Source organism: uncultured Intestinibacter sp., assembly GCF_902468165.1.
Classification (GTDB): Bacteria; Bacillota; Clostridia; order Peptostreptococcales; family Peptostreptococcaceae; genus Intestinibacter.
Genome location: NZ_CABQXJ010000007.1, coordinates 1 through 57,671, shown reverse-complemented (window position 1 = coordinate 57,671; position 57,671 = coordinate 1). Strand labels below are relative to the sequence as shown.

The window sequence follows — 57,671 nt, the reverse complement described above, 5'->3', positions numbered from 1 at the left end:
AAACCATATCAAGAAGTTGTCGATAAAATGGTTCTAGCTCTTACTACTCAATATGGAAATCCTTCATCTATACACAAAAAAGGTATAGAAGTTGAAAGAGAAATAAAAGAAATAAGAAGAAACATAGCGAGAAGTTTAGGTGCTAAAGAAAATGAAATATATTTCACATCAGGTGGTACTGAATGTAACAATACCATCATAAGAAGTGTGGCAAGATTAAATAAAAAGACTAAAAACCACATAATATCAACAGTAATAGAGCATCCTTCAGTTTTAGATACTCTTAAAGATTTAGAATCAGAAGGATTTGAAGTAACATATTTACCAGTTGATAAAGATGGAAAAATATCTATAGAAGATTTAAAAAATGCAATTAAAAAAGAAACTATATTAGTATCTATAATGCATGTTAATAATGAAATCGGAACTATACAACCTATAGAAGAAATCGGAAAATACTTAAAATCTTTAGACGAAAAAATATATTTACATGTAGATGCGGTACAATCTTATGCAAAAATTAAGTTTAGACCATCAAGATATAATATAGATTTTATGAGTGTAAGTGGTCATAAATTACATGGTCCTAAGGGAATTGGATTTATGTATGTAAAAGAAAACAACAGAATAAAACCGCTTCTTACTGGTGGAGGACAAGAAATCGGAATAAGATCAGGAACTGAAAATGTACCAGGAATATACGGAATTGGTGAAGCTGTTAAAGTTATAAACAAAGATTTAGAAGGGACTATAGACAAAATAAGAGAACTTAGAGATCTTTTAAAAGAAGAAATATTAGCTAATATAGATGATGTTAAAATAAATACACCTGAAGATGGTGTCTGTCATGTTTTAAATGTTTCATTTAGAGGAGTTAGAGGAGAAGTTCTTCTTCATTATTTAGAACAAAAAGAAATCTATGTATCTACAGGGTCTGCATGTTCTTCTAAGAAAAAGGGAAGTCATGTACTAAATGCTATAGGTTTAACTCCAGAAGAAATTGAAGGAGCTATAAGATTTAGTTTAAGCGATTTAAATACAAAAGAAGAAATACTAGAAACTATTAAAGTTTTAAAAGAATCTGTATCAGATTTAAGAATGATAATAGGAAGAAGAAGATAGTATATAAATAAAATCTAGAAATAGAGTAAAAATAAAGAGGAAGATAATTAAAAGAAAGGAGTATGCCAGGATAATAATTTTGGCAACGTGAGAAAGTGTATAACGCGTTAATTGTAAAATACGGAGAAATAGGAATCAAAGGAAAAAACAGATATATATTCGAAAATAAATTAATAAAAAACATAAAAAATATGTTAAAACCATTAGGTAAATTCGATGTATACAAAGAATACGGAAGAGTTTATGTTGAACTTGGTGACTACGACTATGAAGAAGTAATGGAAGAAGTTAAAAAAGTATTCGGTATAGTTGGAGTATGTCCAGTTATAAAATTAGACAGAAAATCAGACGATATCGAAGAAGCTTATCAATTATTACAAGAGACTGCATTAAAAGTTTTAGAAGAAAAAATAGAACAAGGATGCAAAAACTTCAAAGTTGAAAGTAGAAGAGGAGATAAGTCATTCAGAATGACATCTCAAGAAATGAGTATAGATATAGGTGGATACTTATTAAGCAAAACTGAAGGAAAAATACCAGTTGAATTAAGAAATCCAGAAACAAAAATAAAATGTGAACTTAGAGAGCACAATGTAGTAGCTTACAGTGATACTGTGCCTGGTTATGGTGGTCTTCCAATAGGAACTAATGGTAAAGCTATGTCTTTATTATCTGGTGGTATAGACTCTCCTGTTGCATCATGGATGGTTGCAAAAAGAGGGGTAGAAGTTGAATGTATACACTTCCACACATATCCTTTCACAAGTGAAAAATCAATGGAAAAAGTAAGAGATTTAGCAAGAATATTAGCTAAATACTGTGGAAAAGTTAGACTTCATAAAGTTAACTTACTAGAAATACAAAAAGCTGTTGGTGCAAACTGTAAAGAAGAAGCTATGACTATAATATCTAGACGTTTTATGATGAGAATAGCTGAAGAAGTAGGTAAATTAAGAAGATGTGACGCATTAGTTACTGGTGAAAGTATAGGACAAGTTGCATCACAAACAATACAAGGTCTTACTTGTACAAATGCATCTGTAAGTATGCCAGTTTTCAGACCATTAATCGCAATGGATAAAACTGAAATAATCGATGTAGCTAAAACTATAGGAACATTTGAAACATCAATAATACCAGAAGAAGATTGTTGTTCAGTATTTGCTCCAAAAAGACCAGTTACAAAACCTAAATTAGACAGAATAGAAGCTGACGAAGCATCTTTAGATGTAGAAGGTTTAATAGCTGATGCTATAGAAAAAATGGAAGTTGAAATTATAGAATTCTAGGGAGAGTATTTAGCAATTATGGAGATTTTGTGTGTTGGTTTGGGTGGATTTATAGGTGCTATATCCAGATATCTTATATCAATGCAGGCATCTAAGTTTTTTACTGGACGAATACCTATAGGAACATTATTTGTAAATATTTTAGGCGGATTACTTATAGGATTTATTTTAGAATTAAATTCAAAAACTAATGTGATTTCGCCACAAATGAAATTATTCTTAACTACAGGACTTATGGGAGGGCTTACTACTTTTTCTACATTTAGTTATGAGACAGTAGGTCTTTTCTCTGATGGAAGTTATATAAGTGCAATGGTAAATATAATTTTAAATGTTATACTTAGTTTAATTGGAGTAGTTATAGGTAAAAGTATTCTTATAAATTTAATATAATAAAAGATAGCAATATATAAAGATATACAGATCTTTATATATTGCTTTTTTTAATTTCAAGCGTATTATCTTAAGAAGCGGACGAAGTCATTGGCTCTATGAATGAGGTGAATTTGTCTTTATTAAATAAAGTATTTTAAAAAGCATAATAAAAATATTGACATATATTGGTAAAGTATACTACTATTTAAAACATATTAATCATACTAATATAGTAGGAAATAGGGGAGAATAAAAATAATTAATTAAATATGGGGGGATAAATATTCTCTGATATAAGTTATTTTAAAAGTCCAACTGTAATAGTAGTACCAAAAGGCGATAAAAGTATAAAATCGCTTGAAGATTTACAAGGGAAGGAAATCCAAGCCATATCAGGAACAGCAGTTGCTATGTATTTAGAAGATTATAACGAAAAACACAGCGACAATCCAATAAAATTAGCATATGCAGAAGCAGATACTGCAACATTTATACACAATGTAACAGCAGGGAGATATCCAGCTTATATCTGTAATGAGTCATATGTAGAACAAGTCGAAAAACAATTAGGTATAGATGCGGATGTAGTACCTATAGAAAATTCAGATGAAATCCAAGATTCAAGAGCATATTTTTTATTTAGAAAAGATGATACAAAATTAAAAGAAAGATTTGATACTGTATTAAAAGAAATGAGAGACGATGGAACATTATCAAAACTTTGCTTAAAATATACAAAAAAAGATTATACTCAAGGAATATAAAAATAAAAGAGGGATGAAGTTATGAAGAGTGTATTTGATCCAAAATATATATTAGAATTTATTCCTAAATTAGTTGAGGCCTTGCCAGTTACATTATTGATGACAGCTGTGGCAATGGTTGGAGGTCTTTTATTAGGATTTGTATTAGCTATTATAAAGATAAAAAAAGTTCCTGTATTAAGACAAATCTGTGCATTATATGTTTCATTTATGAGAGGGACACCACTTTTAGTGCAATTATTTTTATCTTATTATGGATTACCGATATTTTTATCAGTTATAAATGAAGAGAAGTATTACTTTTACAAGTGCAGGAAAGACATACAATATAGCAGCAATACCTTTTGCATTTTCAATAATTCCAAATGATGAAATAAGAGAGAAATACAGAAAATTAGCAAATGGATTGTTCGCAACACCAAATGCACTGACAATAAAGGCGATAAAAGCGGCATATACTGAATGTGATGATTGGAGAGAGGAACTACTAGACTATCTAAAAGACAATAGAGATTATTTAGAATATAGAATATCTAATATAGATGGTTTATCTATTAATCATAACCAAGGGACTTATCTTGCGTGGATAGACCCGACTGAGCTTAATTTAGAAAATCCATGGGAATTTTTCAGAGAGAGAGCAGGTGTTAATTTTTCAAATGGAAAAGACTTCGGTAAAGATGGATATTTAAGAGCCAATTTTGCCTGCACAAGAAGAACTTTGACAGAAGCGTTAGATAGAGTGGAGAGGGCAGTAAATGAAATAAATAATAAATAAGAAAGGGGATATAAAATTAAATTTTACTTATTGAATTTTATTTATTATAATCAAGGTTTAATTTTATATTTGTTAATTAATATGGATAAAACTACTGTAGTAAGTATAAAAAATTTACACAAATCGTTTGAAGATGTTGAGGTATTAAAGGGAATAAATATGGAGATAAAAAAAGGTGAAGTTGTTGCAATTTTAGGGCCTAGTGGTTCTGGCAAAACAACATTTTTAAGATGTTTAAACTTTTTAGAGACTGCAGACAAAGGAATTATTGATATCGGTGGTCATATAGTAGATTGCCAAGATATCGGAAAAAATCAAAAAAAGAAGATAATAGATTTAAGAAGAAATACAGCAATGTTATTTCAAAATTATAACTTATTCAGCCATAAAACCCTTATAGAAAATGTGATGGAAGGTCTTGTTATCGTCCATAAAATGAACAAGATAGAAGCATATGAAAAAAGTAAAAAGATGCTAGAGAGAATAGGTTTAGGAGAGCGAATAAATTACTACCCACATATGATTTCTGGAGGACAAAAACAAAGAGCAAGCATGGCTAGAGCATTAGTTCTTAATCCAGATGTAATATTATTTGATGAACCTACATCTGCATTAGATCCAGAGCTTGTTGGAGAAGTATTAGATACCATGAAACAAATCGCTGATGAATGCATTACAATGATAGTAGTAACGCATGAAATGGCATTTGCTAGAGATGTAGCAGATAGAGTTGTATTTATGGATAAGGGAGTTATAGTAGAGCAGGGGACTCCAAAAGAAATATTTACAAGACCAAAAGAATATAGAACAAAACAATTTTTATCACGATTTATGCTTTTAGAGACTTCAGAAAACTACATTATATAATTTAAATAGGGTATTAATAATAAAAAAGTGCATCTGAGATACAGATAGTATCTAAAGATGCACTTTTTAATGTCTTATTTTTTGTAAAATAAAAAGAAGTCTTATTCAGACTTCCAAAGTATAAAAAAATTATAAAGTTTAATAACTTTAAAAATATATAAGGGCATTTTAATTACATATAAAAATTATATTAATTTGATAAATCATAGAATCTTTATATGCTTTTAAAGTATACATTAATAAAATAATGCATTGACTTATCTATAATAATATCCAAGATGGATACTATTTAGCAACTTTATTATTATGAACTTCTACACCGAATGATTCAACAATATCACTAGCACGTTTAACTTCTTCAGCAGTAGGTTCTTGTACGTCTTTAAGTTCGTATTCAAATCCCATGTTCTCCCATTTGTGAATTCCCATACCGTGATATGGTAAAAATTCAACACGGTCAACATTATTTAGAGTAGAGATGAATTGTCCTAATTTTTCTAAATCGGCTTGATCATCTGTTATACCTGGGATAAGAACTTGTCTAATCCAAACAGGGATATTTCTTTCATCTAAATGTTTTGCTAATTTAAGTGCTTTTTCATTACCAACACCTGTTAGTTTTTTGCATTTTTCATTGTCTATATGTTTTATATCTAATAAAACAAGGTCAGTGTAGTCTAATAATTTATCAACTTTTTCGATATCGACAAATCCTGCTGTATCAAGACATGTATGTATGCCTAATTCTTTACATTTTGCGAATAGTTCTGCAACGAAATCAGCTTGTAGAGTAGCTTCTCCACCTGATGCTGTTACACCACCACCAGAGAACTGCATGTATGATTGATATTTTACTATATCTTGTACTAGTTCATCAGAAGTGTATTCCTTTCCGCAATTTGGTTTCCAAGTGTCTCTGTTATGACAGTATTTACATCTTAGTGGACAACCTTGGAAAAATATTATATATCTTATACCTGGACCATCAACTGTTCCAAATGTTTCAATTGAGTGAACCCTTCCTTTTAACATATTCAAGCCTCCATATAGAATTAGATTATTATATCTGTAAATATAATTTTCTAAAGTGATATTTATTATTCTGTGTAAGAAATAATAATTAAGTAGAATTTCTAAAATCTATTGGAATATTGTATACATTAAGTAGTATTATGAGATTATTATAAATCAATAATTTAGAAATGTCTACTAAAAAAATAATTTATATAAGACAAAGCCCCAGAGAACTTTACAGTTCTTTGGGGCTTTGTTGTTATTGTAATTTAATTTTAATTATATTTTAATTAAATATTAAGCCATTTTACCATGGAAAGTTCTGTTTATAACATCTAATTGTTGTTCTTTAGTTAATTTTATGAAGTTAACTGCATATCCTGAAACTCTTATAGTTAATTGAGGATATTTTTCTGGATGTTCCATTGCATCTTCTAAAGTTGATCTATCGAACACGTTTACGTTTAAGTGATGAGCGTTTTGTCCGAAGTATCCGTCCATCATTGATGATAAGTTTGTAATTCTTTCTTCTTTAGTTTTTCCAAGAGCACCTGGTACTATAGAGAAAGTATTTGATATACCATCTTGTGAATGTTCGTATGGTAATTTAGCTACTGATGATAATGAAGCTAATGCACCACTGTTATCTCTTCCGTGCATTGGGTTAGCACCTGGAGCAAATGGTTGTCCAGCTCTTCTTCCGTCTGGAGTGTTACCAGTTTTCTTACCGTAAACAACGTTTGAAGTTATAGTAAGAACTGATTGAGTATGATAAGAATTTCTATAAGTTTTATTTTTTCTTATTTTGTTCATCATAGACTCAACTAAGTAGCAAGCTATTTCATCAGCTCTATCATCGTTGTTTCCGTATTTTGGATAGTCTCCTTCTATTTCGAAGTCAACTGCTACGCCTTCTTCATTTCTTATAGCTTTAACTTTAGCGTATTTTATAGCTGATAAAGAGTCAGCACAAACTGAAAGACCAGCTATACCACAAGCCATAGTTCTAAATACATCTCTATCATGTAAAGCCATTTCTAAAGCTTCATATGAATATTTATCATGCATGTAGTGGATTATGTTTAATGTATTTACATATAAGTTAGCTAACCAATCAGTGAATGGTTCGAATCTAGCCATTACTTCATCGTAATCTAAGTATTCAGAAGTTATTGGTTCGAATCTTGGTCCTACTTGAGCACCTGATTTTTCATCAACCCCACCGTTTATAGCGTATAATAATGTTTTAGCTAAGTTAACTCTAGCTCCGAAGAATTGCATTTGTTTACCTATTTTCATTGCAGATACACAACAAGCTATTCCGTAGTCATCTCCCCAGTATGGTCTCATTAAGTCGTCGTTTTCATATTGAACTGAACTTGTATCTATTGATACTTGAGAACAGAAATCTTTGAATCCTTGTGGGAAGTGGTTAGACCAAAGTACTGTTAAGTTTGGTTCTGGTGATGGTCCAAGAGTGTAAAGAGTATTTAAAACCCTGAATGAGTTTTTAGTTACTAATGTTCTACCATCTATACCTTGTCCACCTATTGATTCTGTTACCCAAGTTGGGTCACCTGAGAATAAATCATTGTAATCTGGAGTTCTTAAGAATTTAACCATTCTTAATTTCATAACGAAGTGGTCCATTAATTCTTGAACTTCTTCTTCAGTTATTAATCCAGCTTTTAAATCTCTTTCGAAGTATATATCTAAGAAAGTAGAAGTTCTACCGATACTCATTGCAGCACCATTTTGATCTTTTATAGCTGCTAAGTAAGCGAAGTATAACCATTGTACAGCTTCTCTTGAGTTAGTAGCTGGTTTTGATATATCAAATCCGTAGCTTTCACCCATTCTTTTTAAAGCTTCTAAAGCTTTTATTTGATCAGATAATTCTTCTCTTAATCTTATTACATCTTCGTCCATGCAAGAAACTTCTAAAGAAAGCTTTTGTTGCATTTTATCTTCTATTAATCTATCAACACCGTATAAAGCAACTCTTCTGTAGTCACCTATTATTCTACCTCTACCGTAAGCATCTGGTAAACCAGTTATTATACCAGATTTTCTAGCAGCTCTCATTTCTGTTGTATAAGCATCGAAAACACCTTGGTTGTGAGTTTTTCTGTATTTAGTGAATATTTCACTTACTTGTGGATCACATTCGAATCCGTAAGCTTTACAAGAAGTTTCAACCATTCTTATACCACCTTCAGGCATTATAGCTCTTTTTAAAGGTGCATCAGTTTGTAAACCTACTATTGTTTCTAAATCTTTATCTATATAACCAGGAGCATAAGCGTCTATAGCAGATACAGTTTTTGTATCAACGTCTAATGTTCCACCATTTTCTCTTTCTTTTTTGAATAATTCTAAAACTTCATCCCAAAGTTTTGTAGTATTTTCAGTTGCTCCAGCTAAGAAAGAACTATCTCCTTCATATGGAGTGTAGTTAGCTTGGATAAATCCTCTAACATCTATTTCTTTTGTCCATCTACCTTGTTTGAATCCTTGCCATGCGTTATTCATGTAAGCTTCCTCCTAAATGTCTTATATAGTTTGGATACTATTTTAATTATTATTTATTTTGTAACTTGTAGGAATTTATATTCCTATAAAAAATATTAAAAAATCTAGCTAGATATATTTCGTTTTTATACGTTTATAATATCATATATCAAGTATATTGTATACAAGATTTTTAAAATAAAATTATTAAAAATCTGTTGTCCTTTGTTATATTTTTATATTTACCCGCCTAAATAGAGTTTAAACAAAAATCTGAAAATAAATTTAGAAAATTTAAAAATATACCCCTTTGGCCTTGCAAATACTAGCTTTTAAATTTTGATAAAAAGTTATAATACATGATTACTTATACATTTTTTTCACAAAAGTGAATATTTATTATATATAGGAGGGATGACAATGGTAATAGTAGTTATTTTATTTTTAATAGGTTTTGTGTTGATATCTAAGGGTGCTGACTTTTTTATAAATGCTACTGTAGAAATTGGTAGGAAGACTAATATATCAGAATTAATTTTGGGAGCTACCATAGTAAGTTTTGCGACTACATTGCCAGAACTTACAGTATCTTTGTTTGCATCTATAGACAACCATACAACAATGAGTTTAGGAAATGCAGTCGGTTCTATAATATGCAATACTGGGCTAATTTTAGGTATGGTTGTGTTTGTAAGTCCATTTAAAGCAGATAGAAAGATGTTTGCATCCAAATCTACTATATTATTATTATCTATTATAACTTTAATTGTTTTAGGATTAGATGGATCTATTACTAAAGGCGATGGTTGTATATTATTAATGCTTTTAGCATTGTATATGTATACAAATTATAAGGGAATATTAAATGATACAAGTAAAAATTATCTTTATTATTGTATGACACAGCAAAGTGATATGTCTGGTGGAAAGATTGCATTATCATTTTTTTCTGGGCTAATTATGATGATAGTTGGTTCCAGATTATTAGTTGATAATGGAGTAGAGATAGCGAGTTTTATCGGAATACCTCAAGGAATAATAAGCTTAACTGTTATTGCCTTAGGGACTTCATTACCAGAATTAGTCTCATCTATTACAGCGGTTAGAAAGAAACATCATGAGATATGTGTTGGGAATATCCTAGGGGCTAATATTTTAAATATTGTGTCCGTAATTGCTATTTCATCTATACCAAATTCAATACCTATACTTTCACAAAATATCAGAGTGGATTATCCTTTTATGATAATTTTAGTTTTAATTTTAATAATTCCTACTATTATAAAGCATAAATTATATAGACTTCAGGGATTATTAATGTTGGCAACGTACATAACTTATTTAGCTGTTCTTTATTATACATATATGATTTAATACTTATTTTAAAATATAACTAGATTTTAACTAGTTATATTTTTATTTTTATAAAAACATAACAATACTTATATAAATAGTAATAAAAAATTTAGAATAAGGGGGATTATTATGGATTTATTTTTTTACATAGCGATAATTGGTGCAAGTATGATTTTATTTAGCAAAATTCAATATAAAATGATTTGGGATAGGAGTATGTATAATGGCAATGAACTTGCTCTAAACAAAACTAAAAAAAATAATTTTTTTATAAAAATAAAAAATAGCTTTTTATATGAGTTATTTTATTCACAAGAATTTGCAAAAATGAATAGTAGATACGGTAGCTTGATGGTCATTATAGGCATAATTGGGATGTTAGTTTTTAAGACGATAGCGATTATTTTAAGGGGTTTACTTTTAATTATTTTGATTTTTTATCTATTCAAATTTGTTAAAAGATTGATAAAGTCTTTGAGAAGTTATTAATCTATACAAGCGTTGATTTCACATCAGTATAAATTGTTTTGCTTTCGGAAAAAATAAGTTTGCATAATAAATGATTTAAATATATAATGGGATAGGTTAGGAATTATGAAAACGGAAAGGAAATAAACAATTAATATGAATATAACAAAATTTGAAGATTTACCAATTAGTGATGAGATAAAAAGATCAATTGCGGAAATAGGATTTGAAGAGCCATCACCAATACAAGCTCAGTCAATACCTGTTATTTTATCAGGAAAAGACGTTATAGGGCAAGCTCAAACAGGTACAGGAAAAACTGCAGCATTCAGTATACCTATACTTGAAAAAGTAGACCCAAATAACAAACATTTACAAGCAATCGTATTATGTCCTACAAGAGAATTAGCGATACAAGTTTCTAAGGAAATAAGAAAGCTTGGTAAGTTTAAGAGCGGAATTAAAACATTACCAGTTTACGGTGGTCAACCAATAGATAGACAAATAAAAGCATTAAAGAGTGGAGTACAAGTTGTAATAGGAACTCCAGGACGTGTAATAGATCATATAAACAGAAAAACTTTAAAATTAGATGATGTAAAAATGGTAGTGCTTGATGAAGCTGATGAAATGTTAGACATGGGATTCAGAGAAGATATAGAGTTAATATTAAACCAAACTCCAATAGAAAGACAAACTACTTTCTTCTCAGCTACTATGCCAAAAGAAATTTTAGAGTTAACTAAATTATATCAACATGAACCGGAAATGATAAAAGTAGTTAGAAAAGAACTTACAGTTCCAAACATAAAACAATTCTACATTGAAACAAGAAGAGCGAACAAATTAGAAGTATTATGTAGATTAATAGATGTATATAATCCAAAATTATCAGTTGTATTCTGTAATACTAAGAGAGGTTCTGACGAATTAGTTAGTGAACTTCAAGCTAGAGGATACTTTGCAGATGCACTACATGGAGACCTTAAACAAACTCAAAGAGATATCGTAATGGACAAGTTTAGACAAGGTACTATAGACATACTAGTTGCTACAGATGTTGCTGCTAGAGGTATAGATGTAGATGACGTAGATATGGTATTTAACTACGATTTACCACAAGACGAAGAATACTATGTTCACAGAATAGGTAGAACTGGTCGTGCTGGTAGAGAAGGTGTATCTTTCAGTTTCGTATATGGAAAAGAAATGAGAAAAATGAGAGATATAGAAAGATATACTAAATGTAAATTAGTTAAACATGGTATACCTACTATAGCAGACGTTGAAGAAAAGAAAGTTGCTGCATTCTTCAAACAAGTTAAAGAAACTGTTAAAGATAGTAGCTTAGCAAAACAAATAAGCTGGGTAGAATCTTTATGTGCAGAAGAAGAATTATCAACTTTAGAAGTAGCTGCTGCATTAGTTAAGTTATCTATGGGAGAAGAATTAAAAGAAGAAATAATCGAAGAACCATCTAGAAAAGAAGCTAGAAAATCTAAAAAATCTAAAAAAGGTTCAACTGGTGCTGAGCACGGAATGGTTAGATTATTCATAAACGTAGGTAGAAAACAAAGAGTTCAAGCTAAAGATATAGTTGGAGCTATAGCTGGAGAAGCTGGAATACCTGGAAAATTAGTTGGAACAATAGATATATATGACAAATATACATTTGTTGAAGTTCCAAAAGCAAATGCTAAAAAAGTTTTAGAAAAATTAAAAAATGTTAAAATCAAAGGTAACAAAATTAATATAGAAAAAGCTAATAAAAAAAATAAATAGATTTTAAATAAAATTAAATATAAGACCACTTAATATAAAGATTGTTATTTTGTAATCAATTAGAAATTAAGTGGTTTTTATATTTTGTATACATCTATTTGATAAAAAAAGGTGATACTGGATTTTCATTTGAAAAATTATGAATTTAAACTTTATAAGTTGAAAATGATGTTTTAACTGTAAAATATTGTTAATTTTCTGCTATACTTAAATTGAGATAAAGATTTAGTTTCAAGTTAAGAAGCTAGTTATTTAACATATTATCATAATTATATTAAAACAATCGATGTGACTAAAATGGCACTTCAGATTTAACATACAAAGTGAATCAAAAAAATCAAATCCTTACAAAGGCACTTATATTTAAAAATGCAATTCTATTACAGCATGAGTTTGGTGATATGTTGCAAAAATATATTTATCTTATTGTAAGGTTGTTTTTTATGCAATTTTACACGACAGAAATAGGTTATTTAGACATAATGGATTAAATAAATATATAAATTAAAAAATATATTATAGAAATATATATAATTTTTATATTTTTTGCTCCTTTAAGATATATAAATCAATTATTTATATATCCTAGCTAAAATAGGAGGAAATTTATGAAAAATAGTAATGTAAAAAAGTTAGTTGAAATTAGTTTATTAATAGCGTTAGAGGTTATTTTAACAAGATTCTGCTCAATATATACAGGAATCTTGAGAATAGGTTTTGGATTTTTACCAGTTGCTATAATAGCGATGATGTATGGTCCTATAAGTGCTGGTATAGCATATGCAATAGGTGATATTTTAGGAATGATGATATTCCCAAGTGGATCTTATTTCCCAGGTTTTACACTTACAGCATTTTTAACAGGTGTAATTTATGGTGTAGTATTATATAAACATCCAAAAACTTGGGGTAGAATAATACTAGCAACTTGTTTAGTTTGTTTAGGAATGAATTTATGTTTAGATACAGTATGGCTTCACATATTAATGGGTAAAGGATTCTTTGCATTGTTGCCAACTCGTATTTTTAAAGCAGCAATAATGATACCAATACAAACTATACTTATCCAATTAGTTTGGAAGAATATAATTGTAAAAATAGCTAAACCTTCTGAAATAATGGCTTAATGCTAAAAATAGAGATTTAGTGTGGGATTTTAATTTTAATATAAATATAGTAGCAGAAGTAGTCACTGCGAATTTAGATAGGGTAAATTGACTATAAAATAATTCATACCAATACCAATAGCTAGATATGGAAGCAAATAATTCATTATAGTGATTAAGTAACTAAGTGACAAGATACAGTGCCTGTAAATTTATACAGGCACTTTTTGTATTTTATGTATATAAATACCAAATAAGGACATACTGATACTGAGTATTTCTTTAGTTTTATAATATAACTATCATAGACATAAATAAACAAAACTAGTGTTATTTCTTTGAAGGAATCGTTTTATACAAAATAGAATTGATTATCAGTAAACTTCAATGGGAGGGATGCGAGATGATTAAATGTTATTTAGAAGATAAAACATTACTAGTTCAGTTTACAACAACAGAACTAGATCATCATGTAGCAACTTATATAAAAGAAAATGTAGATGATATTATAATGAGAAAGAATATAAAAAACATTATATTCGACTTTCAAAATATAAAATTTATGGATTCTTCAGGAATAGGTGTTATCATAGGCAGATATAAAAAAATAGCAAATGCGCATGGAAATGTATCTGTAATAAATATGAATCCAAGAGTGGAAAAAGTTTTTAATTTATCGGGAATGGGCAAAATAATCAATGTATACAAATCATATGAAGATGCGATAAATTCTTAATAAGGGGGAACTATATTATGAACATTATGGAAGTAAAATTTTCCGCAAAATCAGAAAATGAAAGCCTTGCAAGAGTAATAGTTGCATCTTTTGCAGCTAAATTAGATCCAACTATAGATGAACTATCCGACATAAAAACAGCTGTATCGGAAGCAGTAACAAATGCAATTATTCATGGATATGAAGAAGACGAAACCAAATTTGTACATATGAGATGTGAATTAATTGAAAACACTATAAAAATCGTTATCGAGGATTATGGAAAAGGCATAGCAGATATAGAAGAAGCTAGACAACCAATGTTTACATCAAAGCCGGAATTAGAGCGTTCTGGAATGGGATTTTCATTTATGGAAAGTTTTATGGATGATATGCAAGTGGCATCAATTGTAGGAGAAGGGACAAAAGTTATAATGACTAAAACAATAGAAATACCTAAATAAATTCTAACATAGAATAGAGGTTTGATTATGGGGATAACTGCCAAAAAAGAAGAAAAAAAGCATTTGCTTAGTCATGAAGAAACTTTAGAGCTTATACAAAGAGTTCAAGAAGGGGATGAAGAAGCTAAGGAAGTGTTGATATCTAGCAACCTCGGGTTAGTCAGAAGTGTCATCGGTAAATTTTCAAACATTGGTTATGAAAGAGATGACTTGTTTCAATTAGGGTCTATAGGCTTGATTAAGGCTATATATAAATTTGACCCTAGCTATAATGTAAAATTTTCTACATATGCTGTTCCTATGATATTAGGAGAAATAAAAAGATATTTAAGAGATGATGGTATGGTAAAAGTATCAAGATCTCTTAAACAACTCGCCATCAAAGTTAAGATGCAGGGTGAAGCTCTAAGCAAAAAACTTGGACGCGACCCAACAATAGAAGAAATAGCAGAAGAATTAGGGGTAGAAAAAGAAGATGTAGTAATGGCAATAGAATCTAATTTTTCTGTTGAATATCTACAAGGAGTTATACATGAAGAAGAAGGTTCTCCTATATGCCTTATCGATAAAATATCTCGAAAAGGAGATAATGAAGAAGATAAGGTGGTAGATAATATTCTTTTGAAGGAAGTACTAGGAAAATTAGAAAAAAGAGAAAGACAAATTATCATGCTTAGATACTTTGAGGATAAAACTCAAAGTGAAATAGGACAAATACTAGATATCTCCCAAGTACAAGTATCTAGAATAGAAAAAAAGGTTTTACACAAATTAAAATCCTACATTACTATGTAGGATTTTTTTTATTCTAAGGAAATTATAGATTATTTGCTTTGTGGAAAATTTATAATTTCAAACTTATTATCTTTATACATTAATACATCATTTTAGAAAATATAATTTCAGTTATATGCATTTTTTTTATTTTTTTTCAAACAATAATATATAAATTAACTATATATGGTTAGGAAAGGATTGATTGTATGCCAAATCAAAACAATACACAAAATAATGACCAAAACTATAAAGATTATGTAGATGAGATAAGTCCAAAACCAACCTACATCAAAAACTATATCATGGCATTTATAGTAGGAGGAATCATATGTATTATAGGTCAAGCGATAAATGATTCGTATATGCATTTAGCCGGATTAGACAAAAAAACAGCAGCTACATGGACTTCGATAACATTGATTTTTATAGGTTCATTCTTAACAGGAATAGGAGTTTATGATTTGATTGGAAGAAGAGCAGGAGCAGGTTCTATAATACCCATCACAGGATTTGCAAACTCTATAGTATCACCAGCTATGGAATTTAAAAGAGAAGGATATGTGATGGGGGTTGGGGCTAATTTATTCAAAATTGCAGGGCCAGTTTTAGTATATGGTATAGGTTCATCTATTTTATTTGGATTTATTTACTACATAATACAAATAATATTTAAGTAAGGAGTAAATTTAATGAGAAATAAGCGAATAGGTAATAGAACTATGAAAATGGAAAATAGTCCAACTATTATTTCTACAGCATCTATAGTTGGACCAAAAGAAGGCAAAGGACCTCTAAAAGATAAGTTTGATGTTATATTACAAGATGATTTATATGGAGAAAAAACATGGGAACTAGCTGAAAGTAAAATGATTCAAACGGCATTAGAAACAGCAGTACAAAAAGCAGAAAAGCAGTTAAGTGATATTCACTTTTTATTTGGTGGAGATTTAATTAATCAAATATTCCCAGCATCATTTGCAGCTAGAGAATTACAAATCCCATTTTGCGGTATATATGGGGCTTGCTCTACTATGGCACTTGGAATGTGTCTTAGCTCCATTGTAGTTGATGGAGGTTTCGCTGATTATGCACTTTGCGGAACATCTAGCCATTATTGTACAGCAGAGAGACAGTTTAGATTTCCGCTAGAACTTGGAAATCAAAAACCTATGACGGCTCAATGGACAGTTACAGGAGCGGGAAGTGCCCTTATTTCAAACAGTGGAGAAGGACCAAAAGTAAAATATATAACAATAGGAAAAGTAGTAGATAAAGGAATCGATGACGGAAATAATATGGGAGCGGCTATGGCTCCAGCAGCTGTCGACACAATTTACTCATATTTTGAAGATACAAAAGATGATCCAAAATCATTTGATTTAATTGCGACAGGTGACTTAGGAACATTAGGTAAAAAAATAACCTGTGATTTATTAAGACAAAAAGGTGTAGATATATTCGATGTTTATACAGATTGTGGGCTTGAAATTTTTGATTTAGAAGAACAAGACGTTCACTGTGGAGGAAGTGGATGTGGATGTTCGGGAACTGTATTTGCATCATACATATATCCTAAATTAGTAAATAAAGAATTTAAAAAAGTAATGTTAGTTTCGACGGGTGCATTATTATCACCAACAAGTACACTTCAAAAACAAACTATTCCATGTATTGCACATGCAGTAATAATAGAAAGTGAATAGATTTTAGATTTATAAAAATTAGAGGATGTGAAAAATATGATTCTAGAGTATGTAAAAGTATTTTTAGTCGGTGGAACGATATGCCTAATAGCTCAAATTTTAATGGATTATTTTAAAATGCAAACACCTTATGTTATGGTGACATATGTTACTACTGGAGCGGCGCTTACATTTTTAGGTATCTATGATAAAATAGTAGATTTTGCTGCGGAGGGAGCGATGGTTCCTATCATAGGTTTTGGATATTTATTAGCAAATGGAGTTATAGAAGGTATTAAGAAAGATGGATTTTTAGGTATATTGACTGGAGGAACAATAGCTGCAGCAGGAGGAATAGCATCAGCGATATTTTTTGGATATGTAATGGCTGTAATTTTTACACCAAAGGCAAAACCTTGATTTAATTATCAAAATTATTTGCATCATTGAGTATGTAAACAGGATTAATATACTAAGTCTATAATAAAAAATGCCATGGAATGATATTTTCCATGGCATTTTATTTTATTTTTAATTATATACTAATTATATTTATATCTATTGATAAATATAATTAGTATATGTTTTGAAAATCTCTATATTTTAAATATTTTATGATATAGTATTTTACTGTTCTAATCTAAAAGTCTTAGATTATTCTGTGGCATTATCACCATTATCAGGAGTAGTATTACCGCCATTATCAGGAGTTGTACCTCCGTTGTCAGGTGTAGTGTTACCACCATTATCAGGAGTAGTAGTACCACCATTTCCACCGTTGTTGTCAGGAGGATTTCCTCCGTCACCAGCACTTGGTGAATCATTAGTATCTTCGTCTGTTGTTGCATTGTTATTTGGAACAGTAGAACGATGAGTACTTGTTCTAGTTGGTGAAGTTCCGTTTACGAATGCAGCATTTGAACCAGAGTTAGAAATTCCACCATCATTTAAGTTTATTTTATAGAATGTTATTCCTGATGGTTTTTCAAAATCTATTACTTCTAAATTTTCATGTATAGGCTTCATAACACTTGCCCATAATTTTGCTGCTGCTGAACTTGATTCTTCTACTGGACGAAGAGCTATACTGTTTTCATCAGCGTCTTTTCTACCAACATCATCTCCGATATAAGTAGAGCATACGTAATATGGAGTATATCCAACGAACCATACAGCATATTTTTTATTAGTAGTACCAGTTTTACCAGCCACAGGCATTTCACCTATAGAAGCTTCTGTACCAGTACCTTCTTTTACAACAGCTTTAAGCATATCTGTCATAACGTAAGCAACTTCTTCATCGACAACTCTGTGTTCTTCTGGAGAAGATTTTACGATCAATTCTCTGTTATAAGTACTAACTGTAGTAAATACAGTAGGTTCTATATAAACACCGCCATTAGCTAAAGCACCATAAGCTGCTGACATTTCAAGAGGAGAAATACCATAAGCCATACCACCTAATGCTAAAGATGGGAATGTTCTATCTGTTGTACTAGAACTATTAGTTTTACTATCTACAACAGTTGTTATTCCGAAGTTTTTAAGATAATCCATCATTACATCTATAGAATCTTCATAAGTATCACCTAAGTTTTCAGCAGTTTTTACTGCAACTGTATTAGATGATTTTGCAAGACCTAGACGTAAACTCATATTTCCAGCACCTGCAGTAGTTGTAGATGGATTCCATATTTGATTCTTTTTAAATTTATATCCGCCTCTTGCATCGCTAAATACTGTTGATTGAGTCATTTGTAAAGTATCAATTGCCGCAGTATATATAGAAAGAGGTTTTATTGTAGAACCTGGTTGAACTGGGTTAGTAGCCCTGTTTAAAGTTCTCTTACCTTTTATATTTCTACCACCGATTAGTGATTTAATTTGTCCATTATGATAATCAATTATAACCATAGCAGATTGTGGTTGTGTTATACCGTTTGAATCTGTAATTGAGTTTGCTGGGAAATTAGAACTATTATTATATTGTGCTTCTAGTTCTGCTTGCATACTAGAATCTATAGTAGTTTGAATTTGAAGACCACCATTATAATATAATTTATTAGCTTCTTCCTGAGTATAACCTTGATCTTTTAATGCGTTTATAACTTCATAATATACATAATCTTCGACTGTTGAAACTACTGTTTGCATAGTTTTAGGTATGTGAATTTGCACATTAGCGACATCTATACATGCTTGATCATACTCACTTTGAGATATATAACCGAATTCTTTCATTTTACTAAGAACTGTTTTTGCTCTTCCAACAGCATTTGGATTAAGTACAGCTTTTCTAACAATAATAGTACCTTGCTTTAATTGGCTATATGTATCATAGTCAGTAATCAATCCCCAAGAGTATAGTTTGTCAACCATATTAAGCTCTACTTCAGTAGGATCGTCATATCCATCATTTTCAGTATGATTAATGAATATTAATTTGTTTTCTAAATCAGATCTTTGTTCAGTACCGTCTAACTTAGCTTTATTAAATGGTGTATATTTATATGGATTGTTGGTAGCACCAACTAACATTGCAGCTTCAGGTAAAGTAAGTTTTTCTGCTGATTTATTAAAACATCCTTGTGCAGCTGCTTCGATTCCATAAAAACTGTTACCTACATACATGTTGTTTAAATATGTAAGTAAGACATCATCTTTATCTACAACTTTACTCATTTCATAAGCATAGTAGATATCTTTTATTTTACGAGACATAGTTTTATCTTGAGAGGTTAAAAGTAATTTTGAGACCTGCATAGGTATTGTACTACCACCTTGTTTTTGACCAAGAATAGTCTTAACAGCTGATCTAGCTAGACCTTTTAAATCGACACCATTATGTTCATAGAACCTAGAGTCTTCTATAGATACAAGTGCGTTTTTTACGGTTTCATTATTTAACTTCTTAAGAGGAATCTTTTTATTTCCAGTTTCGGCTTCTGCCAAAGTACTTCCATCTGAATATTTCAGTATAGTTTTACTATTAGTTTTTTCATCTAATAATGCTTTAGTTATAACTTCAGTATCTCTTAAAGATGAGAAAACTAACGCTGAGCCAACAGCAACACCAGTGACTAGCATAAATAAAATTACCATTCCGAAAATTTTAAATTTACTTCTTTTTCTTTGTTTTTTAGGTTTTGATGAAACTTTTTTATAATTATTTTTCGATGCACTGTTATTTACATCATTATTAGAAGATGAAGAAACTTTTTTTCTTCTAATCTTATTCTTATCATCATTATTGTTATCTCTGCTCATGATATACCTCCTTACTTAATGCATAATTATAACATATTTTATTTCCTTTTTATAGTTAATTAAAATTTGTAAGAATATGTAAAGTTTATTAAGTTTCAATAATAGATAAAATCCTATGGTATAATTATATCCTTTAAATAGTTGATTTAACAATATAATTCATAATAATGTAAATGATAAAATATTGCAGAGAAAAGTTTTAAAATATTTATTATATTTTTTACTTGTATAAAAATAAATATGTATAAATATAGCTTAATTAAAGCATAATAAAAATAATCTCTAGATATCTAGAGATTATTTTTATTATGCTTTACAACATCCATTTTATATACACGCCGTATCCTATTTTAGGATTGTTTTCTAAGGCATGAGATACTGCACCAATTATTTTATTATTTTGAATTATTGGAGTACCACTCATACCTTGCACAATTCCTCCAGTCTCCTTAAGTAAATCTTCATCAACAATTCTTATTTTAAAAGTTTTAGGTTCTGGAGTACATTGATTTTCAATTTTTAATATTTCAATATCATACTTAACACATTGATTTTGTTTATTTTGTAATATTATTTGCGCTTTACCAAGTTGAACTTCATCTAAATTAGCTACCTTATATTTTCTTTGATTTGAAAAATCTATATTTCTAGTTTTACCTTTTATACCATATTGCGTATTTTCTTTAAAATCACCAATTAAATAATTTTTACTTGCATTTATATATCCAACATTTCCACGAGATGATTTTTCTATCTCTAAATTGCTTGTTGTAGAGATAGTACCTGATTTAATAGGTATTTGTTTTGCATCACCGACATTAATTGCATGTCCCACTGCACCAAATTGATGAGTTTCAGGATTTATATATGTCAGTGTAGCAAAACCTGATATTGCATTATTAAAACTAACTCTTTTTAACGGTTCTTTATAACATATTAAATTTTTAATTACATTTCCTCTTTTAACAGTAACGCTAATTTGATTACCAGTAGAAGAATAAAACACATCTGATAAATGATTAAAATCTTTTATTAGATTACCTTCTACTCTCAAAATTAAATCACCGCTTTTTAGTGGACAGCCATTAACTTCATTGCGAACAATTAGATTTTCTAGCTGGCCATCAACTTGAATTACTTTTCCGATTGGAATTAAATACATATCATTATTTTTTTCCAAAGAATATGCATAATTTGCATTATTCATGAAAAAATATAATAAGAAGAAAAAACAAACAAAAAAGAAACTATTAAATTTTAATGACTTTAAATTGAGTTTTTTATTAAAATTTAGCAATGTTATAAACACCTTCTTTCTTGAGTTTGGTTGGTGCCTAATATTATATTTTGCAGAAGTAATTTTTTAATGCTTGGAAATGAGATTCAACAAAACCGTAGATTGCATAAATAAACAAAGCATAAAAGAAAAACGTTGAAATGAAATAAAACAAAAAATAAAAAAGAAATAAAATTTAAATTATATAGATTTTATTTCTTTTTAACCTTTCTTTTTACTATTTTTTTTGAATGTTTTTTAGAATTAGATGAAGATGATCTTTTTGAACTAGATCTTCCACCAGCAGTTGTCGGAACAGCAGGAATAGGAGGAACAAATATAGCATCCTCGCCGTCCGTAGAGCAAGCATTTACACTAGCTATTAATGCTATTTGGTCAGACAAAACAGCAAGAAATGTAGAAAGTATACTTAAATCTACATCAGATAATTCTTCTCCTAATGCAATAGCTAAGGTAGAAGCTAAAACTATGTAATCAAGCGATGAAAAATAACACAACTTCGATTGTTTTCCAGTTGAAGAGCTTGAACCACTTTCAGAATTACAATTTGAATTTTGATTATCATCATTATTTTGGTTTGTATTATCATCACAATTTTGATTGTTATCATTTTCAGAACAATTACTATTACACGAATTTGTATTATTTTGCGAAGTTGAATTAGAATCTCTAACAGGGCGTTTACTTTTGCTACTATATTTTCTTTTTTTTCTCTTCAAGAGTTATCACCTCTAAAAAATTTTATGTATATAAATATATATGAAAGACTACAGATTTAAATGAAAATAAAAATGTTGAGGAGGATAGTATGAAAAAATATAAATTTTTAACTACTACTATACTAATAATTGGACTTATAATGATTTTTACATCGAGTGAAACAAAAAATTTAACAAAATTAGTTTCAAATTTTTCAGCTTTAAAACTAAATCCTAACACTAAAACTGAACAATACATAATATGTATAGACCCAGGTCATCAGGCAAAAGGAAATTCAGAGACAGAACAAGTAGGACCAAATTCAGGCTCATATAAAGCAAAAGTATCTTCTGGAACAGCTGGTGTAGCGACTAAAAAGCCAGAATATGAATTAAATTTAGAGGCATCTTTAAAGTTAAAACATATATTAGAAAGTAGAGGATATAAAGTCTATATGACAAGGGAAAGTCATGATGTGGATATAAGCAATAAAGAAAGAGCTATATTTGCAAATGAAAAGAAAGTAGATATGGTAGTTAGGATACATGCCGACGGTTCTGACAATGAAGGAATTACAGGAGCATCTATTTTAATTCCATCAAAATACGGTGAATATACATCAGCTATTTATGAAGACAGCTCAAATTGTGCAAAATTTATAAATGAAAATATGCAAAATAATGGTTTCAAAGTAAATGGTATATTCGAACGTAGCGACTTAACAGGATTTAACTGGTCACAAGTCCCAGCAGTACTATTAGAAATGGGATTTATGAGTAACTATACAGAAGATCAAAATATGTCTAGTCCAAAATATCAAGAAAAAATGATGACTTCAGTAGCAGATGGATTAGATAATTATTTTAAAAATAAAAAATAAGGTGATATTATGACAAATATATTGGGGGAAAGAAGGAATAATAGCGTCTTAGAAAAGACATTAAATATTATAAGTCCGATTAAAAATAAATTTTCAAAACCAGACTGTAGAGTTCATATATTTATACAGGAAAATGCAATGAATAGCTTATGGTTAAATGGATACTATGAAGTCTATGAATTTTTTTATAGATACAAAAAAACAATAAATCAAGGAGTTGTATGGGCAGACCAAGATTTAAAATGCTATTGTCATTTTTTTAATACTTTTACAAATAAGGGTCTACCAGGTGTAGACGATAATGCACTAACACTAGCTATAAAATATTATGACTATGCTATAGATTTTTTTTATGAAGATGATATATACCAATCCATGTTTTATTTAGGTGCAGCTTGCCATCTAGTTCAAGATGTAACCGTCCCGCAACACGCCACAGGAGACTTACTAAACAATCACATGCAGTTTGAAAATTACGCAAAAGCCAATTATCTAAAAATAAAGCGATTTAGAATATACTCTGAACCGATTTTATTTAACTCTGTAGAAGAGTATATACGATTTAATTCTTATAATGCGATAAAGAACCAACATATGTATAAACACGTTCAAAATTTAAGCACTAGATTTTACTTAATTGCCGAAAAAGCATTGGAATTCTCACAACAGACAACAGCAGGAATCCTAATTCTGTATTTTAAAAATACGTATATGCAAAATTACAAAAATCAAATATAATAGTATAGATGTAAACAAATAAAATTTATAAGAGGTGGATAAATGCTAGTAGTAGAAAATGTTAGTCATGGTTTTGGAGCGAGAACAATACTAGAAAATGTATCTTTTAGACTTAAAAAGGGAGAACATATAGCTCTTGTAGGTGCTAATGGAGAAGGAAAATCTAGTTTCTTAAATATAATAACAAAAAAATTAATGCCAGATGCAGGTAATATAAAATGGTCATCAAGAGCAACAGTTGGATACTTAGACCAACATGCTGTTTTAGAAAAAGGAATGACTATAAGAGACGTATTAAGAGATGCGTTCAAAAACATGTTCGAGTTAGAACAAGAAATGTTAAAAATGTATGACCTAATGGGTGAAGCAGACGAAGAACAAATGAATAAACTTCTTGAGGAAACTGCTGAAATACAAACTATATTAGAAAACAGTGGATTCTATACAATAGATGCAAAAATCCAAGAGGTTGCTAATGGTTTAGGATTAGGGGAAATAGGTCTTGATAGAGACGTAACTGATTTAAGTGGAGGTCAAAGAACAAAAGTACTTCTTACTAAATTATTATTAGAAAGTCCAACAATATTAATCCTTGACGAGCCTACAAACCACTTAGATGAAGAGCATATAGTATGGCTTACAAGATATTTACAAGAGTATGAAAACAGCTTTATTCTTGTATCACACGACACAGACTTTATAAACAATACATGTAATGTAATTTATCATATAGAAAATGCTGAGCTTACAAGATACAAAGGTAACTACGACGAATTTGTAAGACTTAGAGATATTAAGAAAAGACAAGAAGAAAGTGCTTATGAAAAACAAGTTGAAGAAAGAAAGAAACTTGAAGATTTCGTAGCTAGAAATAAAGCGAGAGTTGCAACTAGAGGTATGGCAAACTCAAGACAAAAAATACTTGATAAGATGGAAATCTTAGAAAGACCAAAAGAAAAATTAAAACCAACATTCAACTTTAGAAATGCTAGAGCAGCAGCGAGAATAATATTCGAAACTAAAGATTTAGTGTTAGGATATAATGAACCATTAACTAAACCATTAAACTTCCAATTAGAAAGAGGACAAAAAATAGCTCTTAAAGGGATGAATGGTATAGGTAAATCAACACTTCTAAGAACTTTACTTGGAATGACAAAACCATTTGATGGTCAAGTTGAATTAGGTGATTACTTAGAAGTTGGATATTTCGAACAAGAAAGTTCAATGGATAACTACAATACTGCATTAGATGATGTATGGCAAGAATACCCTGTATTAACAAACTACGAAGTTAGACAAGCACTTGCTAAATGTGGTCTTACTACTGAACATATAACAAGTCAAGTTAGAGTTTTAAGTGGGGGAGAAGCAGCAAAAGTTAGATTATGTAAGTTAATGTTAAAAGACATAAACTTCTTAGTTCTTGACGAGCCTACAAACCACTTAGACGTAGAAGCTAAAGATGAGCTTAAAAAAGCAATAAAAGAATTTAAAGGAACAGTTCTTTTAGTTTGCCATGAGCCAGAATTCTACAGTGATGTAGTTGATGATGTTTGGAATATAGAAGATTTCACTACAAAAATAGTTTAATACTTAAATTAGAGGGGGCTTTCAATTGAGAAAGTTATTAAATGTAGTTGTATCTATATGTTTAGCTTTATTTGTGATTGGTTCATCAGTTATTATAACTATGAATATAAAAAGCATCTACTATAATGATATAGATAAACTAAACATAGAGTCTATGATTAATCTATCAAGGGAAGATATAATAGAGAATTACGATTATTTAATTGATTATAACTTAAGCTGGAATGCAGAAGAATTTGAGTTGCCATCTCTACCTTCATCACAAAATGGTAAAATCCATTTTGAAGAAGTGAGAGATATATTCCAAAATGTAAAAATACTTACTATAATCTGTGGAGTTATCTCTGTTGTAGGAGGTATTTTACAAATTAGAAAGAAAGACTTCAAATTTTTAAGAAATGCATCCATCTTAATTGTGATAATGCCAGTTTTATTGGCTATTCCAATTGCGATAAATTTCAATGCATGTTTTATTATGTTTCATAAGATAATGTTTAGTAACAATTATTGGATTTTTAACCCTGTGTTAGATCCTGTTATAAATATGTTGCCGGAAGCATTCTTTATGCATATGGGTATTGCAATTTTGGGAATTATGGTATGTGCAAGTGTAATTTTACAATTGATATATCATAAGGTTAAAAGTTAAATCATGGCAATATTAAAATAAAAAATTAAATTACAAAAATTATAATATTGAAAGAATGTCGAATAAATGGTATGATGGATATATTGAAATAAGACTGAAATAAAAACGAGACGAAAAAATACGAGTTAGATGATGTAAATCAATTCTAACTCGTATTTTTTTTGCTATAAATAATGCATCATAATTTAAAAAAATATATAATATCTTATTCAGAGTCTAATTTTGTAATTTCAACAATTTCTTTAAACTTTCCAATTATATAATCATAATTTTTCCTTTGGTGGGGAAGAGTACAATTTGTACAATCCTTTATACCTTTTTCTGTATATCTAAAATTTCCACCACATTTATCTTTTAAAGCATATAAAGGGCAATAACAGAATAAGCAGTTGAAATTTTCTGGGTCATTTGTTTTATGACAGGGAAAGTATTCACATTTAGTATTACTAAAAAATTTATAATTCAATTTATATATACCTCCAAAGATTATAATATGAGATAATTTTATTATACTATTTTAATTTAATTTATTATACTTATAATATAGAATCAATATATAAAAATTTATTGGGAGAAGACTTATGAAGGATTTTAGGGAAGTTTCTACGATGGAGTTGCTTTATAATGTGACTACTAAAATGGAAATTAAAATGAAAAAGTTTGAAGAATTATTTAAAAGCAATATGTTGAAATTCACACTAAAGAGGAAGGATAAAGAAGGAGATGAAATAGAAGAAGATGATAGAATAATAGAAAAAGAAAAAATAAAGAAATTATCATATGAGCAGTTGAGAAATGAAGCTGATGAAGGAGATGAAGATGCCCAGTACAACATGGGAAATTATTATCTAACCTTTGAAAGAGATAAGCTCGAGGGTATATCCAAGGCATTTGGCTGGTACAAAAAAGCATCTCAAAATGGCTCGAAAGAGGCACAGTATAACCTCGCATGTTTGTATATCGATGGGGTAGATATAGATTTAGATGAGGAAGAAGACGAAAAAGAGGAACAAGCCTTTATATGGTTTGAAAAATCAGCAGAACAAGGATTTATAAAATCAAAATTTTGTTTAGCGCTTTGTTATGAACATGGGATAGGAGTAGAAGAAGATAAACAAAAGGCATTTGAAATAGTAAAGTCACTTGAAAATGAAAAAAATAATTATCCAATTCAATATTGCTTGGGAGTATATTATGAAAATGGAATTGGAGTAGATAAAGACAAGAAAAAAGCATTTGAATACTATAAGTTTTGTGCTAATGGAGGGTATGATATAGCTCAGCTTAGGACTGCAATTTGTTTTGAATATGGAATAGGTGTAAAACAGGATTATAAAAAAGCATTTAATCGATATAAAAAAGCTGTGAGCAATGGAAATGAAGATGCAAAATATCTTATGGGACATTGTTATGAATTTGGAATTGGAACTAATGTAGATTATAAAAAGGCATTTTCAATATATGAGGAATTAAAAGAAATAGATTATGAAGATGGCATTTATAGACTAGCATATTGTTATGAACATGGAATAGGGATAGATATAGATAAAGAAAAAGCGTTTAAATTATATAATGACTTGGCACGAATGGGAAATGAAGACGCAATGTTTTATCTAGCACAGTGTTATGAATTAGATAGAAAAAATGTATTAAGTAATGAGGAAATTGTCGCAGATTTAGAAGAAAGCGACTTAGAACAAGATTATGGTGATGTAATGGTTATACAAGATGAAATAGCAGATTTAGATGTAGAACCAAAAGAAGTCACAGATTTAGAACACGATACAAATTTAGAAAAAGATATAAATATAGTTATAGAAGAAAATAGTATAAATCAACTACAACCAAAAGATTTAGACTTAACTCTGCAAAGCAGAATAGATGAGGAAATAACATTTAGCAAAGACTTAGGTATTAATGTATTTCTAGAGCAGACTATATTTAAACAGATAAAAGACAATAACCTAGAAAGTGACTTAAAAAGATTAATTATAAAGATTGATAAATGCATGAAATCATCAAATAAGTCGTTAAATTTAAATAGTCTAGGTTTTAAAAAGTATGAGGGGATAAAAGATAATAGTATTTATGGATTTGATTTCAATAACAAGATAAATGATAGTGATAGAATAATAGCATGTTTTATGAAAGATTATGTTAAAAAGAATGAATTTGACTTTGATAGATATAAAGGCAATAAAAACGACAAAAAGGGGATTATATTATTTTCAATAGCTAAGCACAACGATCAAGAAAAAGAAGCATTAAAAGTATCTAAAAGGATAAATAGCCACTTCTTTGATAATGAAAACTTCAAAAATTTAAATAGAAAAAAAGAAATGACATATAAAGATATGTTGGAAATAAGGGATAACGTAAAAAGAAACCAAGAAACTAATATGACATTTAGAGCTATTGATTTTAACGATAATGAAATAATATATCAAGAAGTACTGACAAAAGAACAAGCCAAATATATAGATACATTTATTCAAAAATCAGAACCATTCATATTATCAGGTATAGCTGGTAGTGGAAAAACACTATCTACAATCAATTTAATACCAGATATGGTTGAAAAAATCAAAAATATGAACTCAAACAAAAAAATTCTCTACATTACATTTTCAAACAACTTAAAAGAATATGTGAAATCAAAAGTAATGGAAAATTACTATGAATATAACGAATATATAGATATAAGAACTTTTGTAGATATATGCACAGAGATAAATTATAAGCATAACAACAAAAAAATAGATAGATCTAAAATTATAACGCAAAATTCTTATAATAAAAGTTTTACAAAGTTTTTAGAATGGTTACAGCAGACATCTAGGGACGGAAATATTATAAAGTTTATTAAGAAATATGAAAATGAAAAAAATATTATTTATAGCGAAATTTTTGGAATACTAAAAGGTTCTATGTACGTCGATTGGGACAGGAAAGAGCCATATATAGTAAACTCTGAATACTATATCAACAATAGTAAACAAATAGTAGAAGATTATAAAATTTTTGTAGAAGAAGATAGGCAAATTCTATATTCTATAACAGAAAAATACAACCAGTGGTTGTGCGAAAATGACTATCACGACATAAATGATATAGCATTTGAATTACAAAGTTTAATAAAAGAAAAATCTATAAACTATGAATATGTCGTAGTTGATGAGGTTCAAGATTTTACAGAGGTTCAAATATATATGTTGTTCTTATTAGCTAAAGAACAAGAAATTTATGCAAAGAATAAAACAAGAAAAATATTATTAGCAGGGGACCCCAACCAAATAATAAATCCAACATTTTTTAAAATAGGAAGGCTTACAAAATTATTTTATTTATACGGATATCATTATGAAATTGAGCGACTTAATGAGAATTTCAGAAACTCTATAAATATAATGAAGATGAATAATATTGTAAATGAAATAATAAATGATAAACTTCCGGCAAGAAAAGAAGAAGACAGACAGTTTGAAATAACAAAAAACAATAAAACAGGTATAATAGAGCAAGTTGAAGCGACAGAAGACAACTTAAAAATTATATTTAGTGAGCTTGATGCATCTGCAAAAGTTGCGCTTATAGTATCTGATGATGAGAAAAAACAACATCTAAAACAAAAGTACAACTGTAAAAATGCATTTACAATATCTGAATTTAAAGGGAAGGAATTCGATAATATAATAGCTTACAATATATTATCCGACTATGCAGATATTTATGAAGAAGTTTATAAAAAGGAAATTTTAAAAGAAGGTCATTACAGTTATTACTTTAATCGATTTTATGTTTCTATAACTAGAGCAAATTATAATTTAGTCTTAATAGAAGAAAAAGAAACAGAAGTATTAAAAGAAATCAAAGCAAAACTAGGCGACGATATAAAATATATAAAAACTTTAACCCAGTTTAAAGATTTAAACTTAGGAGAAGTAGTAGGAGATAGTATAGAGCTGTTTAAATTAGGAATGAAGTTTTTCTATGATGAGAGATATTCAGTAGCGAAGAACTACTTTATTAGAAGTGTGGAGCCAAATTCAAACAGTTTAGCAAGGTTGTGTGATTTGTTTGAAGAGGATGGAAAATACGAAGAAAAAGGAGACAAGCTATTTGAAATAGGTGAGTATAAATTAGCACAGAGCTATTATGAAAAATCATATCAGTTTTCAAAATTTGCGATTATGTACTTGTATATAGAAGATTTATCTTATGAAAAACAGTTGAGAGAATTTTATAATAGCTTAGAAAAAGAGGGAATAAAATTTAGCGATTTATTTGATGAATATGGAAAACAGTTTGATAAACTAAACGATATATTGCGAAATAAAATAATAAAAACGGAAAAATTAAAATCTAATATTCAACTGAAAATGGGGAATATAAACAAACTATTTGAAAATATAAATACAAAGGTGAATGGGAGATAGGTGAATAATATGACGAATAACGAATTAAACACAAGGGGTATAGTAGAATCAATTGATAAGTTTAATGAAAATAGTGAGCAAATATGTATAACGTTAAATGGATTAGAGGGGAGTATAAATGAATTTAATAAATCGATAACCAAGCTTGATTCTTTAAAACAAATCGATATAACCAAAAAGAAGATGGACGAGTTAAATACATATAAAAACAAAGTAGTGCAGATGGTAAGCGGGTTAAAAAATATAGATAAAGATTTGAGTGAATTAGATGAACTGATTAAAACTATTGCAAAGTTTGGAGATGAGATACACTCTGTAATGAAAAATAGCAATATGATAAGTTTTACTACAGTATCAAAAAACGTTAGAGACTTAGATAAAAAAATTACGGCTTTTAATAAGAGAATCGATACATTTATAGAAAGTGAATTATTAAAAAAGATGGACACTCAATATGAAGGTATAATGGAGCATATTGATTCTGTACTAGAAAGACAACAAAAAATGATAGATGAAATAGACAATAAATTAGATCAAATAGCGCCAGAAACTATCAATAATAAATCGACTTCTAGCAATATTGTAATTGATTCAAAATTTGAAGGAAATATCGAAAATATGATGAGAAGTGTTATAGAAGATGTAATTTGTAAAAATGACGGAAAGAAAAACTCAAAATCTTCAATTTACGCTGGATTTAGTACAAAAGTACTACAAGTTTTATCAGAAGAAGGGGAATTAGAGGCTAGTTATATTCTTGGAAATAGATATTATGATGAAGGTGAAATTGATAAAGCTATTTTAGAATATGAAAAGTTGGTTGATAATAATGACAATAGATGTGAAGAGAGATTAATTAAAATATATAAACAAAAATCAAAAGAAGAAAATCCACTATATCAAGAAAAACTAGGATTTGAACTATATAGAGGTAAAATAATTAAAAAAGATATAGATAAAGCTATAAAATTATTAGAAAAAGCAGAGAAAAACGGAAGTAAAAATAGTAAAAAATATCTAGAGCTTATAAATTTAAAATAAAAAATTTAATAAATTTGTGGAGGGGTGAAAGATTTATTCACCCTCTTTTTGATTTTAAATTATAATATTAATAAAATACTTATTATCAAAAAAATCCATAAAAAACTTATAGTTTAATGATATAATTATTAAGAATATTTATCTAAAATGAGTTATTTGCAGTAAAAATAGAAAATGATATATATAAAAGAATGAAATTTATTATAAAAGTCAAAATATATAATAAGGCAAAAATACTGGCAAATAAATGAATTGACAAGAAGTAAAATAAAGAGGTGATTTTGTGGAAGAAAAACTACAAGAAAAGGCCGTTTTAGTGGGCTTAAATATAACAACTAATGTAAAAAAAATCGACGATATTGATATAAATGAATCTATGGAAGAACTTAAAGAATTAGTAAAGGCTGCTGGAGCAGAAGTTTTAGCATCTGTAATTCAAAATAAACCAGCGAGAGATGCTGCTTATTTCATAGGAAAAGGTAAAGTTGAAGAAATAAGAGATTACTGTCAAATGCTTGGTGCTACAATGATAGTATTTAATGATGAATTATCAGGAGCACATATGAGAAATATAGAAGATGTTACAGGACTAAAAGTAATCGACAGAACAGCTTTAATATTAGACATATTCGCACAAAGAGCATTAAGTAAAGAAGGTAAACTACAAGTTGAGCTTGCTCAATTAAAATACAGATTACCAAGACTTTATGGAATGGGTGGACAAATGAGTAGAACTGGTGCTGGTATAGGTACTAGAGGTCCTGGTGAACAAAAGCTTGAAATAGATAAAAGACATATCTTAAATAGAGCTGCTGACATAAGAAAAGAGCTTAGAGAAGTAAAACAAAACAGAGAAACTCAAAGAGTTCAACGTCTAAAATCAAATATACCAATTGTTGCACTTGTTGGTTATACAAATGCAGGAAAATCGACTTTATTGAACGAATTAATAAAGACACACAAAGATTACGAAACTGAAAAAGAAGTTTTCGTAAAAGATATGCTATTTGCAACACTTGATGTAACTTTAAGAAAAGCTACTTTACCAAATAAAAGAGATTTTCTAGTAGTAGATACAGTTGGATTTGTAAGTAAACTACCTCATGATTTAGTAGAAGCATTCAAAGCAACACTAGAAGAAGTTAAATATGCAGACTTAATACTACATGTAATCGACGCTACAAACAGCAGTTTTGAATTACAAAAACAAACTACTGAATCAGTATTAAAAGAATTAGGTGCAGATGATAAGAAAACTATAATAGTTTACAACAAAATAGACAGACTAGAGCTAGATATTTATCCAAGAAATAGAGAAGATAGAATTTATATTTCTGCTAAAAAAGGTATCAATATGGATATCCTTCTAAAAATGATAGAAAATGCTTTAATGGAAGACACTTATCAAGTTAAATTATTACTTCCATACGATAAAGGTAATATATTCAGTAAAATAAAAGAAAAATACAACGTAGATTACTTTGAATATGTTGAAAATGGAACACAACTTGAAGTAAGTTTAGATGAAGAAGATTATAATATATATAAAGAATATATAGTTGAGGAATAAAAATGGACATAAGTTGGAGCAATATCGATAACTTAGATGACTACTTTATTACATATCTTCTTTATAACGAATCAAAAACAGTGTCCCAAATTAGCAAAATCAGAAATATACCAATTGCAGATGTAAATGATCATTTAATCAAAGCAAAATTAGAAATAAAATCTGCAAACAAACAAAAAGTAGAATCTTCAAAAGATATATTGGATAAATTTTTAGAATTAGGCAAAGACTCAAGACTTGAATTTATAGAAGAGCTGAGTCTAGATGAAGAAAAAGAATTAAACTTCAAAAGAGAATTATACAAAAGAATACTTAGAGAACAAAATGCAGATGATTTAATTGTCTTAATTTGGGCAACGGGAGAGTTTAGAGATGAAAGATTTTTAAAAATACTTCATCCTCTTACAAACCATAGACATTCAGACATAAGAAGAATAACTTATTCAGCTATTAGAAAAATATCTTCTCCAAAGAGCAAGTTAGTCTTGGAAAAGGGGCTATATGACCCAAATCCACAGACAAGACAATATTGTGCCAAAGCATTGGCAAAGGTGGGAGATGATAAGACAGTCGAGATTTTGCAACGACTTATAGACAGAAAAAAAATCAACGAAAAAGAATATGTCATCAGGGCATATAATGAAGCAATTTTGGCTTTGAAATATCTAACGGCAGGGGGAGAGGCACTATGAAGACATATAAAACATTACACAGTTTTGGAACAGATGAATACATAGTAGAAAAGTCTACTTTTATAGGATATGCAAAACCTATAAAGTCTGAAGAAGAAGCAGTAGAATTCATAAACGAAATAAAAAAGAAGCATAAAGATGCTACTCATAATGTTTGGGCATATACTGTTGGTGAAACTATGAACATCCAACGTTATAGCGACGATGGAGAGCCACAAGGAACAGCAGGAATCCCAACATTAGAAGTTATAAAAAAGGAAGACTTAAGAGATGTAGTAGTTGTTGTAACTAGATATTTCGGAGGAATAAAATTAGGAGCAGGCGGACTTGTTAGAGCATATACAAAAGGTGCAAAAGTTGGTATTGAAGCAGCTCAAATTATACAAAAGGTAAAATACAAAGAAATAAGTGTAACTATAGACTATAACCAAATAGGAAAAGTTCAAAATGAAATAATGAATATGGGTTACAAAATAAAAGACACTTTATATACTGACAAAGTAGAAATAATAGTTTACTCGAGAGAAGAAGAAGCAGAATCACTAAAATCTAAAATGATAGATATAACTAGTGGAACTGCAGAAATAGGTGAAAGTGAAGGGTTTTATCTATCTGAAAAAGAAGGGGAAATTATTTTTTAGATAGGGTTTATTTAACAATAGATATATCGAGGGGGACGTCATAATGGAAAGTGAAAAAAACAAAATAACAAGACAAATAGGAATCTCTCTAGCTATAATAGGAATTTTATTCTTAGCTATAGCAATTTTGAATTTATCAAAAAATGAAGAGATAATCATATTCTGCTTTATGTATGGATTTATGATTTTCATGGTATTTAATTTATTTAAATTATCTAAATCAGGAAATGTGGATATGAACAATACTATAGAAAATTTAAATAAATTACAAAAGGACTTAGAAAGACAAAATTTCATACAAGATATGTTGAATCACGCCAATATGGAATTTGAAATAAATGAAAAAATGGCTTATATAAATAAAATTATTGAAAAATACTCAGACAGTGCAGATGGTTATTACTATCGTGGCGAGTTTTATATAAAATTCGATAAATTTTATTCAGCTATAAAAGATTTTGAAAAAACATTAGAACTAGACAAAAACTATAAAGAAGCATATAGGGGTAAAGGTGTTTGTTATAGTAGACTAGGGGATAATGAACTAGCAATAAAAAATTATAAAAAATCATTGGAAATAGATCCAAGATATGAAGTAGCTTACTATAACTTAGGAGTATCTTATAGCAACTTAAAAGAATACGATAAGGCTATGGAAAGCTACACAAAAGCACTAGAAATAGACGAAAATGATGTTAGTGCCTATTATAATAGAGGAAGAATTCTAGCTTATTTAGGCAGATATAAAGAAGCATTAAAAGATTTTACAAATGCTATAAATCTTGAAAAATACGACGAGAGAATAGTCTACGAAAGAGCAGGACTATATTATTTAATGAAACAATATAAAAACTCACTACTAGACTACAAGACATTTGTAACTTTGGCTCCACATATGAAAGAAGGTTATTTGGGAATGGCGGATTGTTATTGTCAAATGAACCAAATTAATAACGCAATCGAATACTACAATAAATCCATAGAACTAGACCCAGAGTACGAAGAAAGCTACTTTAATCGTTCAGTAGCTTACTTAAAACAAGATAATTTACGCAAGGCCATAAAAGACTTGGACAGAGTTATAATATTAAATCCTAAAAATGGTGAAGCATATTACAACAGAGCACTTGCTTATGGTCAAATGGAAAATCACACAAAAGTAATACGTGATTTCTCAAAAGCGATAAAAATGGGATATAAAGTAGGAAAATCTTACTGCAATAGAGGAAAAGAGTACTCTATAACAGGAAACTTCAAAAAGGCAAAAGATGACTATACTCGCTCTATAGAACATGGTTACGAAAGTTATATTGTTTATATGGGGAGAGGAGCTGCAAACTTAGACTTAGAAGAATATAACGAAGCAATACTTGATTTTAATAAAGCAATTGAGCTTGATAAGAGCCAATTTAAAAATTATTATTATAGAGGTTTGGCTTATTATAAACTTCAGCAATATAAAGAAGCGATAGACGATTTTTCTGTTGCAATAGAAGGAAATCCATCTGACATAAGAGCTTATGAAAAACGTGGGGATGCATATTGCCAAACAGGTGATTATGATAATGCAATAAAGGACTTCTTTATGATAAGTAGATTAGAAGAAAAAAATTAACATAAAAAGCCTAAAACTATATTGTTTAATAGTTTTAGGCTTTATTTTTTTTGTTTGTCTTTGTGCATATAACCTTTTTGAATTTCAAAGATTCCTATAATCAATAAAAATACTCCAAAACATTTTCTTAAGATATCAGATGATAGATATTCTGCTAATGTAGAGCCAAAAAAAGCACCAACTATACCGAATAATACTATCGGAAGAACTAATTCAAAGTCGACGTTTTTCTTTTTAATATGTATGTATAGTGCTGCTATTGTCATAGGAATTGATGATAGTAAGTTGGTACTTTGGGCAATTTTAGGGTCAATACTTGCAAATAATATAAGAGCAGGGATTAGTATTGTTCCTCCACCCATTCCCATTCCGCCGATTATTCCAGCAAAAAATCCTATTATTGCTATTAACATAAATTCCTCCTATTAATAAAAAATCATTCTAATTGCAGATATTATCATAACTATTCCGAAAGCAATTCTCAAAAACTTACCGGTTACTTTGCTCAATAATTTTGCTCCCACGATACCTCCTATTATACTTCCTATGGCGGCTTTACATGTAAGACCAATGTCATATGTGCCTTTGGAGATATATATTATGGAGCTTGTCGTTGTTAAAAATATTATTACAGCTAAGGCTGTAGCATGTGATTTGTGTTCTTCTACTTTTAAAATATTGTTTAAGATAGGGACTAAAAGAGTACCACCGCCGGAACCGAATAGCCCATTAATAAAACCAGTAAAAGCTCCAATTATAGAATTTTTAATACTAAATGGATTGTTCATATCTTCACCTACCTTGTATTATTATTTGTGATTTTGATAAAACTATGTATAGATGCAAAAATAATAAATTAATTTTGAAATAAATATGGTATTATAAGTATAGATTTTTATAAGAAAGGGGTAAAATAAATGGGAATAAATCAAAAAATAGAAAAAACAGTAGATTGGCTTAGGGAAAAAGTTAAAGAAGCAGGATGCAAAGGATTAGTTGTTGGGGTTTCTGGTGGAATAGACTCAGCTGTAGTTTGTTACCTTATAAAAAAAGCATTTCCAGACAACTCTATAGGGGTAATTATGAGCATCAACAGTAACCCAAAAGACAGAGAAGATGCACTTAAAGTTATAAACGGTTGTGGAATAGATTATATCGATTTAGATTTAACAACTCCACAAGAAATGATATTAAACTCTGTAACTTCAGCTCTTAAAGAAAAGAATTTATATAATGAAGATGGGCTTAGAGCATCAGATTCAAACTTAAGAGCTAGAGTAAGAATGTGTTCTGTTTATACAGTTGCAAACAACCTAGGGTATTTAGTTGTGGGAACAGACAACGCAGCAGAAATACATACTGGATATTTCACAAAATACGGCGATGGAGGAGTAGACTTAGTTCCAATAGCAAACCTTACAAAGGCAGAAGTTTATGAATGGGCTAAGGCACTAGGAGTACACGAAGATGTAATTAATAGAGATCCATCAGCAGGTTTATGGGAAGGTCAAACAGACGAAAACGAAATGGGAACAACATACAACATGATAGACAAGGTTGTATTAGGCAAAAGAGATGAAGTTCCTCAAAAGGACTTAGACATCATAGATAGATTACATAAAATCAGTGAACATAAAAGAAACACAGCACCAAAACCTCCAAGATTCTAATTTACTAAATGGAAGTTTTGTGCTAAAATTTACTTTGCAATAGATTTTGAATAAATCTATAAATGAACGAAATTAAAATTAAGGAGTGAAATTATGGGTCGTATAGGCAATATTATCAATAGAAAAGGTAAACAAGATGCTAAAAGAGCATCAGTATTCACTAAACATGCAAGAGCTATAACTGTTGCAGCTAAAGAAGGTGGAGCTGATCCAGAATACAATGCAGCTTTAAAAACAGCTATAGATAAAGCTAAAGCTGACAATATGCCAAATGATAATATCAAAAGAGCAATAGACAAAGGTGCTGGAGCTGGCGGTGGAGAAGATTACTTCTCAAATACTTACGAAGGATATGGACCAGGTGGAGTTGCTGTTATAGTTGAAACTTTAACTGACAACAAAAACAGAACTGCTGGTAACATAAGATATTACTTCGACAAAAACGGTGGTAACTTAGGAACTACTGGATGCGTTGGTTTCATGTTCGATAGAAAAGGACAAATATTAATAGCTGCTGAAAATGTAAGCGAAGAACAATTAATGGACGACGCTTTAGAAGCTGGAGCAGATGATATAATAACAGAAGAAGATGGATTCGAAGTTGTAACAGCTCCAGAAGATTTCAACGCAGTTAGAGATGCTTTAGTTGAAAAAGGATATGAATTCGTATCTGCTGATATAAAATTAATACCACAAACTACTACAGTTTTAGACAACGAAGGTCAAGTAAAATCTATGGAAAAATTAATAGACTTACTTGAAGAAGATGACGACGTTCAGAACGTTTACCATAACTGGGAAATAACTGAATAGTTATTGGAAAGTTAGGGTTTGTAACGTTTTAGAATTTAAAATGTGAGAGATATAACACCTCTGATTATGAAATATGGAGAAATCTGTGTTGAGTGATTAGGGGTGTTTTTGATTATGGATAATATTTATGAAAAGTATATCTATTAAATTAAAATAAGTAATGATACAGAAAGAAAAATTAAGAGATATAAAAATAAATTAAATAAATTTTTTACTTATTGTAAGAATAAACATGAATTACTAGAGATTGAAGAAATAACACATTTTCATATTAAACAATATTTAAAGCAACCTAAATCTAAAGGTTTAAATCATAGTTATATAAATACAATTCTCAAGAACATTAGAAGTTTTTATAATGATTGTTACAAAGAACCATATTGTTTAAATATTGCAAAAAAAGTTGAATTTCTAAGAGAAAAAAGTTAGAGAGAGAAGAATTTTAGGATATGAAACAGTTGAGGTAACTAAAACGTATTAAAAAAGCATTAAAGATTAACAAATTGCAGGAATAAGTTGATTAATGAATTTAAGCAAATACAAAGGAGATGCTAGTAACACCCTTTTACACAAGAACCCAAATTAAAAATTAGCTAAAAAAATTTATTGAACTTGTATATATGAATATATTGGAAATACTAAGTTTGATAGTTATTAACAATGTAGTATACTATAATTATAATAAATGCATAAGAGGCAAAAATATGAATAGGAATGTGAGAGAAAATAAAGTATTAAATGTAAGTTTAAATTTAATAACAAATAAAAATATTAGTTCATATATAAAAAAGTTTTATAAATATATAATAAAAGGGGTAAAGGGAGTGATTTTATGTCTTGTAGTAAAAGGGATGAAGATAGTAATTTAATGTCTTGTGAAAATTTAAAGGAAGTAATATTAAATATATGTGAAGGCTATAGCCAAATTAAAGAAAATATATTAAATGAAGATATAGTAGAGTGTTTAGGGGATATTAATAAGGGTGTAAAAATTTTTAATATATTTAGATCTAAATACTCTATTTATAAATTTGATAGATTTTTAAAAGGATTTAATTATAATAATTGCAATGATAATGATGTATCAAGATTAATTGAATATTTAAAAAGTGATGAAAAAGTAGAGTTTGTAGCTAGTACATTTGATAAAATTTTATCTTCAAATTCTAAAAAATCATGTTATATAATGGGAATGTTGTTTAGTGAAATAGTTGAAAAAAATAAAAGTGAAAATATTACTAAAAGTGATTTAATGATAATTAATGCATTATCATTAATGAATGATTGTGATATTGAAAGTTTTGTTTATTTATACTCCTCTATTGAAGAATCAAATAAAGAGTATATAATAACAGATGAAATGAAAATTGATTATAAGAATAAATATAATATTTCAGATTTAGATCTTAAATTATCATTAAATACTATGCAAAATGCATCACTGGTTGAAAAAGGTTCTAATTATAATGAACAAAATGAATTACTTACATTTGATGAATTAAAATTTACAAAATTAAGCGAAAAATTGTATAAATGTGCTAGCTGTATAAATATGACAACATAGAAAGATTTTTCATTGATTAAAAATATATAATTTAATATATAGGTATATTAAGTATGAGTAGAAAATTAACAGTCATAAAAGTTTGTCAACATTGTAAAGTTTCCAAAAGCTTATCAGATTTTCATAGAAATAAAACAAAACCTTATGGACATAATTGAATATGTAAAGAGTTTCAGGCTAAAGTTAATAAAAAAATAAGAAATAATTTAAAAAGTCACTTTTCATAATTTTTTTTAATTATGAAAAGTGACATATATATAGTAAAACTATGTATTCGAAATAAAATCCAAAGCAATATAAGACAACTTCAGCTTAATAATATAATTCAAATCCTCAAAATCGATACAATACTCATCTCTAATCTTGCTCAAGCGATATTTCAAAGTATTATAATGCACATGCAGTTCATCGGCAGTTTTTTTGATATTGCCGTTATTATCGACGAACAATTTCATCATTTCAAGATATTCTTCTGATGCAGAATTTATAAATTCTTTAAAGTTCAAATCAATAATATTATCCGTATTTTCATTTATCAAAAACTCATAGACCAAGTCTGTCAGCATAAAATCGGAGTAATAATTTATACGATTTTTATGAGATGAGATAGTAGAGTAATCAAGTGCTTTTAGTGTCTGGTTGTATGCTATTTTAATATCGTGTAAGTTGAAGAATATGTCGCTAATTCCAACTGATAGATTATATTTTTCACATATGTCTAAAAAATATTTAGAGTATATTTTAAATTTGTGAGGATTATCATCTCTTGTGACATATAGTATGCATATCTGATTTTTATATATAAACACAAACTGGTTGAAAAATATAGATTTTATCAAGTCATAAAGTTCTTTTAATTTTTCTATTGTCATTTCTTCTTTCGAGCAATTAATATTTAGCAAAAAGAAGTTTGAATGTAGTTCTAAATTTAATATTTCACATGTATTTTCAAGAAAGTGAGGTTGTGTGTTATCACATGACAATAAATAATAAAATATCGAGTCTATTTGAGTGTTTTCGCAATAAGTAAAACGAGGGTCGTTTATTATTGAAGGGGCTAGTATTTTGCCCAAAATGTTTAACACACGCATGTCTTCTTTATTAAATGGTTTATTAGCCTCCAAAACATAGATATATGCTATGTTAAAATTATTTATTTTTATTGGACATGTAAGAACCCTATGTTCCATTACGTCCAAATAATCTATAATATGTGAATCACTTTCTGTTGATAGAGGTTGTACAAATTTAATATTGTAATAAATTTTCTCTAAATAATTTGGATCGGGATAGCCATATTTTAAATAATCTTCCCAAATTGTATCATTTATATCGAAATTATCATCACTATGACAACAAAGATAATTTGCAGAGTTAGTTATTATTATTGGATTTTGTAGATAGTGATGAATTGTTTTTATAATATCGTCTATATTTTGGTTTTGTGATAATGCATCTATAATACTGTTGGAAGATGCGATTATATCAGCATTTACGTTTATGATATCCTGCAAATCTTCTAACAATTTATATAGACTTATTTTATCTTTTTCTAATATTAGAATATTACAGTTTTTAAGTTGAAATAAATCATATTTTATATTTACATCTACTATTATCAAGAAGTTTATGATTTTATCGCTCTTAAAATTTTTTGGGAAATTGGATAATTTACATATATAAAGACTGTAAGAGTTAAGGTAGTCAAAATCATCTTCTATATAATAGTAATTTGAAATATTTATATTTTTTCTGATAATAACTATTGGATTTTTTGACGATAATTTTGTTGATATTTCATTAAATGTTGCTGACATATGAATCCTCCTTTCAATTTAGTCCAAGATCTAATTTATATCCCTCTGAAATTTCTAATGCAACTATTGCAAGTCTTAGTTTTATTAATGAATCAGAGTTTTTTAAATCTATGAAGTATTTAGTTTTTAATTTTTCGATTTGATATTTTAATGTATTATAGTGAATTCCAAGCTTTTCTGCTATTAAGTTTAGGTTTTCGTTGTAATCTAGATAGTATTTAATTGTGGTTATTAAATTTGTATTATTATCAGCTAGAAGTTTTAAAATCGTTGAATCTAAGATATAATGAAGCTTTTTTTTCACTACAAAATCATACATTAAGTCGTGTAAAACAAAATCATCATAAAAATTTATAAAAGGTTTTTCACCATCTGTAAAATTAAGATGATTTGCGAAATTGATAGCAGATAGTGATTCGAAATAGGCATTTCTTATACTAGAGATACCGTCAAATAACTTGCTGACTCCGACTGATAATGTGTAGTTTTGTATAAATTCGAGAAACTCTTCGTATTCTTTGCATTTCTTAAAATAATCAAATGAATTTTTATTGTTATAAAGAACAATAATGTTTTTATCAAATACAAATACATAGTGTTTTTCAAATATGCCTTGAACCATTTGTTTGACATAGTTTACCTTAGATTTTGAATTTATATTATCCAAATCACACAGACAAAGAAGGTACATATTTGAATCTAAGTCGAATTTAAAGTTAGATAATTTTTTTCTCATAAGTAACATGTTTGGCTTTGGATTATTCATTAAGTCGCTCAAAACAGAATCAAATCTGGATGTTTCTAAGTTTAGAAATTTTTTATCAGAAATCATAAGAGGATACATCATTTTTGCCAGAGTCTTGAGAATATGTATATCACTTTGAGTAATATCTCGATTGACTTCCAACACACATATACGCCCAATTGAAAAATCAATATGTTTTATTGGGATTGCAATTTCCCTATGATTCATAAGACCCTCAAAGAAAGTAATAACATGATTATAGCTAGATTCTGCTATAAGTCGATTTTCTCTACTTTTATTGTATTTTAATGAATATTCAGGATGGGGACGATTGTTTTTTAATTGAAATTCCCAGACTGGCTCATTTAAAATAGTTTTTCCAAGTTCAAAATAACAAGTTTCATATTTAGAATTTAGCACCATTATAGGGTTGTTTAAATACTCAAAAGCTATAGAAATCATATTATTGATAGATAGATCATCTTCAATACTGAAAAATAGTTTTTCCTTGAAAGATGAAAGGGCATCATCAAAATTTAATAGACTTTGAATTATTGTTATTATCTCAAATATAGAAATAGATTTTTCTTCTAAGATAATATAGTTGCAGTTGTTTAAGTAAGGCAAATCTTCTGGCTCGCCGATTATCAAAAAATTTATTTTATCATAATTAAAAATTTCATTTGGAAGTTTATTAGCCCTAAAAATATATAAACAATATGGGCTATAATCTTTAAGATTTTTAGTTGAAAACTTAAAATTTACTATTTCACTATCAAATGATATTTTGTATCTTGAAGTGAATTTAAAAAATTTGTCTAATATTTCATTAATGCTGATATACATTTTGGCCTCCTTTTCTAAAAATCACTAAAAATAAATGTTTCTAATTTATATTATAGAGCATTAAAAATAATAATTGGTAAAAAATGTAGATTTATTCAAAAATAATATGATTTTTTTATAAGAATCTACAAATAAACTTTATATGAAAATTATAAAATTTTATAAAAAATTCATATATTCCTACATTGAAAATAACCCTCTTAAAATCCTATACTTTAAATATAAAGAAAAGAAAAACAAACAGACGCAAAGAAAATGTTAACAAAATGATTAAAAAAATATTTATTATATGTTAGGGGGAAATAATATGTCTAAAATTCAAGAAGTAGCAACAGCAGTAGAAAGAGGTAAATCTAAAAAAGTAGCAGGTTTAGTTCAAGAAGCTCTAGATTCAGGCGCAACTGCACCAGAAATATTAAATGCAATGATAGATTCAATGACAGTAGTAGGTGATAAATTTACTAAAAATGAAATATTCGTTCCAGAAATGTTAGTAGCAGCACGTGCAATGCAAAAAGGTGTTGAAGTTTTAAAACCATTATTAGTTGGAGATAATGCAGTTTCAGCAGGAAAAATGATAATGGGAACAGTTGCAGGTGACTTACACGATATAGGTAAAAACTTAGTTATAATGATGCTTGAAAGTGCAGGATTTGAAGTTATCGACTTAGGTGTTGATGTACCAGCAGAAAAATTTATTCAAGCATTACAAGAAAATCCTGATGTAAAAATAGTAGGAGCATCAGCACTTTTAACAACTACTATGTCAGCTTTAAAAGAAACAGTAAAAGCACTTAATGAATATCCAGGTAGAGATAAAATAAAAGTTATGGTTGGTGGAGCTCCAATAACACAAGAATTTGCAGATGAAATAGGAGCAGATGCTTATACAGAAGATGCAGCAAGTGCAGCTCAAGTAGCTAAAAAATTAGCAAGTTAAGATTAGAAATGATATATGTTTAAACTAAAACTTGTTATATAAAAGTTTTAGTGCAAGGGTGGTTATTAACTAAAAATAAAATATAAATGGGGACTCTTTATGAAAAAAATAAATAATAAAATAAAATCGTTTTGGGGAATAAGCGAAGTAGGATTTTCATTTATGAGTACAGTTGAGACAACATTCTTTGTAATATTCTTAACAGATGTAGCTCAATTACCATTAGCGTTAGTTGCAGCGATAACATCTGTAGCAGGGATAGCAGATGCTATAACTGCTATGTTAGCAGGAGTAATAATAGATAAGGTTAATTTTAAACATGGGAAATACAGACCTTGGCTTATATATTTGCCACCGTTTGTAGTAGCATTTTTCGTATTGATGTTTACTAAGATTGGTTCTGACCCAGTGGCAGCATTGCTTTGTGGTTTGGGATATGTTTTAAGTCATGCAATTTGGAATATATGTTGGACAGCAAACAGAACTTTAGTTGGTGAACTTACTGATGATCCAGAAGAAAGAGCATTCCTTTCTGGTAGAATATCTGCTGGTTCAAGCGCAGGTAAAATACTTGCATCATATTTTGTACCAGTGTTAAATCTATTCTTCTTAGGAATATTTGCAAGCTCAACAGGTGTTATTGGTTATACAATGACAGCTTTGATAGCATCAGTTACTTTCACAGTCTGTTATTTAATACACTTTGCTATTACTAAAGGTTATGATGAACCAAAAGAAGTATTAGACGAAAATGCAAAACATGCAAAATCAATTTCATTTAAAGACATGGGTAAAAGCATTGTATCAAATCCACAATTATTATTAGTTTTAATTTTCGACTTCTTAAAACTAATTGGATATTACACTTTGATGGCGACTGTTGCATATTATGCGAAAGTTGTTTTACAAGATGAATCAGCAATGTCAATTATATTAGTAGTATTTAATGTAGGTGCATTAGTAGGTTCACTTATATCAAAAAATGTGGTTGCAAAACTTGGAAGCAAGATGACAAATATCGTCGGTGTTTTAGGATTTGCAGTATGCCTAGTAGTTATATATGTTATGCCAGCAAATATGATGATAGTAACAGTACTTTTAGGTATAGCACAAATATTCTTTGGTATATCTTATGGAAATACAACAAGTTTATATTCAAATTGCGGAACATATAGCGAATATAAAACAGGTAAAAATACTAAAGCAGTTATAATGTCTTTTAGCTCTTTGGCTATAAAAATATCAATAGCAGTTAGAGGTATTGTTATAACAAGTGTTTTATCAGCAGTTGGATACCATGCAGATGCAGCAATTACAAGTTCTACAGTCAGTGGAATAAAAATATTATGCCTTGTAGTTCCAATAATATTCTTAGTAGTATCAATAATTCCATTACTAGGATATAAGATTAAAGACAGTGATATAGCTATAATGGAAAAAGAATTACAAGAAAGAGAAAGCGCAAATTAAATATAAATAAAGATATATACAATATTTGAAGATAAAGAAGATTGAATAAAATTGAGGTAAATAAAATAAGTTTATAAATTGGGAGGAAAAAAGATGAGCGACTATTCTTTTAAAATCGAGGAAATACAAAATCCAACAATAGATCCAGCTGTTCCAAATCCATATGGAGCAAAATCATTTGAAACAATAAAATATCATACACCTATAACACCAAAGGAAAATGTACTTAGATTGTATAAAGGCGAAAAACCACTTTGGATGCCATCATATTATTTCGATATAAACTTTATACAACCATTAGTAATGCCAGATGCAACTGCTAGATGCAATGGTGGTATAGACTGGTTCGGAATCGAGTGGGAATATGAACCAAAAACAAATGCAGCAATGGTCAAACCAGGAACAAGAAGATTAGATGATATAACAAATTGGGAAAGCTTAGTATTCCCAGATTTATCAACTATAGACTGGCAAAAAGATTATGAAGAAAATTATGCAAAAGTAATCGACCCAGACAAAGCAACTATATTTACAATCGTAAACGGATTATTTGAAAGAACAGCAGATTTAACAAGTTTTGAAGATACTTTCTGCTACTTATTAGAAGAGGAAGAAGCATTAGAAGCATTTTATACTAAATTAACAGATTTCCATATAGAATTAATGAAAATTGCAAAAGAAGTATACCATGCTGATATAATCACATTCCATGATGATATGGGAACTCAAAGAAGTTCTTTCTTCTCACCAACTACTTTTGAAGAAGTTATGTTACCACATTATAAGAGAATGAATGATGCAGCTCATGAAATGGGTCTTTATGTAAACTTCCATTCTTGTGGATGTGTTGGAAATCAAATCGAAAACTTTATAGCAGCTGGATTTGATTCTTGGGAAGGTCAAGATGCTTGCAATGATAAGGTTGGAATATTAGAAAAATACGCAGATAAACTAGCTCAAGTAAGTTCTTTCTCACCAGACCCAGATGGAAAATTAAGTGATGAAGAATATGTACAAGCAGTTAAAGATAGAGTTCATGACTATGGTAAAGAAGGAAGATATATAGCTTGGTATCGTGAAAATAATCCAGAACGTAGAGAAAAAGGATATGAAACAATGTACACAGAATCTCGTAAATTCTATTGTGACTAAGCTAATATAAATTAAGACAGAAAAATTAGTATGGATGGAGGATAAAAAATGATTATTATAGGTGAAAAAATCAACGGTTCTATTCCAGTAGTGGCAGAAGCGATAAAAAATAGAGATGCAGAATTTATAAAAAATAGAGCAAAAATACAAGCTGAAAGTGGTGCAACATATATTGACTGCTGTGCATCAGTTCCAGAAGCTGAGGAAGTTGAAACATTAAAATGGATGATAGAACAAATTCAAGAAGTGACAGATTTACCAATAGCAGTAGACAGTCCAAGTGCTGATGTAATATTACAAGCTTATAAATTCTGTAATAAACCAGGAATTATCAATTCTGTTTCAATGGAAGGGGACAAAATAGATAAAATATTCCCAGAAATAGCAGACACAGATTGGCAAGTGATAGCTTTACTTTCAGACGATAAAGGAATACCACAAACAGCAGAAGACAGATTAAGAGTATTTAAAGATATAATGAAAAAAGCAGAAGAGTACAATATAAAACCTGAAAGAATTCATATAGATCCATTAGTTGAAATGTTATGTACATCAGAAGATGGAATTGCTATGAATGTAGAAGTTATAAGCACAATTAGAAAAGAATATCCTACAATCCATATAACTGCAGCTGTAAGTAATATTTCATTTAATCTGCCAGTTAGAAAATTAATAAACCTAGGTTTTACAGTATTAGCAATGAATGCAGGATTAGATAGTGCAATATTAGACCCAACAAACAGAGATATGTTAGGACTTATATACGCAACAGAAGCTCTATTAGGTGAAGATGAGTTTTGTATTGAATATATAGGTGCATATAGAGAAGGCTTGATTGGGTCTAAAAAATAATTAAGTGAATCCTAAACAAACTTTTAACCATATAAATAAGTAAATAAATAAAAGCATTGATAATATAAGCCCACTTATCAATGCTTATTTTTTTATAAAATAAATACAGTTTTAGGGGATGATTTTATGATATATAGCAAAGAACAGATAGATTTATATTTAAAGAAGATGGAATATACAGATGAAATAAAAATAGATTATGATACATTGTGCAAATTACAAATAGCACATTTAACTCATATACCATATGAAAATATAGATGTATTAAACAAAAAGCCGCTATCACTTGAATCACAAGATTTATTCGATAAGATGATTGTTGGGACGAGGGGTGGATATTGTTTTGAGTTAAATGGACTTTATAGTAATTTATTGAAAAGCTTAGGATTTAAGGTTATAAATTTGGCGGGAAGATTTATATATCAAGATGGCAATACTAGAATGAGACTTCACAGAATATTAAAAATCGATATAGATGATAAATCATATATTTCTGATGTAGGGGTTCTTAGCGAATTATCTAGAAAAAGCTTAGAGCTTGAAGTCGGGAAAGTACAAAATGATGGGAAATGTGATTATAAATTTGAAGATAATCCAAAACAAGAAGGTGAATATATTTTATATCAAAGAAAGCCTAATAAAGATTGGAAACAGATATACAGCTTTTCATTAGAACCACAACTAGATATCGATTATATATTACCTTCTTTTTATTGTGAATCACACCCAAATTCACCATTTATAAATTCAATGAAAGTTGCGCGTTATACAGAAGATGAGCATATAAGATTTTTTGATGGAGAACTAATTTTTTATAAAGACGGTCAAGTTATAAAAATAGAAAAAGTTCGAGAAGATAAGATTTATGATGTATTAAAAGAATATTTTAATATAGTGATTGATAATTTTGTAAAAGTATTAGTATAACTATAAATTTATTTTTACTAATGTTTGAATATTTGACAAAGTCAACTAATTTGTATATAATCTAAATTGTTAAATATTGAGAGGTGGTAATGTGAAAAATGAATCATTTGCCGTTTATATATCAATAATAAGAAAGTACTTTGTATCATATTGTACTGAAAAAATTTCTAACTTTGGGGTAACTTATACTCAATTATTTGTTTTAATTTATATAGGCAAAAATAATGAGTGTTCCCCTAAAGAAATTGTAGAATATCTTAAAATAGATGCAGGACAATTAAACCGTATTTTAACAAAATTATTAGAGAAAGATTTAATCAATCAGAGAAAGAATAATAATGATAGACGATTTAATGTTTTGAGTTTAACCGAAAGTGGTAAAAATATAGTCCAAGAGAGCCAGAAACTCTTTTATTCATGGGATACACAAGTTTTATCTGATATTGATGAAAATAGCATACAAGAATTGATGAATTTAATGAAAAAGATTATTTTTAAATTAAATGAAATAGATGGAGGAAAACAAAATGAACAAATTAAAAGATTTTATGAACATATTGACAGGTAGCTTTAATAACTCTGAGCAGTTTGACAAAATGAAGCTAGATAATATAGATTTTCCTTATGCTGAACATGTAAATACGATTTGTAATGACAAAATTATAAATTTACCAGAAGATTTTAAAGGAATTTTTATGGTTGAAGAAAGTTATTATACATCAAATGGAAATACACATGCTTCACCTCACTTATTTTTATTTACACAAGAAGAAAATGGAATTAAATTAACTTCTTATGAAGTACCAAATGGATATGATAAAAATACATTTACTTATAAAGATTTAAAAGAAATAGATTATAATGAGTTAAGAGTATCAGAAAAATTTACCCCAGCATTATATATTGAAAAAGATGGAGTATGGGAAGGTGGTAGCACAAGCATGTTTTCACCTGTCTTGAAATTTACTTTGTTTGAACGATTTTCAGAAGAGTATTTAGAGGTTAGTGAAACTATGGAAGTTAGAGGTAAGAGAACTTTCGGATATGATGAACCAATTATTTATAAGAGGGTTATTTAGATAATAAATATTTAAAGATAGAATATTGATATTATAAGGCAGTTGATTTTATCGTCAACTGTCTTTTTATATAAAATAACACCATCAAAATTGCGTGTTCTAGTTTTAGATGTAAAGAATATATAGATATATTTATGGGGAATTATGATTGAAATTTAGCCATTGCACAGCAATGTTAACTTGCATTGCTTGATGAAATTGGCGAGTTTTTATAAGATAAAAGTATAAATTAAAAATTTAGGAGGCTCTATATGTTAAATGAAAATTTAAAACAACTTAGAAAAAGTAAGGGGCTATCTCAAGAGGAATTAGCAATAAGATTAAATGTAGTTAGACAGACTATTTCGAAGTGGGAAAAGGGCATATCAGTTCCAGATGCAGATATGCTAATAAAAATCTCTGAGATTTTTGAAGTGAGTGTAAGTGAGTTATTGGGTGCAAAAATAGAAGAAAAAAATGAGCAAGATGTAAATGCTGTGGCTGATCAACTGATGAGGATTAATGAACAATTGGCTATAAAAAATAGACGTTCACATCGAATTTGGAAAACTGTTGGAATTATACTTTTAATCTTTGTACTTTTTAATGTTGGGTTAGTAGTATTAAATTATGCTGCTTTTGAAAGTTATGAAAATAATACAAGCGTACAAGTAGAAAATGTAGGGGAATAAAAAAATGAGGTATGGATACAAACTATACCTCATTTTTTTATGATATAAAAGTATAATTTAGTGCTACAATTAAAAAAAGTAAAAGTTAGAAAGGGGATAGAATAGTGGAACAAACATATGATTTGACACAGGGGAATATAAAAAGACAGTTGATATATCTTTCTATACCACTTTTGATAGGAAGTATATTTCAACAATTTTATAATACAATAGATAGCATAATTGTTGGGACTTATGTAGGGCATGATGCTTTTGCAGCAATTGGGATTTCAGGCACTGTTATGAATTTATTTATATTTATAATAATAGGATGTTGCACAGGACTATCAATTATAACGGCACAATTATATGGTGAAAAAAATTACGATAAAATGAGAAATGAGATATTTTTATCTTCAATTTTAGGCATAGCTGTAACTATTATAATAAGTATTTTGGGAATTTTATTTATGCCTATTATATTAAATATTATCCAAACTCCAGTAGAATTAACAGGATATGTAACTCAGTATATGAATGTAATATTAGGAGGACTTATAACAACTTTTCTTTATAATTTTTTATCCTCAATTTTAAGATCAGTCGGAAATACAAGAATGTCACTAATATTTTTAGTAATTTCAATTTTTCTAAATGTAATACTAGATTTACTGTTAATAAAACAATTTTCAATGGGAATAATGGGAGCGGCTTTGGCAACTGTAATATCTCAAGCTGTTTCAGCATTATTGTGTTATTTTTATATAATTTACAAGATTCCATTTTTAAAAGTTAAAAAGATTGATATGAAGTATAATTCAGGTTTGATAAGATTGACTTGCCAATATTCGTTTGTATCGGCATTACATCAATCATCACTTTATATAGGAAAACTTCTTGTCCAAGGTGCAGTTAATTCACTCGGTGTTGATGCAATTTCTGCATATACAGCAACAGGTAGAATTGAGGATGTAATCTTAGCATTTGGAAATAGTGGCTCTGAGGCAACTTCAATATTTATTGCACAAAATACAGGAGCAAAAAATCAAAAGAGAGTATTAGAAGGATTTAAAGATGCATTAGTATTAATACAATTAGTTTGTATAGGATTGATTTTATTTATATTCTTCCGTTCAGATATTTTGCTTAATTTCTTTTCATTTGATGAGGGAAAGACTGTATTAAATTATGGAGTACAATATTTTAAAATTATATCATTTTTCTATATAATTAGTTTGGTCGGAAGTATATTTGTTGGATTTTATAGGGGAACAGGGCTTGTAAATATACCTGTCATAGGAACTACATTACAAATAAGCATAAGAGTAATACTTTCTTATTTATTAGTCAAATTTATGGGTATTGGTGGAGTAGCTCTTGCTACAGGAATAGGATGGATAGGAATAGTTACATTCCAAATATCAGTATTTGTAATAAAGAAATATTATAAAGTTAAAGAAGAGGAGGAGTAACTATAAAATAATAATATATCATAAAAGATATATGTAATATCTATTTTGAATTAAAATATGAAAAAAGGATTGATGCATAAAATACACCAATCCTTAAGAAAATTAAATGAAAAGTGAGTATATCAAAATATAAATTAAATAAATTTAAAATATATTTTTACACTATTTTTATTGGGTAAGTAAATTTATTTAGCGTGTTCAGCTAATTCTTTTTTGATAACTTCAGCCATTCTCTTAATACCTTCAACTATCTTGTCTTCAGGCATATTAGAATAATTTAATCTACAAGTATTATAAACACCGCCATTAGGGTAGAAAGATTCACCAGGAACGTAAGCTACATCTTTTTCTAAACATTTTTTAGCCATTTCTCCTGCATTGATTCCTTCTGGTAGTATAACCCATGTAAATAATCCTCCTTGAGGGTGTGTAAATTCAACAGAGTCTGGGAATTCTTCTTCCATAGCTTTCATCATAACATCTCTACGTTTTGCATAGCATGCTTTAATTTTTTCAACGTGTGCATCTAAATCAAACATATCCATAAATTTGTTAACTTCCATTTGAGATATTGTAGAAGCTTGAAGGTCAGCACCTTGTTTACAAATATTGAATTTATTTAATATTTCTGGAGCTGCACAAGTCCAACCAAGTCTGTATCCTGGGCAGAATATCTTAGAGAATGTTCCTAAGAAAATAACTAAGCCTTTAGTATCTAAAGATTTTAATGAAGGTAAGAATTCGCCGTCGAATCTTAATTCTCCATAAGGATTATCTTCAATTACAGGTATTTCATATTTATTTATTATTTCCATGAATTTCAATCTTCTTTCCATTGGCCAAGTTCTACCAGATGGATTTTGGAAATCAGGGATAACATATATCATTTTAACTCTATCAGTAGTAGCAAGAACTTTTTCTAATTCTTCCATGATCATACCGTCATTATCAGTAGGTATTTCTATAAATTTAGGTTGATAAGCTTTCATTGCATTTAAAGCACCCATATATGAAGGGCTTTCGCATAGTATAACGTCGCCTTCATCTATAAATACTTTACCAGAAAAGTCTAGACCTTGTTGAGATCCACTAGTTATTAATATGTCATCAGCAGTAACATTAGTTTTTAATTTAGTATTCATTCTTTGTGCAATTTTTTCTCTAAGTGGAGCATATCCTTCAGTAGTAGTATATTGAAGAGCAACTTGACCTTGTTCTTCTAATACAGCAACAGAAACTTTTTTCATTTCTTCAACTGGGAATAATTCTGGAGCAGGCATTCCTCCAGCAAATGATATAACTTCTGGTCTTTGAGTAAGTTTTAAAAGTTCACGAATTGCAGAACCTTCTAGATTATCTAATCTTTTTGCAAATTTTACAGCCATAAAAAGCACCCCCTATTAGTTTTTAAATAAAGCTTTATAAGTACGACTGATTTATTAATTAAGAATAAAGATTTCATTACATAAAATAAAAATAATATATTACTTATAATAATTATACATAATAATTGGAATAATCAGGCAATAAGGAAAATTTATAGAATGGAATAAAAAATATTTATGATTAAAGAGATTCTACAATGATAAAAGGATAAAGTTTAGTAATTTCAACAGTTTCAAAAAAATAAACATCTATAAAATTAAAAAAATATAAAAAATATAACTTAGATAAGATATTTTTGCGATATAAAGGACAAACTTAAAATTTATTAATTATTTTTGAATATGAAACAAACTTTATTAATAAAAAAAATTGAAAAACTAAAATTGCTTTTTAAAATAAACGTAATAAAAAATATTTATACCTATGGATAAAATTTACATATTAGCTGTTTTTCAAAAACTATATATATAATTTAAGTATAAGAATTGTTCTAGTTTTTATTTAAATTTATTTAGTAGAATTAAAAAATATATAGTGAAATTTAACAAAAGATTTAAGAATAGGAATTATTGTATTAAATACATAACAATTTGATGAATGCCATAGAACAAAAGGCTATATTAGTATCTAAAAGATAGGTGATAAAAATGATAAAAGATGATAAAAGAGTAAGACTATTTATTGGACATTATGGCAGTGGAAAAAGTGAAGTATCAATAAATTATGTTACAAAATTAAGAAAGATAGTAGATGGAAAAATAGCATTTGCAGATTTGGATATAGTAAACGTATATTTTAGAACTAGAGAAAAGAAAGAACAGCTTAGAGCTATGGGCATAAATCCAATTGATAGTTCTATAGAAACAGATACATTAGATTTGCCAGCAGTATCAGCACAAGTAATGACACCTTTACATGAAAAGGATGTAGATTATGTAATAGACGTTGGCGGAGATAATGTTGGGACAAGAGTTGTAGGAAGATTTGCAGAACATTTTGTAGAAGGTGAATACGATATGTTCTGTGTAGTAAATGCAAATAGAGAGCAAACTCAAACTGCAGAGGATGTCATAAAGTTTATAAAATCTATGGAGGAAACTTCAAAATTAAAAGTAACTGGTTTAATAAACAATACACATTTAATAAGACAAACTACTGTAGAAGATGTTTTAAGAGGTCAAAAATTAGCTAGAGAGGTTTCAGATTTAACTAATATCCCGATAAAATATGTTTCATGTTTAAGAAGTCTAGTAGATTCACTACCAGATAACTTAGAAGGGGATATATTACCAATAGATTTATATCTGAGAGAAGAATGGATGTAGTGTGAGTTTTATAAAACACAATGTTAAGGGGGGCTATAAAATGGCTAAAGGTAAAGTGACTTTTGATGTAGAACGTTGTAAGAGTTGTGGATTATGTGTTGAAGCATGTCCAAAAGGAATATTAGCAATAGATACAGATTATATTAACCAAAAGGGATATAATCCAGCTAAAGTAGTTGATGAAGAAAAATGTGTTGGATGTGCAAGTTGTGCACTTATGTGTCCAGACGTTGTTATAACTGTTGAAAGAGATTAATTATTTCGAATTAGGGGGGAATCAATAATGGCTAAAATACTTATGAAAGGTAATGAAGCATTTGGTAAAGCAGCTATAGAAGCTGGATGCCGTTACTTCTTTGGATATCCAATAACTCCACAAAGTGAGTTACCAGAATACTTATCAAGAGAACTTCCAAAAGTAGGAGGAGCTTTTATTCAAGCAGAATCAGAATTAGCAGCTATAAATATGGTTTACGGTGCAGGTGGTTCTGGTGTTAGAGCTATGACATCTTCATCTTCTCCAGGGGTTGCATTAAAACAAGAAGGAATTGCTTACTGTGCAGGTGCTGAAGTACCTTGCGTAGTTTTAAATATAATGAGAGGTGGTCCTGGACTAGGAACAATACAACCTTCTCAATCAGATTATTATATGAGTACTAAAGGTGGAGGAAATGGTGATTATAGAACTCCAGTATTTGCTCCATCATCAGTTCAAGAAGCAGTTGATATGATCATAGAAGCATTTGACGTAGCTGACCAATACAGAACTCCTGTTATGGTAGTTGCAGATGGTATGATCGGTCAAATGATGGAACCAGTTGACTTTGATAAAGAACGTAAACATAGAGACTTGGCTCCAAAAGATTGGGCTGCATGTGGACATCAAAATAAGAGAAAACCTAATATAATAAATTCTCTTTATTTACAATCAGAAGAACTAGAAAAACATAATGAACATCTAGAAAGAAAATATAAAGCTATTGAAGAAAATGAAGTTCAATATGAAATGTACAAAACTGAAGATGCAGAATTGGTATTTGTAGCATATGGAACAGTTTCAAGAATAGTTAAAACAACTATAGAATCAATGAGAAAAGAAGGATATAAAGTAGGATTAATAAGACCTAAAACTTTATGGCCATATCCAAATGAAGCATTCAAACAAATACCAAACGCTAAGAACTTATTAGTAGTAGAAATGAGTTTAGGTCAAATGATAGATGATGTTAAATTAGCATGTGAATGCAAATTACCAGTTCACTTCTATGGAAGAAGTGGTGGTATGATACCAGTGCCAAGTGATATAGCTGAAAAAGCTAAAGAAATAATGGGAGAAGTCGCTTTAGGAGGTGCTAAATAATGGCTGTAGTATTTAAGAAAACTAACGGTTTAACTGATGCGATAACTCACTACTGTCCAGGATGTACACATGGTATAATCCATAGATTAGTAGCAGAGGTATTAGAAGAAATGGGATTATTAGGAGATGCTATAGGGGTAGTTCCTGTAGGATGTTCAGTATTAGCATATAATTATTTTAATGTAGATACACATGAAGCTGCTCATGGTAGAGCTCCAGCTGTAGCTACTGGTATAAAGAGAACTCATCCAGATAAGTTTGTATTTACTTATCAAGGTGATGGTGATTTATCTTCAATCGGTATGTGTGAAATTGTTCATGCTGCTGCTAGAGGAGAAAAAATAAGTACTATATTCGTTAACAACGGTATATATGGTATGACTGGTGGCCAAATGGCACCAACTACATTAATAGGTCAAAGAGCTACAACAGCTCAAGATGGTAGAGATCCAGAAAGAAATGGATTCCCTATAAGAGTTAGTGAAATGCTTGCGACTTTAACAGGTGCAGTATTTGTAGAAAGGGTAACAGTAGATACTCCTAAAAATGTTAGAAATGCTAAAAAAGCAATAAGAAAAGCTTTTGAAGTTCAACAAGCAGGATTAGGATTTGGTATAGTTGAAGTTTTGTCTACTTGTCCAACTAACTGGGGTCTAGCTCCAAACGATGCACTACAATGGTTAAGAGATAATATGATGAAATACTATATCCCAGGTAATAAAAAAGATATTGATATAGAAGCCGCAAAAGCAGCGAAGGAGGCGAAATAATATGGCAACATCTAGAGTAATTTGTGCAGGATTTGGTGGTCAAGGTGTAATGTCTATGGGACAATTATTAACATATGCAGGAATGCTAGAAGGAAAAGAAGTTGCATGGTTACCTTCTTATGGACCAGAAATGCGTGGTGGTACAGCAAACTGTGCAGTAACAGTATCTGATGAACCTGTTGGTTCCCCAGTTATAGCAAATGATGCAACTTGCGCAGTAATAATGAACCTACCTTCTATGAAATTTGTCAAAGATGTTGTACCAGGTGGACATATATTAGTTAATAGCTCTCTAATAGATACAAAAGTTGATAGAGATGATGTAAAAGTTACTTATATACCAGCTAATGATATAGCAGGTGAAATGGGAATGCCTAAGGTTGCAAATATGATAATGTTAGGTGCATGTCTAAAGGTAACTAATGCAGTTGATATAGAATCAGTATTACATGCTTTCTTGAAAGTATTTGGAGAAAGAAAATCTAAATTTATACCTATAAATAGAGAAGCCTTACAAAAAGGCATGGATGCAGTTAGTTAAAAAAATTTAATATAAAAAATAATATGGCCCAAAAAGGATTGTCTGACAGCTTTATTGCTGTTGGACAATTCTTTTTTGTATGTAAAACAATAAAAATTAGTTAG

57 protein-coding genes (1 of these 57 running past the window's edge) are annotated in these 57,671 nt (G+C 29.0%); 46 read left to right on the top strand and 11 right to left on the bottom strand.

The features are described from left to right. The 7 genes from RDX53_RS02615 to RDX53_RS02585 form a co-directional block, all read left to right on the top strand. Positions 1-1,122, top strand: partial view of a cysteine desulfurase family protein gene (locus tag RDX53_RS02615; protein ID WP_195929862.1) — the 3' portion only. The gene continues 33 nt to the left of window position 1, outside the view; the window shows 1,122 of its 1,155 coding nt (coding positions 34-1,155); the start codon falls outside the window, past its left edge; it ends in the stop codon at positions 1,120-1,122. Between the two features lie 95 nt (positions 1,123-1,217). After that, complete coding sequence (gene thiI, locus RDX53_RS02610; RefSeq protein ID WP_195929861.1) at positions 1,218-2,411, top strand: tRNA uracil 4-sulfurtransferase ThiI; 1,194 nt, start codon at positions 1,218-1,220, stop codon at positions 2,409-2,411. A gap of 18 nt (positions 2,412-2,429) precedes the next feature. Next, positions 2,430-2,804: a fluoride efflux transporter CrcB gene (crcB, locus tag RDX53_RS02605; RefSeq protein WP_207743820.1), complete on the top strand. Its 375-nt coding sequence runs from the start codon at positions 2,430-2,432 to the stop codon at positions 2,802-2,804. 263 nt (positions 2,805-3,067) lie between these two features. Continuing rightward, on the top strand, positions 3,068-3,550 hold the full coding sequence (locus RDX53_RS02600) for a transporter substrate-binding domain-containing protein (RefSeq protein ID WP_307993677.1): 483 nt from the start codon (positions 3,068-3,070) through the stop codon (positions 3,548-3,550). Positions 3,551-3,571: 21 nt separating this feature from the next. Then, a complete protein-coding gene (locus RDX53_RS02595; RefSeq protein WP_295571899.1) occupies positions 3,572-3,919 on the top strand; it encodes an ABC transporter permease subunit in 348 nt (115 codons plus the stop codon). Beyond that, complete coding sequence (locus tag RDX53_RS02590; protein ID WP_295571901.1) at positions 3,834-4,328, top strand: aminotransferase class I/II-fold pyridoxal phosphate-dependent enzyme; 495 nt, start codon at positions 3,834-3,836, stop codon at positions 4,326-4,328. Before RDX53_RS02595 ends, RDX53_RS02590 begins: the two co-directional genes overlap by 86 nt. Before the next feature lie 81 nt (positions 4,329-4,409). Continuing rightward, the gene (locus RDX53_RS02585) at positions 4,410-5,195 is read left to right on the top strand and encodes an amino acid ABC transporter ATP-binding protein (RefSeq protein WP_295571903.1); all 786 of its coding nucleotides are present in this window, start codon (positions 4,410-4,412) and stop codon (positions 5,193-5,195) included. A gap of 285 nt (positions 5,196-5,480) precedes the next feature. Here RDX53_RS02585 and pflA read toward each other — a convergent pair whose 3' ends face one another. After that, a complete protein-coding gene (gene pflA, locus RDX53_RS02580) occupies positions 5,481-6,227 on the bottom strand; it encodes a pyruvate formate-lyase-activating protein (protein ID WP_195929858.1) in 747 nt (248 codons plus the stop codon). A 279-nt stretch (positions 6,228-6,506) separates the two neighbouring features. Beyond that, entirely contained in the window at positions 6,507-8,741 is a 2,235-nt protein-coding gene (gene pflB / locus RDX53_RS02575; RefSeq protein ID WP_195929857.1) for a formate C-acetyltransferase, read from the bottom strand. 399 nt (positions 8,742-9,140) lie between these two features. On the opposite strand from pflB, the gene RDX53_RS02570 reads away from it, so the two are divergent. The 10 genes from RDX53_RS02570 (at position 9,141) to RDX53_RS02525 (ending at position 17,490) form a co-directional block, all read left to right on the top strand. Next, positions 9,141-10,094 (top strand): calcium/sodium antiporter, encoded by a 954-nt coding sequence (locus RDX53_RS02570; RefSeq protein ID WP_295676030.1) that lies wholly within the window; start codon positions 9,141-9,143, stop codon positions 10,092-10,094. A 111-nt stretch (positions 10,095-10,205) separates the two neighbouring features. Continuing rightward, positions 10,206-10,565 (top strand): hypothetical protein, encoded by a 360-nt coding sequence (locus RDX53_RS02565; RefSeq protein WP_295574166.1) that lies wholly within the window; start codon positions 10,206-10,208, stop codon positions 10,563-10,565. 135 nt (positions 10,566-10,700) lie between these two features. After that, entirely contained in the window at positions 10,701-12,326 is a 1,626-nt protein-coding gene (locus tag RDX53_RS02560) for a DEAD/DEAH box helicase (protein ID WP_295574169.1), read from the top strand. 608 nt (positions 12,327-12,934) lie between these two features. Further along, positions 12,935-13,453 carry a folate family ECF transporter S component gene (locus RDX53_RS02555; RefSeq protein WP_295763025.1) on the top strand — a complete coding sequence of 173 codons (519 nt, stop codon included), beginning with the start codon at positions 12,935-12,937 and terminating at the stop codon, positions 13,451-13,453. Between the two features lie 382 nt (positions 13,454-13,835). Beyond that, the gene (gene spoIIAA / locus RDX53_RS02550) at positions 13,836-14,168 is read left to right on the top strand and encodes an anti-sigma F factor antagonist (protein ID WP_195931487.1); all 333 of its coding nucleotides are present in this window, start codon (positions 13,836-13,838) and stop codon (positions 14,166-14,168) included. 14 nt (positions 14,169-14,182) lie between these two features. Then, the gene (spoIIAB, locus tag RDX53_RS02545) at positions 14,183-14,611 is read left to right on the top strand and encodes an anti-sigma F factor (protein ID WP_195931489.1); all 429 of its coding nucleotides are present in this window, start codon (positions 14,183-14,185) and stop codon (positions 14,609-14,611) included. A gap of 27 nt (positions 14,612-14,638) precedes the next feature. Further along, positions 14,639-15,406, top strand: a complete 768-nt coding sequence (gene sigF, locus RDX53_RS02540) for an RNA polymerase sporulation sigma factor SigF (RefSeq protein WP_195931486.1) — start codon at positions 14,639-14,641, stop codon at positions 15,404-15,406. Between the two features lie 188 nt (positions 15,407-15,594). Continuing rightward, on the top strand, positions 15,595-16,065 hold the full coding sequence (gene spoVAC, locus RDX53_RS02535) for a stage V sporulation protein AC (RefSeq protein ID WP_195931485.1): 471 nt from the start codon (positions 15,595-15,597) through the stop codon (positions 16,063-16,065). Positions 16,066-16,077: 12 nt separating this feature from the next. Next, positions 16,078-17,091 (top strand): stage V sporulation protein AD, encoded by a 1,014-nt coding sequence (spoVAD, locus tag RDX53_RS02530; protein WP_195931484.1) that lies wholly within the window; start codon positions 16,078-16,080, stop codon positions 17,089-17,091. A 36-nt stretch (positions 17,092-17,127) separates the two neighbouring features. Continuing rightward, the gene (locus tag RDX53_RS02525) at positions 17,128-17,490 is read left to right on the top strand and encodes a SpoVA/SpoVAEb family sporulation membrane protein (protein ID WP_195931483.1); all 363 of its coding nucleotides are present in this window, start codon (positions 17,128-17,130) and stop codon (positions 17,488-17,490) included. Between the two features lie 234 nt (positions 17,491-17,724). Here RDX53_RS02525 and RDX53_RS02520 read toward each other — a convergent pair whose 3' ends face one another. The 3 genes from RDX53_RS02520 to RDX53_RS02510 all read right to left on the bottom strand — a co-directional run bounded on the left by RDX53_RS02520 (position 17,725) and on the right by RDX53_RS02510 (position 22,353). After that, positions 17,725-20,337 (bottom strand): transglycosylase domain-containing protein, encoded by a 2,613-nt coding sequence (locus RDX53_RS02520; protein ID WP_307993670.1) that lies wholly within the window; start codon positions 20,335-20,337, stop codon positions 17,725-17,727. A gap of 313 nt (positions 20,338-20,650) precedes the next feature. Then, the gene (locus tag RDX53_RS02515; RefSeq protein ID WP_295763034.1) at positions 20,651-21,517 is read right to left on the bottom strand and encodes a SpoIVB peptidase S55 domain-containing protein; all 867 of its coding nucleotides are present in this window, start codon (positions 21,515-21,517) and stop codon (positions 20,651-20,653) included. Between the two features lie 308 nt (positions 21,518-21,825). Continuing rightward, positions 21,826-22,353 (bottom strand): hypothetical protein, encoded by a 528-nt coding sequence (locus tag RDX53_RS02510; RefSeq protein WP_307993669.1) that lies wholly within the window; start codon positions 22,351-22,353, stop codon positions 21,826-21,828. An 89-nt stretch (positions 22,354-22,442) separates the two neighbouring features. On the opposite strand from RDX53_RS02510, the gene RDX53_RS02505 reads away from it, so the two are divergent. Genes RDX53_RS02505 through RDX53_RS02490 form a run of 4 tightly spaced genes read left to right on the top strand, consistent with a single transcriptional unit; the run spans position 22,443 to position 26,193 of the window. Next, positions 22,443-23,213, top strand: coding sequence for an N-acetylmuramoyl-L-alanine amidase (locus RDX53_RS02505; protein ID WP_195931019.1), 771 nt, complete (start codon positions 22,443-22,445; stop codon positions 23,211-23,213). Positions 23,214-23,222: 9 nt separating this feature from the next. Continuing rightward, entirely contained in the window at positions 23,223-23,951 is a 729-nt protein-coding gene (locus RDX53_RS02500) for a zinc dependent phospholipase C family protein (RefSeq protein ID WP_195931020.1), read from the top strand. A 42-nt stretch (positions 23,952-23,993) separates the two neighbouring features. Next, a complete protein-coding gene (locus tag RDX53_RS02495) occupies positions 23,994-25,544 on the top strand; it encodes an ABC-F family ATP-binding cassette domain-containing protein (RefSeq protein WP_195931021.1) in 1,551 nt (516 codons plus the stop codon). A 25-nt stretch (positions 25,545-25,569) separates the two neighbouring features. Then, positions 25,570-26,193 (top strand): TIGR01906 family membrane protein, encoded by a 624-nt coding sequence (locus RDX53_RS02490; protein WP_307993668.1) that lies wholly within the window; start codon positions 25,570-25,572, stop codon positions 26,191-26,193. 205 nt (positions 26,194-26,398) lie between these two features. Here the strand turns inward: RDX53_RS02490 and RDX53_RS02485 are convergent, their stop codons facing one another. After that, a complete protein-coding gene (locus RDX53_RS02485; protein WP_195931023.1) occupies positions 26,399-26,659 on the bottom strand; it encodes a cysteine-rich small domain-containing protein in 261 nt (86 codons plus the stop codon). A gap of 115 nt (positions 26,660-26,774) precedes the next feature. Between RDX53_RS02485 and RDX53_RS02480 the strand changes: the two genes are divergently transcribed. From RDX53_RS02480 to RDX53_RS02455, 6 genes are all read left to right on the top strand, one after another. After that, positions 26,775-30,629: an AAA family ATPase gene (locus RDX53_RS02480; RefSeq protein WP_307993667.1), complete on the top strand. Its 3,855-nt coding sequence runs from the start codon at positions 26,775-26,777 to the stop codon at positions 30,627-30,629. A gap of 9 nt (positions 30,630-30,638) precedes the next feature. Then, positions 30,639-31,670 carry a S46 family peptidase gene (locus RDX53_RS02475; protein ID WP_307993666.1) on the top strand — a complete coding sequence of 344 codons (1,032 nt, stop codon included), beginning with the start codon at positions 30,639-30,641 and terminating at the stop codon, positions 31,668-31,670. A 283-nt stretch (positions 31,671-31,953) separates the two neighbouring features. After that, positions 31,954-33,240, top strand: coding sequence for a GTPase HflX (gene hflX / locus RDX53_RS02470; RefSeq protein ID WP_195929935.1), 1,287 nt, complete (start codon positions 31,954-31,956; stop codon positions 33,238-33,240). 2 nt (positions 33,241-33,242) lie between these two features. Beyond that, positions 33,243-33,932, top strand: coding sequence for a helix-turn-helix domain-containing protein (locus RDX53_RS02465; RefSeq protein ID WP_195929934.1), 690 nt, complete (start codon positions 33,243-33,245; stop codon positions 33,930-33,932). Next, the gene (locus tag RDX53_RS02460; RefSeq protein WP_195929933.1) at positions 33,929-34,573 is read left to right on the top strand and encodes a YigZ family protein; all 645 of its coding nucleotides are present in this window, start codon (positions 33,929-33,931) and stop codon (positions 34,571-34,573) included. The genes RDX53_RS02465 and RDX53_RS02460 overlap by 4 nt, the downstream gene beginning before the upstream one ends. A 43-nt stretch (positions 34,574-34,616) precedes the next feature. Continuing rightward, positions 34,617-36,188, top strand: a complete 1,572-nt coding sequence (locus RDX53_RS02455; RefSeq protein WP_195929932.1) for a tetratricopeptide repeat protein — start codon at positions 34,617-34,619, stop codon at positions 36,186-36,188. A gap of 41 nt (positions 36,189-36,229) precedes the next feature. On the opposite strand, the gene RDX53_RS02450 is transcribed toward RDX53_RS02455, so the two are convergent. Then, positions 36,230-36,601, bottom strand: coding sequence for a sulfite exporter TauE/SafE family protein (locus RDX53_RS02450; RefSeq protein WP_195929931.1), 372 nt, complete (start codon positions 36,599-36,601; stop codon positions 36,230-36,232). 12 nt (positions 36,602-36,613) lie between these two features. Then, positions 36,614-36,976: a sulfite exporter TauE/SafE family protein gene (locus tag RDX53_RS02445; protein ID WP_195929930.1), complete on the bottom strand. Its 363-nt coding sequence runs from the start codon at positions 36,974-36,976 to the stop codon at positions 36,614-36,616. A 129-nt stretch (positions 36,977-37,105) separates the two neighbouring features. Between RDX53_RS02445 and nadE the strand changes: the two genes are divergently transcribed. The 5 genes from nadE (at position 37,106) to RDX53_RS02425 (ending at position 40,235) form a co-directional block, all read left to right on the top strand. Next, positions 37,106-37,858 carry an NAD(+) synthase gene (gene nadE, locus RDX53_RS02440; RefSeq protein WP_307993665.1) on the top strand — a complete coding sequence of 251 codons (753 nt, stop codon included), beginning with the start codon at positions 37,106-37,108 and terminating at the stop codon, positions 37,856-37,858. 93 nt (positions 37,859-37,951) lie between these two features. Next, the gene (locus RDX53_RS02435; protein ID WP_022071231.1) at positions 37,952-38,671 is read left to right on the top strand and encodes a YebC/PmpR family DNA-binding transcriptional regulator; all 720 of its coding nucleotides are present in this window, start codon (positions 37,952-37,954) and stop codon (positions 38,669-38,671) included. A gap of 147 nt (positions 38,672-38,818) precedes the next feature. After that, a complete protein-coding gene (locus RDX53_RS14150; RefSeq protein ID WP_369124297.1) occupies positions 38,819-39,100 on the top strand; it encodes a phage integrase N-terminal SAM-like domain-containing protein in 282 nt (93 codons plus the stop codon). 275 nt (positions 39,101-39,375) lie between these two features. After that, positions 39,376-39,540, top strand: coding sequence for a hypothetical protein (locus tag RDX53_RS02430; RefSeq protein ID WP_307993664.1), 165 nt, complete (start codon positions 39,376-39,378; stop codon positions 39,538-39,540). Beyond that, positions 39,504-40,235, top strand: a complete 732-nt coding sequence (locus tag RDX53_RS02425) for a hypothetical protein (RefSeq protein ID WP_307993663.1) — start codon at positions 39,504-39,506, stop codon at positions 40,233-40,235. Before RDX53_RS02430 ends, RDX53_RS02425 begins: the two co-directional genes overlap by 37 nt. Positions 40,236-40,501: 266 nt before the next feature. On the opposite strand, the gene RDX53_RS02420 is transcribed toward RDX53_RS02425, so the two are convergent. Together RDX53_RS02420 and RDX53_RS02415 are read right to left on the bottom strand one after the other, a co-directional pair. Next, positions 40,502-42,052 carry a helix-turn-helix domain-containing protein gene (locus tag RDX53_RS02420; RefSeq protein ID WP_307993662.1) on the bottom strand — a complete coding sequence of 517 codons (1,551 nt, stop codon included), beginning with the start codon at positions 42,050-42,052 and terminating at the stop codon, positions 40,502-40,504. Positions 42,053-42,065: 13 nt separating this feature from the next. After that, complete coding sequence (locus tag RDX53_RS02415) at positions 42,066-43,643, bottom strand: helix-turn-helix domain-containing protein (RefSeq protein ID WP_307993661.1); 1,578 nt, start codon at positions 43,641-43,643, stop codon at positions 42,066-42,068. A gap of 307 nt (positions 43,644-43,950) precedes the next feature. Here RDX53_RS02415 and RDX53_RS02410 point away from each other — a divergent pair, with 307 nt between their 5' ends. From RDX53_RS02410 to RDX53_RS02370, 9 genes are all read left to right on the top strand, one after another. Next, entirely contained in the window at positions 43,951-44,583 is a 633-nt protein-coding gene (locus tag RDX53_RS02410) for a corrinoid protein (RefSeq protein ID WP_307993660.1), read from the top strand. A gap of 99 nt (positions 44,584-44,682) precedes the next feature. Beyond that, positions 44,683-46,053, top strand: coding sequence for an MFS transporter (locus RDX53_RS02405; protein ID WP_307993659.1), 1,371 nt, complete (start codon positions 44,683-44,685; stop codon positions 46,051-46,053). 93 nt (positions 46,054-46,146) lie between these two features. Next, entirely contained in the window at positions 46,147-47,205 is a 1,059-nt protein-coding gene (locus RDX53_RS02400; protein WP_195929923.1) for a uroporphyrinogen decarboxylase family protein, read from the top strand. Positions 47,206-47,253: 48 nt separating this feature from the next. Further along, positions 47,254-48,057, top strand: coding sequence for a methyltetrahydrofolate cobalamin methyltransferase (locus RDX53_RS02395; RefSeq protein ID WP_307993658.1), 804 nt, complete (start codon positions 47,254-47,256; stop codon positions 48,055-48,057). A gap of 126 nt (positions 48,058-48,183) precedes the next feature. Beyond that, positions 48,184-48,984 carry an arylamine N-acetyltransferase gene (locus tag RDX53_RS02390; protein ID WP_307993657.1) on the top strand — a complete coding sequence of 267 codons (801 nt, stop codon included), beginning with the start codon at positions 48,184-48,186 and terminating at the stop codon, positions 48,982-48,984. A 91-nt stretch (positions 48,985-49,075) separates the two neighbouring features. After that, positions 49,076-49,552: a bilirubin utilization transcriptional regulator BilQ gene (gene bilQ / locus RDX53_RS02385; RefSeq protein ID WP_022071248.1), complete on the top strand. Its 477-nt coding sequence runs from the start codon at positions 49,076-49,078 to the stop codon at positions 49,550-49,552. Next, complete coding sequence (locus RDX53_RS02380; protein ID WP_007286297.1) at positions 49,512-50,063, top strand: hypothetical protein; 552 nt, start codon at positions 49,512-49,514, stop codon at positions 50,061-50,063. Before bilQ ends, RDX53_RS02380 begins: the two co-directional genes overlap by 41 nt. Positions 50,064-50,314: 251 nt before the next feature. Continuing rightward, entirely contained in the window at positions 50,315-50,734 is a 420-nt protein-coding gene (locus tag RDX53_RS02375) for a helix-turn-helix domain-containing protein (protein ID WP_307993656.1), read from the top strand. Positions 50,735-50,838: 104 nt separating this feature from the next. Then, positions 50,839-52,185: an MATE family efflux transporter gene (locus RDX53_RS02370; RefSeq protein WP_307993655.1), complete on the top strand. Its 1,347-nt coding sequence runs from the start codon at positions 50,839-50,841 to the stop codon at positions 52,183-52,185. Positions 52,186-52,370: 185 nt separating this feature from the next. On the opposite strand, the gene RDX53_RS02365 is transcribed toward RDX53_RS02370, so the two are convergent. After that, complete coding sequence (locus tag RDX53_RS02365) at positions 52,371-53,570, bottom strand: PLP-dependent aminotransferase family protein (protein WP_307993654.1); 1,200 nt, start codon at positions 53,568-53,570, stop codon at positions 52,371-52,373. A gap of 648 nt (positions 53,571-54,218) precedes the next feature. Between RDX53_RS02365 and RDX53_RS02360 the strand changes: the two genes are divergently transcribed. Genes RDX53_RS02360 through RDX53_RS02340 form a run of 5 tightly spaced genes read left to right on the top strand, consistent with a single transcriptional unit; the run spans position 54,219 to position 57,567 of the window. Beyond that, positions 54,219-54,896 (top strand): ATP-binding protein, encoded by a 678-nt coding sequence (locus RDX53_RS02360; protein ID WP_295733260.1) that lies wholly within the window; start codon positions 54,219-54,221, stop codon positions 54,894-54,896. Positions 54,897-54,936: 40 nt separating this feature from the next. Further along, the gene (locus RDX53_RS02355) at positions 54,937-55,152 is read left to right on the top strand and encodes a 4Fe-4S binding protein (protein ID WP_207743892.1); all 216 of its coding nucleotides are present in this window, start codon (positions 54,937-54,939) and stop codon (positions 55,150-55,152) included. A 27-nt stretch (positions 55,153-55,179) separates the two neighbouring features. Further along, the gene (locus RDX53_RS02350) at positions 55,180-56,256 is read left to right on the top strand and encodes a 3-methyl-2-oxobutanoate dehydrogenase subunit VorB (RefSeq protein ID WP_295677177.1); all 1,077 of its coding nucleotides are present in this window, start codon (positions 55,180-55,182) and stop codon (positions 56,254-56,256) included. Beyond that, on the top strand, positions 56,256-57,026 hold the full coding sequence (locus RDX53_RS02345) for a thiamine pyrophosphate-dependent enzyme (RefSeq protein WP_195931682.1): 771 nt from the start codon (positions 56,256-56,258) through the stop codon (positions 57,024-57,026). Before RDX53_RS02350 ends, RDX53_RS02345 begins: the two co-directional genes overlap by 1 nt. 1 nt (position 57,027) lies before the next feature. Further along, complete coding sequence (locus RDX53_RS02340) at positions 57,028-57,567, top strand: 2-oxoacid:acceptor oxidoreductase family protein (RefSeq protein ID WP_195931681.1); 540 nt, start codon at positions 57,028-57,030, stop codon at positions 57,565-57,567. Positions 57,568-57,671: the final 104 nt, after the last annotated feature.

What these genes read in the sequence shown, in the direction of transcription:
- crcB (WP_207743820.1), top strand. Translation starts at nt 2,430, where the DNA reads ATGGAGATTTTGTGTGTTGGTTTGGGTGGATTTATAGGTGCTATATCC.
- RDX53_RS02595 (WP_295571899.1), top strand. Translation starts at nt 3,572, where the DNA reads ATGAAGAGTGTATTTGATCCAAAATATATATTAGAATTTATTCCTAAA.
- RDX53_RS02590 (WP_295571901.1), top strand. Translation starts at nt 3,834, where the DNA reads ATGAAGAGAAGTATTACTTTTACAAGTGCAGGAAAGACATACAATATA.
- RDX53_RS02585 (WP_295571903.1), top strand. Translation starts at nt 4,410, where the DNA reads ATGGATAAAACTACTGTAGTAAGTATAAAAAATTTACACAAATCGTTT.
- pflA (WP_195929858.1), bottom strand. Translation starts at nt 6,227, where the DNA reads ATGTTAAAAGGAAGGGTTCACTCAATTGAAACATTTGGAACAGTTGAT.
- pflB (WP_195929857.1), bottom strand. Translation starts at nt 8,741, where the DNA reads ATGAATAACGCATGGCAAGGATTCAAACAAGGTAGATGGACAAAAGAA.
- RDX53_RS02570 (WP_295676030.1), top strand. Translation starts at nt 9,141, where the DNA reads ATGGTAATAGTAGTTATTTTATTTTTAATAGGTTTTGTGTTGATATCT.
- RDX53_RS02565 (WP_295574166.1), top strand. Translation starts at nt 10,206, where the DNA reads ATGGATTTATTTTTTTACATAGCGATAATTGGTGCAAGTATGATTTTA.
- RDX53_RS02560 (WP_295574169.1), top strand. Translation starts at nt 10,701, where the DNA reads ATGAATATAACAAAATTTGAAGATTTACCAATTAGTGATGAGATAAAA.
- RDX53_RS02555 (WP_295763025.1), top strand. Translation starts at nt 12,935, where the DNA reads ATGAAAAATAGTAATGTAAAAAAGTTAGTTGAAATTAGTTTATTAATA.
- spoIIAA (WP_195931487.1), top strand. Translation starts at nt 13,836, where the DNA reads ATGATTAAATGTTATTTAGAAGATAAAACATTACTAGTTCAGTTTACA.
- sigF (WP_195931486.1), top strand. Translation starts at nt 14,639, where the DNA reads ATGGGGATAACTGCCAAAAAAGAAGAAAAAAAGCATTTGCTTAGTCAT.
- spoVAC (WP_195931485.1), top strand. Translation starts at nt 15,595, where the DNA reads ATGCCAAATCAAAACAATACACAAAATAATGACCAAAACTATAAAGAT.
- spoVAD (WP_195931484.1), top strand. Translation starts at nt 16,078, where the DNA reads ATGAGAAATAAGCGAATAGGTAATAGAACTATGAAAATGGAAAATAGT.
- RDX53_RS02525 (WP_195931483.1), top strand. Translation starts at nt 17,128, where the DNA reads ATGATTCTAGAGTATGTAAAAGTATTTTTAGTCGGTGGAACGATATGC.
- RDX53_RS02520 (WP_307993670.1), bottom strand. Translation starts at nt 20,337, where the DNA reads ATGAGCAGAGATAACAATAATGATGATAAGAATAAGATTAGAAGAAAA.
- RDX53_RS02505 (WP_195931019.1), top strand. Translation starts at nt 22,443, where the DNA reads ATGAAAAAATATAAATTTTTAACTACTACTATACTAATAATTGGACTT.
- RDX53_RS02500 (WP_195931020.1), top strand. Translation starts at nt 23,223, where the DNA reads ATGACAAATATATTGGGGGAAAGAAGGAATAATAGCGTCTTAGAAAAG.
- RDX53_RS02495 (WP_195931021.1), top strand. Translation starts at nt 23,994, where the DNA reads ATGCTAGTAGTAGAAAATGTTAGTCATGGTTTTGGAGCGAGAACAATA.
- RDX53_RS02480 (WP_307993667.1), top strand. Translation starts at nt 26,775, where the DNA reads ATGAAGGATTTTAGGGAAGTTTCTACGATGGAGTTGCTTTATAATGTG.
- RDX53_RS02475 (WP_307993666.1), top strand. Translation starts at nt 30,639, where the DNA reads ATGACGAATAACGAATTAAACACAAGGGGTATAGTAGAATCAATTGAT.
- RDX53_RS02465 (WP_195929934.1), top strand. Translation starts at nt 33,243, where the DNA reads ATGGACATAAGTTGGAGCAATATCGATAACTTAGATGACTACTTTATT.
- RDX53_RS02460 (WP_195929933.1), top strand. Translation starts at nt 33,929, where the DNA reads ATGAAGACATATAAAACATTACACAGTTTTGGAACAGATGAATACATA.
- RDX53_RS02455 (WP_195929932.1), top strand. Translation starts at nt 34,617, where the DNA reads ATGGAAAGTGAAAAAAACAAAATAACAAGACAAATAGGAATCTCTCTA.
- RDX53_RS02450 (WP_195929931.1), bottom strand. Translation starts at nt 36,601, where the DNA reads ATGTTAATAGCAATAATAGGATTTTTTGCTGGAATAATCGGCGGAATG.
- RDX53_RS02445 (WP_195929930.1), bottom strand. Translation starts at nt 36,976, where the DNA reads ATGAACAATCCATTTAGTATTAAAAATTCTATAATTGGAGCTTTTACT.
- nadE (WP_307993665.1), top strand. Translation starts at nt 37,106, where the DNA reads ATGGGAATAAATCAAAAAATAGAAAAAACAGTAGATTGGCTTAGGGAA.
- RDX53_RS02435 (WP_022071231.1), top strand. Translation starts at nt 37,952, where the DNA reads ATGGGTCGTATAGGCAATATTATCAATAGAAAAGGTAAACAAGATGCT.
- RDX53_RS02430 (WP_307993664.1), top strand. Translation starts at nt 39,376, where the DNA reads ATGAATAGGAATGTGAGAGAAAATAAAGTATTAAATGTAAGTTTAAAT.
- RDX53_RS02425 (WP_307993663.1), top strand. Translation starts at nt 39,504, where the DNA reads ATGTCTTGTAGTAAAAGGGATGAAGATAGTAATTTAATGTCTTGTGAA.
- RDX53_RS02420 (WP_307993662.1), bottom strand. Translation starts at nt 42,052, where the DNA reads ATGTCAGCAACATTTAATGAAATATCAACAAAATTATCGTCAAAAAAT.
- RDX53_RS02415 (WP_307993661.1), bottom strand. Translation starts at nt 43,643, where the DNA reads ATGTATATCAGCATTAATGAAATATTAGACAAATTTTTTAAATTCACT.
- RDX53_RS02410 (WP_307993660.1), top strand. Translation starts at nt 43,951, where the DNA reads ATGTCTAAAATTCAAGAAGTAGCAACAGCAGTAGAAAGAGGTAAATCT.
- RDX53_RS02405 (WP_307993659.1), top strand. Translation starts at nt 44,683, where the DNA reads ATGAAAAAAATAAATAATAAAATAAAATCGTTTTGGGGAATAAGCGAA.
- RDX53_RS02400 (WP_195929923.1), top strand. Translation starts at nt 46,147, where the DNA reads ATGAGCGACTATTCTTTTAAAATCGAGGAAATACAAAATCCAACAATA.
- RDX53_RS02395 (WP_307993658.1), top strand. Translation starts at nt 47,254, where the DNA reads ATGATTATTATAGGTGAAAAAATCAACGGTTCTATTCCAGTAGTGGCA.
- RDX53_RS02390 (WP_307993657.1), top strand. Translation starts at nt 48,184, where the DNA reads ATGATATATAGCAAAGAACAGATAGATTTATATTTAAAGAAGATGGAA.
- RDX53_RS02380 (WP_007286297.1), top strand. Translation starts at nt 49,512, where the DNA reads ATGAACAAATTAAAAGATTTTATGAACATATTGACAGGTAGCTTTAAT.
- RDX53_RS02375 (WP_307993656.1), top strand. Translation starts at nt 50,315, where the DNA reads ATGTTAAATGAAAATTTAAAACAACTTAGAAAAAGTAAGGGGCTATCT.
- RDX53_RS02365 (WP_307993654.1), bottom strand. Translation starts at nt 53,570, where the DNA reads ATGGCTGTAAAATTTGCAAAAAGATTAGATAATCTAGAAGGTTCTGCA.
- RDX53_RS02360 (WP_295733260.1), top strand. Translation starts at nt 54,219, where the DNA reads ATGATAAAAGATGATAAAAGAGTAAGACTATTTATTGGACATTATGGC.
- RDX53_RS02355 (WP_207743892.1), top strand. Translation starts at nt 54,937, where the DNA reads ATGGCTAAAGGTAAAGTGACTTTTGATGTAGAACGTTGTAAGAGTTGT.
- RDX53_RS02350 (WP_295677177.1), top strand. Translation starts at nt 55,180, where the DNA reads ATGGCTAAAATACTTATGAAAGGTAATGAAGCATTTGGTAAAGCAGCT.
- RDX53_RS02345 (WP_195931682.1), top strand. Translation starts at nt 56,256, where the DNA reads ATGGCTGTAGTATTTAAGAAAACTAACGGTTTAACTGATGCGATAACT.
- RDX53_RS02340 (WP_195931681.1), top strand. Translation starts at nt 57,028, where the DNA reads ATGGCAACATCTAGAGTAATTTGTGCAGGATTTGGTGGTCAAGGTGTA.